The organism is Curtobacterium sp. MCPF17_002, assembly GCF_003234115.2.
Lineage (GTDB): Bacteria > Actinomycetota > Actinomycetes > Actinomycetales > Microbacteriaceae > Curtobacterium.
The window spans coordinates 2,219,469-2,277,139 of record NZ_CP126251.1 but is presented as its reverse complement, the minus strand read 5'-3'; the positions used below and the strand labels follow the sequence as shown (position 1 = coordinate 2,277,139).

General features: G+C 71.5%; 50 protein-coding genes and 1 tRNA gene (2 of these 51 cut by a window edge). 32 read left to right on the top strand and 19 right to left on the bottom strand.

Translation table 11 applies throughout. The features are described from left to right. The 7 genes from DEJ28_RS10635 to DEJ28_RS10605 form a co-directional block, all read right to left on the bottom strand. Positions 1 to 219, bottom strand: partial view of an aminotransferase class I/II-fold pyridoxal phosphate-dependent enzyme gene (locus DEJ28_RS10635; RefSeq protein ID WP_111114753.1) — the 5' portion only. The gene continues 1,257 nt to the left of window position 1, outside the view; the window shows 219 of its 1,476 coding nt (coding positions 1-219); its start codon is at positions 217 to 219; its stop codon lies beyond the left edge, outside the window. A 563-nt stretch (positions 220 to 782) separates the two neighbouring features. Next, entirely contained in the window at positions 783 to 1,595 is an 813-nt protein-coding gene (locus tag DEJ28_RS10630) for an ABC transporter ATP-binding protein (protein WP_502866926.1), read from the bottom strand. Beyond that, positions 1,592 to 2,410 (bottom strand): ABC transporter ATP-binding protein, encoded by an 819-nt coding sequence (locus DEJ28_RS10625; RefSeq protein WP_111114752.1) that lies wholly within the window; start codon positions 2,408 to 2,410, stop codon positions 1,592 to 1,594. The genes DEJ28_RS10630 and DEJ28_RS10625 overlap by 4 nt, the downstream gene beginning before the upstream one ends. Next, entirely contained in the window at positions 2,407 to 3,345 is a 939-nt protein-coding gene (locus tag DEJ28_RS10620) for an ABC transporter permease (protein WP_258367959.1), read from the bottom strand. Before DEJ28_RS10620 ends, DEJ28_RS10625 begins: the two co-directional genes overlap by 4 nt. Further along, positions 3,342 to 4,295: an ABC transporter permease gene (locus DEJ28_RS10615; protein WP_111114751.1), complete on the bottom strand. Its 954-nt coding sequence runs from the start codon at positions 4,293 to 4,295 to the stop codon at positions 3,342 to 3,344. Before DEJ28_RS10615 ends, DEJ28_RS10620 begins: the two co-directional genes overlap by 4 nt. A 28-nt stretch (positions 4,296 to 4,323) precedes the next feature. Then, positions 4,324 to 5,844, bottom strand: a complete 1,521-nt coding sequence (locus DEJ28_RS10610) for an ABC transporter substrate-binding protein (RefSeq protein ID WP_111114750.1) — start codon at positions 5,842 to 5,844, stop codon at positions 4,324 to 4,326. 56 nt (positions 5,845 to 5,900) lie between these two features. Beyond that, on the bottom strand, positions 5,901 to 6,845 hold the full coding sequence (locus DEJ28_RS10605) for an alpha/beta fold hydrolase (protein WP_181433635.1): 945 nt from the start codon (positions 6,843 to 6,845) through the stop codon (positions 5,901 to 5,903). A gap of 65 nt (positions 6,846 to 6,910) precedes the next feature. On the opposite strand from DEJ28_RS10605, the gene DEJ28_RS10600 reads away from it, so the two are divergent. Together DEJ28_RS10600 and DEJ28_RS10595 are read left to right on the top strand one after the other, a co-directional pair. Beyond that, the gene (locus tag DEJ28_RS10600) at positions 6,911 to 7,846 is read left to right on the top strand and encodes a siderophore-interacting protein (RefSeq protein WP_258367957.1); all 936 of its coding nucleotides are present in this window, start codon (positions 6,911 to 6,913) and stop codon (positions 7,844 to 7,846) included. After that, positions 7,846 to 8,640, top strand: a complete 795-nt coding sequence (locus tag DEJ28_RS10595; RefSeq protein WP_111114747.1) for an ABC transporter ATP-binding protein — start codon at positions 7,846 to 7,848, stop codon at positions 8,638 to 8,640. The genes DEJ28_RS10600 and DEJ28_RS10595 overlap by 1 nt, the downstream gene beginning before the upstream one ends. Positions 8,641 to 9,165: 525 nt before the next feature. On the opposite strand, the gene DEJ28_RS10590 is transcribed toward DEJ28_RS10595, so the two are convergent. The 5 genes from DEJ28_RS10590 to DEJ28_RS10570 all read right to left on the bottom strand — a co-directional run bounded on the left by DEJ28_RS10590 (position 9,166) and on the right by DEJ28_RS10570 (position 14,538). Beyond that, positions 9,166 to 9,522, bottom strand: coding sequence for a Fe-S oxidoreductase (locus DEJ28_RS10590; protein ID WP_111114746.1), 357 nt, complete (start codon positions 9,520 to 9,522; stop codon positions 9,166 to 9,168). Between the two features lie 2 nt (positions 9,523 to 9,524). Further along, positions 9,525 to 10,928, bottom strand: coding sequence for a dihydrolipoyl dehydrogenase family protein (locus DEJ28_RS10585; protein WP_111114745.1), 1,404 nt, complete (start codon positions 10,926 to 10,928; stop codon positions 9,525 to 9,527). An 84-nt stretch (positions 10,929 to 11,012) separates the two neighbouring features. Beyond that, positions 11,013 to 11,834, bottom strand: coding sequence for an arginase family protein (locus tag DEJ28_RS10580; RefSeq protein WP_111114744.1), 822 nt, complete (start codon positions 11,832 to 11,834; stop codon positions 11,013 to 11,015). A gap of 44 nt (positions 11,835 to 11,878) precedes the next feature. Further along, on the bottom strand, positions 11,879 to 12,604 hold the full coding sequence (locus DEJ28_RS10575; RefSeq protein ID WP_111114743.1) for a PspA/IM30 family protein: 726 nt from the start codon (positions 12,602 to 12,604) through the stop codon (positions 11,879 to 11,881). A 92-nt stretch (positions 12,605 to 12,696) separates the two neighbouring features. Beyond that, positions 12,697 to 14,538: a TPM domain-containing protein gene (locus DEJ28_RS10570; RefSeq protein WP_284180739.1), complete on the bottom strand. Its 1,842-nt coding sequence runs from the start codon at positions 14,536 to 14,538 to the stop codon at positions 12,697 to 12,699. 286 nt (positions 14,539 to 14,824) lie between these two features. Between DEJ28_RS10570 and DEJ28_RS10565 the strand changes: the two genes are divergently transcribed. Continuing rightward, a complete protein-coding gene (locus DEJ28_RS10565; protein WP_181433633.1) occupies positions 14,825 to 15,028 on the top strand; it encodes a hypothetical protein in 204 nt (67 codons plus the stop codon). A 73-nt stretch (positions 15,029 to 15,101) separates the two neighbouring features. Beyond that, positions 15,102 to 15,728, top strand: coding sequence for a 4'-phosphopantetheinyl transferase family protein (locus tag DEJ28_RS10560; RefSeq protein WP_111114741.1), 627 nt, complete (start codon positions 15,102 to 15,104; stop codon positions 15,726 to 15,728). Here the strand turns inward: DEJ28_RS10560 and map are convergent. Then, entirely contained in the window at positions 15,712 to 16,479 is a 768-nt protein-coding gene (gene map / locus DEJ28_RS10555) for a type I methionyl aminopeptidase (RefSeq protein ID WP_111114740.1), read from the bottom strand. The genes DEJ28_RS10560 and map overlap by 17 nt on opposite strands. Before the next feature lie 59 nt (positions 16,480 to 16,538). On the opposite strand from map, the gene DEJ28_RS10550 reads away from it, so the two are divergent. Then, positions 16,539 to 16,808, top strand: coding sequence for a helix-turn-helix domain-containing protein (locus DEJ28_RS10550; RefSeq protein WP_111114739.1), 270 nt, complete (start codon positions 16,539 to 16,541; stop codon positions 16,806 to 16,808). A 25-nt stretch (positions 16,809 to 16,833) separates the two neighbouring features. Here DEJ28_RS10550 and DEJ28_RS10545 read toward each other — a convergent pair whose 3' ends face one another. The 5 genes from DEJ28_RS10545 to DEJ28_RS10525 all read right to left on the bottom strand — a co-directional run bounded on the left by DEJ28_RS10545 (position 16,834) and on the right by DEJ28_RS10525 (position 24,332). Beyond that, positions 16,834 to 18,219: a M1 family metallopeptidase gene (locus tag DEJ28_RS10545; protein WP_258367955.1), complete on the bottom strand. Its 1,386-nt coding sequence runs from the start codon at positions 18,217 to 18,219 to the stop codon at positions 16,834 to 16,836. Between the two features lie 8 nt (positions 18,220 to 18,227). Next, complete coding sequence (locus DEJ28_RS10540) at positions 18,228 to 22,187, bottom strand: Pls/PosA family non-ribosomal peptide synthetase (RefSeq protein ID WP_111114738.1); 3,960 nt, start codon at positions 22,185 to 22,187, stop codon at positions 18,228 to 18,230. Between the two features lie 41 nt (positions 22,188 to 22,228). Beyond that, positions 22,229 to 23,344, bottom strand: a complete 1,116-nt coding sequence (locus DEJ28_RS10535; protein ID WP_258367954.1) for a Gfo/Idh/MocA family protein — start codon at positions 23,342 to 23,344, stop codon at positions 22,229 to 22,231. 216 nt (positions 23,345 to 23,560) lie between these two features. Beyond that, a tRNA-Arg gene (locus DEJ28_RS10530) sits at positions 23,561 to 23,632 on the bottom strand. Positions 23,633 to 23,756: 124 nt separating this feature from the next. Further along, entirely contained in the window at positions 23,757 to 24,332 is a 576-nt protein-coding gene (locus tag DEJ28_RS10525; RefSeq protein ID WP_111114737.1) for a hypothetical protein, read from the bottom strand. Between the two features lie 108 nt (positions 24,333 to 24,440). Between DEJ28_RS10525 and argS the strand changes: the two genes are divergently transcribed. The 9 genes from argS to prmC all read left to right on the top strand — a co-directional run bounded on the left by argS (position 24,441) and on the right by prmC (position 36,473). Continuing rightward, positions 24,441 to 26,063, top strand: coding sequence for an arginine--tRNA ligase (argS, locus tag DEJ28_RS10520; RefSeq protein WP_502866955.1), 1,623 nt, complete (start codon positions 24,441 to 24,443; stop codon positions 26,061 to 26,063). 209 nt (positions 26,064 to 26,272) lie between these two features. Then, positions 26,273 to 27,028 carry an LmeA family phospholipid-binding protein gene (locus DEJ28_RS10515; RefSeq protein WP_181433632.1) on the top strand — a complete coding sequence of 252 codons (756 nt, stop codon included), beginning with the start codon at positions 26,273 to 26,275 and terminating at the stop codon, positions 27,026 to 27,028. Positions 27,029 to 27,086: 58 nt separating this feature from the next. After that, positions 27,087 to 28,514 (top strand): diaminopimelate decarboxylase, encoded by a 1,428-nt coding sequence (gene lysA / locus DEJ28_RS10510; RefSeq protein WP_111114735.1) that lies wholly within the window; start codon positions 27,087 to 27,089, stop codon positions 28,512 to 28,514. Between the two features lie 47 nt (positions 28,515 to 28,561). Continuing rightward, entirely contained in the window at positions 28,562 to 29,869 is a 1,308-nt protein-coding gene (locus DEJ28_RS10505; protein ID WP_111114734.1) for a homoserine dehydrogenase, read from the top strand. Between the two features lie 55 nt (positions 29,870 to 29,924). Then, positions 29,925 to 31,004 carry a threonine synthase gene (thrC, locus tag DEJ28_RS10500; RefSeq protein WP_111114733.1) on the top strand — a complete coding sequence of 360 codons (1,080 nt, stop codon included), beginning with the start codon at positions 29,925 to 29,927 and terminating at the stop codon, positions 31,002 to 31,004. Further along, a complete protein-coding gene (gene thrB / locus DEJ28_RS10495; protein WP_111114732.1) occupies positions 31,001 to 31,993 on the top strand; it encodes a homoserine kinase in 993 nt (330 codons plus the stop codon). The genes thrC and thrB overlap by 4 nt, the downstream gene beginning before the upstream one ends. Before the next feature lie 161 nt (positions 31,994 to 32,154). Beyond that, positions 32,155 to 34,491, top strand: a complete 2,337-nt coding sequence (gene rho, locus DEJ28_RS10490; protein ID WP_111114731.1) for a transcription termination factor Rho — start codon at positions 32,155 to 32,157, stop codon at positions 34,489 to 34,491. 3 nt (positions 34,492 to 34,494) lie between these two features. Continuing rightward, positions 34,495 to 35,577, top strand: a complete 1,083-nt coding sequence (prfA, locus tag DEJ28_RS10485) for a peptide chain release factor 1 (protein ID WP_111114730.1) — start codon at positions 34,495 to 34,497, stop codon at positions 35,575 to 35,577. 20 nt (positions 35,578 to 35,597) lie between these two features. Continuing rightward, positions 35,598 to 36,473, top strand: coding sequence for a peptide chain release factor N(5)-glutamine methyltransferase (gene prmC / locus DEJ28_RS10480; protein WP_111114729.1), 876 nt, complete (start codon positions 35,598 to 35,600; stop codon positions 36,471 to 36,473). Between the two features lie 42 nt (positions 36,474 to 36,515). Here the strand turns inward: prmC and DEJ28_RS10475 are convergent, their stop codons facing one another. Continuing rightward, a complete protein-coding gene (locus DEJ28_RS10475) occupies positions 36,516 to 37,169 on the bottom strand; it encodes an HAD family hydrolase (RefSeq protein ID WP_181433631.1) in 654 nt (217 codons plus the stop codon). Between the two features lie 37 nt (positions 37,170 to 37,206). On the opposite strand from DEJ28_RS10475, the gene DEJ28_RS10470 reads away from it, so the two are divergent. The 18 genes from DEJ28_RS10470 to DEJ28_RS10385 form a co-directional block, all read left to right on the top strand. Then, positions 37,207 to 37,881 carry an L-threonylcarbamoyladenylate synthase gene (locus tag DEJ28_RS10470; protein ID WP_111114727.1) on the top strand — a complete coding sequence of 225 codons (675 nt, stop codon included), beginning with the start codon at positions 37,207 to 37,209 and terminating at the stop codon, positions 37,879 to 37,881. Continuing rightward, entirely contained in the window at positions 37,878 to 39,104 is a 1,227-nt protein-coding gene (locus DEJ28_RS10465) for an MraY family glycosyltransferase (RefSeq protein ID WP_111114726.1), read from the top strand. Before DEJ28_RS10470 ends, DEJ28_RS10465 begins: the two co-directional genes overlap by 4 nt. Then, complete coding sequence (locus DEJ28_RS10460; RefSeq protein WP_258367953.1) at positions 39,101 to 39,580, top strand: Cg1360 family ATP-synthase-associated protein; 480 nt, start codon at positions 39,101 to 39,103, stop codon at positions 39,578 to 39,580. Before DEJ28_RS10465 ends, DEJ28_RS10460 begins: the two co-directional genes overlap by 4 nt. Positions 39,581 to 39,760: 180 nt before the next feature. Further along, a complete protein-coding gene (gene atpB / locus DEJ28_RS10455; RefSeq protein WP_111114725.1) occupies positions 39,761 to 40,546 on the top strand; it encodes a F0F1 ATP synthase subunit A in 786 nt (261 codons plus the stop codon). A 61-nt stretch (positions 40,547 to 40,607) separates the two neighbouring features. After that, entirely contained in the window at positions 40,608 to 40,850 is a 243-nt protein-coding gene (atpE, locus tag DEJ28_RS10450; protein WP_017885749.1) for an ATP synthase F0 subunit C, read from the top strand. A 9-nt stretch (positions 40,851 to 40,859) separates the two neighbouring features. Further along, positions 40,860 to 41,435: a F0F1 ATP synthase subunit B gene (locus tag DEJ28_RS10445; RefSeq protein ID WP_111114724.1), complete on the top strand. Its 576-nt coding sequence runs from the start codon at positions 40,860 to 40,862 to the stop codon at positions 41,433 to 41,435. A gap of 2 nt (positions 41,436 to 41,437) precedes the next feature. Continuing rightward, positions 41,438 to 42,232: a F0F1 ATP synthase subunit delta gene (locus DEJ28_RS10440; protein ID WP_111114723.1), complete on the top strand. Its 795-nt coding sequence runs from the start codon at positions 41,438 to 41,440 to the stop codon at positions 42,230 to 42,232. Between the two features lie 107 nt (positions 42,233 to 42,339). Next, the gene (atpA, locus tag DEJ28_RS10435; protein WP_111114722.1) at positions 42,340 to 43,968 is read left to right on the top strand and encodes a F0F1 ATP synthase subunit alpha; all 1,629 of its coding nucleotides are present in this window, start codon (positions 42,340 to 42,342) and stop codon (positions 43,966 to 43,968) included. Beyond that, positions 43,969 to 44,871, top strand: coding sequence for a F0F1 ATP synthase subunit gamma (locus DEJ28_RS10430; RefSeq protein WP_111114721.1), 903 nt, complete (start codon positions 43,969 to 43,971; stop codon positions 44,869 to 44,871). A 47-nt stretch (positions 44,872 to 44,918) separates the two neighbouring features. Further along, positions 44,919 to 46,373: a F0F1 ATP synthase subunit beta gene (atpD, locus tag DEJ28_RS10425; protein WP_111073617.1), complete on the top strand. Its 1,455-nt coding sequence runs from the start codon at positions 44,919 to 44,921 to the stop codon at positions 46,371 to 46,373. A 1-nt stretch (position 46,374) separates the two neighbouring features. Beyond that, on the top strand, positions 46,375 to 46,638 hold the full coding sequence (locus DEJ28_RS10420) for a F0F1 ATP synthase subunit epsilon (protein ID WP_027465776.1): 264 nt from the start codon (positions 46,375 to 46,377) through the stop codon (positions 46,636 to 46,638). Then, complete coding sequence (locus tag DEJ28_RS10415; protein ID WP_349774951.1) at positions 46,635 to 47,411, top strand: YaaA family protein; 777 nt, start codon at positions 46,635 to 46,637, stop codon at positions 47,409 to 47,411. Before DEJ28_RS10420 ends, DEJ28_RS10415 begins: the two co-directional genes overlap by 4 nt. 112 nt (positions 47,412 to 47,523) lie before the next feature. Continuing rightward, on the top strand, positions 47,524 to 48,072 hold the full coding sequence (locus tag DEJ28_RS10410) for a hypothetical protein (protein WP_146248805.1): 549 nt from the start codon (positions 47,524 to 47,526) through the stop codon (positions 48,070 to 48,072). A gap of 54 nt (positions 48,073 to 48,126) precedes the next feature. Then, positions 48,127 to 48,819 (top strand): FHA domain-containing protein, encoded by a 693-nt coding sequence (locus DEJ28_RS10405; RefSeq protein ID WP_111114718.1) that lies wholly within the window; start codon positions 48,127 to 48,129, stop codon positions 48,817 to 48,819. Positions 48,820 to 48,822: 3 nt separating this feature from the next. Further along, entirely contained in the window at positions 48,823 to 49,644 is an 822-nt protein-coding gene (locus tag DEJ28_RS10400) for a PP2C family protein-serine/threonine phosphatase (RefSeq protein ID WP_111114717.1), read from the top strand. 130 nt (positions 49,645 to 49,774) lie between these two features. Next, complete coding sequence (locus DEJ28_RS10395; RefSeq protein WP_111114716.1) at positions 49,775 to 51,187, top strand: serine/threonine-protein kinase; 1,413 nt, start codon at positions 49,775 to 49,777, stop codon at positions 51,185 to 51,187. Next, positions 51,160 to 57,054: an Ig-like domain-containing protein gene (locus DEJ28_RS10390; protein ID WP_111114715.1), complete on the top strand. Its 5,895-nt coding sequence runs from the start codon at positions 51,160 to 51,162 to the stop codon at positions 57,052 to 57,054. The genes DEJ28_RS10395 and DEJ28_RS10390 overlap by 28 nt, the downstream gene beginning before the upstream one ends. Before the next feature lie 69 nt (positions 57,055 to 57,123). Then, positions 57,124 to 57,671 carry the 5' portion of an AAA family ATPase gene (locus tag DEJ28_RS10385; protein ID WP_111114714.1) on the top strand. It continues 424 nt past the right edge of the window, so the window shows 548 of its 972 coding nt (coding positions 1-548); it begins with the start codon at positions 57,124 to 57,126; the stop codon falls past the right edge of the window.

Sequence of the window (57,671 nt, the reverse complement as noted above, 5' to 3'; positions counted from 1 at the left end):
CGTGGCGAGGTACCCGTTCGAGGACTTCCGGTCGTCGAGCCCGCCGCTCGCCAGCACGTCGGCGCGGAACGGGTCCTTGCCGAGCACCGCGAGCGTGTCCGCGTCCAGTCCGCGGCCCTGGCGGTGCCCTGGAGGCGAGAACCCGTAGCGGTCACGGGCGTGGTAATCGCGGAGGGCGTCGAGGAAGGGTGCGTCGTTCTGGTCGAGGTCCGTACTCATCGTCCCCGTCTACCCGATCGGCGTTCACCGCCGGCCCAGGACCCGCCCCTCGCACCGTGCGAGGTCCGCCCGGCACGTCCGGTCCGCCGCGGGCACCGTGTCGCAACCTGCGCACGCATCGGGCGACGTTCCGCGCGTCGATCGACGGGTGCGGTGTCGCAACATGCACACGCACAAGTTGCGTGCGCATCGAGCGACGTTCCGCGCGTCGATCGACGGGTGCGGTGTCGCAACATGCACACGCATCCGGTGGCGCGCGTCCCAGCGTCCCCAGCTGACGGCCTGGAGGCGCGGTGCGGGGCCGCCACGCGCCTCCAGGCTGTCAGATGCTCACGTCACGGGCGTGGCAAGCGGTGCGCACATCACGGCACCCTCGCACCGTGCGAGGATGCCGCGGCACCGAGGATGTGGTGCGAGGTTCCGCACGCCGTGCGAGGCTGCAGGGCCCGCACCGAGTACGGAACCTCGCACCAGACGCGCACGGCGCGGCCCGTCGCGCGCACCCTCGCACCGTGCGACCCGCGACCCGCGACCCGCGACCTCGCACCGTGCGACCCGCGCCCTCACGGCAGCGTCGGCGCCGCCTCCACCAGGGCCCGCGTCACGGGGTGCACCGGCGCGTCGAGGATCGACACCGGCCCGTGCTCGACGATCCGACCGGCCGACATCACCGCCACGGTGTCGCACAGCCGTTGCACCACGCCGATGTCGTGCGACACCAGGACGAGCGTCAGCCCGAGGTCGTCGGCGAGCGAGCGGAACAGGTCGATCACGCGCGCACGGACCACCACGTCGAGGGCGCTCATCGGCTCGTCCCCGAACAGGATCCGCGGCGAGTGCACGACTGCCCGGGCGATCGCGATGCGCTGCCGCTGCCCGCCGGAGAACTCGTGCGGGTACCGGTCGACGACGTCGGCGGGCAGGTCGACCCTCGCGAGGACCTCGCGCACCAGGTCGGCGTGCGCCCCGGGCAGGCGCAGCGCGCGCAGGGGCTCCGCGACGATCGAGCCGACGCGCATCCGTGGGTCGAGCGACGCGTACGGGTCCTGGAACACCACCCCGGTCTCGCGACGGAACCAGCGCATCGCGGCCGCGGATCCGGACGCGACCACCGGACGACCGGAGGCGGTGACGGTGCCGGCGGAAGGTGCCTCCAGGCCGGCGAGCAGCCGTACCAGGGTGGACTTGCCGGATCCCGATTCACCGACGATCCCGAGCCGGGCACCGGCGGCGACCGTCAGGTCGACGCCGTCGACGGCGGTGCGGACGGGGCCGGGCTCGAAGGGCCCCCGGCGCGGCAGCCGGTACGTCCGGTGCAGGCCGTCGGCGTGCAGGACGTCCGCGTGCAGGCCATCGGCGTGCAGGGCGTCGGTCACGAGGTCCTCCTTGCCGTGGCGCGGGCGGCCTCGACGAGCGCGACCGTGGCGGGGTGCTGCGGCGCCGCGAGGAGCGACGCCACCGAGCCCTGCTCGACGACCCTCCCGGCGTCGAGCACCACCGCGGTGTCGGCGATCCGGGACAGCACCGCGAGGTCGTGCGTCACGAAGACCATCCCCGCCGTGAGCCCCTCGAACAGCTCGAGGATGCGCGCCTCGGTGGTCACGTCGAGCGCTGTCGTCGGTTCGTCGGCGACGAGGTACGAGGGCTCGCCGGCCATCGCCATCGCGATGCAGATCCGCTGCCGCTGCCCACCGGACAGCTGGTGCGGGTACTGCCGCAGGAGCGACTCCGGGTCGGGCAGGCCCACCGACGCCGCCAACGCGGTCGCGGCCGCGGTCGCCGCGCGCCGGTCCATCCCACGGTGCAGCCGGAGCGGCTCCGCGATCTGCGCGCCGACGCGGCGCAGCGGATCGAGGGCGGTGCCGGGCTCCTGGAACACCATCGCGATGCCCGACCCGCGGTGCCGCGCGCGCTCGCGGTCGGGCAGGCCGACGAGTTCGGTCCCGTCGAGACGGATGCTGCCGGTCACGTCGGCGCCGGTCGGCTCCAGCCCCATCAGGGCGAGGGAGGTCATCGACTTCCCGGATCCGGATGCGCCGATCACGCCCACGCGACTGCCTGGAGGCACGGTGAACGTCACGTCGTTGAGGATCGTCCGGCGGTCGATGCGGACCGTCAGACCCCGGACCTCGAGACCCCGGTCGTCGAGACCCCGGACCTCGAGTCCGGTGGCGGGCGTCGCGTCGGTCATGCGGTGACTCCCGGGCTGGTCGTGGCGGGGTCGTCGGGCCCGCGGCCCGCTGCGCGGTCGTCGGGCGCACGGCCCGCTGCGCGGTCGTCGGGCCCACGGCCCGCTGCGCGGTCGTTCGTCGTCAGCCGGGGATCGGTCGCGTCCCGGACGGCGTCGCCGAGCAGGGAGAGCGCCGCGACGACCAGGGCGATCGCGGCTCCCGGCCAGGTGGCGCTCCACGGGTGCACGCCGATGTACGTCTGCAGGTCGGACAGCATGCTGCCCCAGGACGCGGTGTTCGACCCGGCGCCGTACCCGAGGTACGACAACCCGGCCTCGGCGAGCACCGCGGTCGCCATCGCGAGCGACAGCTGCACGGTGAAGAGCGGCGCCGCGTTCGGCACCAGGTGCCGGAACAGCACGCCGGCACCGCCCACGCCGGACGCCCGCGCCGCGGTGACGTAGTCGCTCCGGGCGATGCGCCGGATCTCCCCGCGGGCGACCCGCGCGATGGTGACGCCGAACGACAGGCCGACGCTCACGATCACGACGCCGAGGGATCCGCCGGCGATCGCGGTGAGGAGCATCGCGGTGAGCAGCGTCGGGAACGCGACGAGGATGTCGAGGAGGACCGCCATGCCCTCGCGGACCCATCGCGCGGTGAGCGAGCCGATCGCGGTGAGCACGATGCCGACGACGCTCGCGATCACCCCGGACCCGACCGCGACGAGCACGGTCGTGCGGGTGCCGGCGAGCAGGTAGCTGGCGATGTCCCGGCCGGAGGCGTCGGTGCCGAACCAGTGCGCGGCGCTCGGTGCCTCCCACTGGTGGAAGGGGTCGGTGCGGAACGGGTCCTGCGGCGTCCAGACCAGCGACACCACGGCGAGGACGACGAGCAGGCCGAGCACGACGACGGCGAACACCCCGGTCGGCCGGGCGACGAGACGGCGGATCACTCGGACACCTCCCGCTGCCGGGGGTCGAGGGTGCGGTGCACGACGTCGACCGCGAAACCGACGAGCAGCACGAGGCCGGTGAGCACGAGGAGCTCGGACTGCACCTTGGTGATGTCACGGCGTCCGACGTCGGTGACGAGCATCCGGCCGACGCCGGGGAGCGAGAACAGCTGCTCGACGACGACGGCGCCGACGAGGAGCCCGGCGATCTGCACGCCGAGCACGGCCAGCACCGTCAGGGCCACCGACGGCAGCCCGTGGCGGAGGAGCGCCTGCGTCCGGGTGAGCCCGATCGCCGCCGCGGTCCGGACGTGGTCGGCGTCGAGCACGCCCAGCGTCGCGGACCGGGTGAAGCGGAGGATGACGGCTCCCTCGACGGCGCCGATGGTCAGTGCCGGCAGCACGAGCGACGCGAACGCCCGCCCGGGTTCGTCCCAGCCGTCGAGCGGGAAGCCCTGCGTCGGCAGCCAGTGCAGCGTCACGGCGAAGAGCGCGACGAGGAGCATGCCGGCCCAGACGATCGGGACGGCGGCGACGGCCTGTGCGACGAAACCGATCACCGCACCGCCCGGACGCCGTCGGAGCACGGCGGCGAGCACGCCGAGCGGCACCCCGATGACGAGCGCGGCGACGAGGGACATCCCCGCGAGCGGCAGCGTCACGGACAGCTTCTGCACGATCTCGGGCGCGACCCGGCCGTCGGTGACGAGCGACCGGCCGAGGTCACCGCGGAAGACGCCACCGATCCAGTCGAGGTACTGCACGACCACGGGGCGGTCGAGCCCGAGCTGCTGCCGGAGTTCGGCCACCTGCGCCGGGGACGCCTGCGTACCCGCGACGATCTGCGCCACGTCGCCGGGGAGCACCCGCAGGGTGGCGAAGATGATGATGCTCGCCACGAGCAGGCCGACGACGAGCAGCAGCAGCCGCCCGACCAGGAACCGGGTCACGACGGCGATGCTCCGGGAGCGGCCGGCGTCACTTGACGGCGAGCTTCGACAGGTCGAGGCGGGAGTTCGTGCCGTCGTACGGCACACCGGTGACGCCCTTCCGGACGGCCGTGATCGACGTCGCGGTGTAGAGCCACTCGCCGGCGGCATCCTCGCTGACGATCTTCGCCGCCTTCTCGAGCGCGGCGTCCTTCTCGGCATCGGTGGTCGCGGCGACCGAGTCGGCGTACAGCGACTGCACCTCGGCGTTGTCGTAGCCGAAGTAGTACTCCGGGTTCGCCCAGTTGCCGAAGTCGCGCGACTCGACGTGGTTCACCATGGACAGGTCGAAGTCCTTCTTCTCGAAGACCTGCGACAGCCAGGTGGCGAAGTCGACGCGCTTGACGGTCAGGGTGATGCCGACGTCGGCGAGCTGCGACTTGAGGACGTCGCCGATCGTCGCCGAGTAGATGTTCGCGTACGTCAGCGTGAGGTTCAGCTTCGGGTGCCCGGCCTCTGCCAGGAGCTTCTTCGCGTTGTCGGGGTCGTACGCGTCGATGTCGGTCAGGTCCTGGTAGCCGGGGTCGAGCTCCGGGATCGGGCCGCCCTGCTCGACGCCGGTGCCGCCGATCGCCTTGATGATCGCCTTCGCATCGATCGCCTGGCGGATCGCCCGCCGCACCTTCGCGTCGGTGAAGGGTGCCTTCGCGTCGTTGAACGCGAGCGTGTACTTGTCGGTCGTCTTGCCGGTGTGCAGGCTGATGTCCGAGTTGCCCTGGAGCTGGCTCTTGAGCGTGCCGTCGACCGAGGTCTGCACGTCGAGGTCGCCGTTCGCCATCGCGTTCACCGCGGTGGACGGCTGGGTGATGTACCGGAAGACGACCTCGGCGACCTTGGCCTTGGTGCCCCAGTAGTCGGCGTTCCGCTTGAAGGTGAGCGAGTCGCCCTGCTTCCAGCTGGCGACCTCGTACGGGCCGGTGCCGTTGGCGGTGTCGGACAGGTCGTTGTCCGCGGCCTTCTCGAGGACGAGCCCGGCGCGTCCGGTGAGGTTCCAGAGCAGGTCGGAGTCCGGCTTGGCGAGCTGCAGTTCCACCACGCCGGCGGACGGCGAGGTGATCGACGTCACGTTCGCGAGCTGCGCCGAGTCGACGTACGAGTCGTTCGACTTGACCTGCTGCAGGGACCACACGACGTCGGCCGCGGTGACGTCCTTGCCGTCCTGGAAGGTGGTGCCCTTCCGGAGCGTGAACGTGTAGGTCAGCCCGTCGGACGAGACCTGGTGCTCCGAGGCCAGCACGTCCTTGACGTCGCCGTCAGCCGTCCGACCGACGAGCCCCTGGTAGACGTTGTCGATGAGCACCTGGTCGAGCGCGGCCCCGGACTGCGTGCGGATGTCGAGGCTGGTCGGCTCGAGCACGAGCCCGACGCGCACGGTGGCGTCGGCGCCGCCGTTCTCGTTCGACGAACCGGAGCAGCCGGTCAGCGCGAGCGCCGAGACGACGGCGACCGCGGTGGCGGCCAGCACGGTGCGTCCGATGCGGGAGGTGCTGCGGGAGAGGAGCGGACTCATGGGGTGTGGGTTCCTTCCGGGCGCGGGCGGTGGTCGGTGCTCGCGCTCGCACGAGGTTACCGGCGGCTGGTGCCGTCCGGCGACGGTTCTTCGATCCGGTGCAACAAACCGTTACGTTCCCCCCATGCCCGGATCGCCGACGCCAGTTCGAGGGGTGCCTGGTTCTGCACCGCGTGCCGCGCCTCGACGGTGACGATCTCGGCATCCGGCAGCCGTTCGGCGAAACGGGCGTGCAGCTTCGGCGAGACGTAGCCGCGGTCGCCCCGGACGAGCAGGATCGGCACGTCGAGGGCCTCCAGGTCGGGCCACGCGTCCGCGAACCGCCCCACCGAGGCGGTCCGGCCGGCGGGCAGGTGCGGGAAGTGGTGGCGTCGGACGAGCGTCCCGTCGGCACCGAGCCGGGTGGTGTGCCGCGCCTCGCGGAGGAGCACGTCGCGGTCGTCGCCGACGCGGGCCTCGACGGCGCGGTCGACGACCTGCTCGAGGGACGCGAACGGCTCCTCGGCCTCGAGTGCCCGTGCGATCCGGTCGACGGCCCGCTGCGCGAAGTCCGGCGACATGTCGACGAGCACGAGTCCGGTGACCCGCTCCGGTGCGGTCGCCGCGAGCCGGGCCGCCAGGATCGCACCGAGCGAGTGACCGACGACGATGCCGGCCGGCACCGCCAGGGCGTCGAGCGCGTGGAGGACGCTCGGCGCCGTCGCGGCCGCCGCGTAGTCGGCGTCGTCGCGCCAGCCGGACCGGCCGTGGCCGGGCAGGTCGACGGCCACCGCCGGCTCGCCGACGGCGAGGGCCGTCTGGTCGAAACTGTGCGCGTCGATCCCGAGCCCGTGCAGGTAGGTGATCCGCGCCTCCCGGTCCGCCCCGCCCCACCGGATCGCGGCGATCTCCTGTCCGTCGGTGGTGCGGACCACCTGCCTGGAGGCGCGGAGCGGCTCCGTCACACCGCTCGCGCGGGCGAGGTCGGCCAGGTCTGCGAATTCGTCGTCGGCATCGGGCACGAGGACGATCCTCGCACCGTGCGGAGCCTTGGGAGTCTTAGGTAAGGCATGCCATACTTGCCGTCGTGGCAGCCCGGTACCGTGTCTTCTCCGTCCGCGTGGCAGCCGTCACGTCGCTCACCCCGTCGTTCGTGCGGGTGACCCTGACGGGCGACGCCCTCGCCGAGTTCTCCTCCGTGGGGCTCGACCAGCGGATCAAGGTCGTGCTGCCGATCCCCGGGCACGGGTTCACCGACCTGCCCGACGGCGAGGACTGGTACGGCGCGTGGCGTGCCCTGCCCGACGCCGTCCGGAACCCGCTCCGCACCTACACGGTGCGGTCCTTCCGACCCGGTGCCCGCGAGCTCGACATCGACTTCGTGGCCCACGGCGACACCGGGCCCGCGTCGCGGTGGGTCTCCTCGTGCCGTGTCGGCGAGGAGCTCCGCATCGTCGGACCGGCCGTCCCATCGTCGCCCGCCGAGCTGCCGACCGGCGCCGCCGAGTTCGACCCGGGTGCGGCGAACCGGATCCTGCTCGCCGGCGACGAGACCGCTGCGCCGGCCATCTGCGCCATCCTCGAGGCACTCGACGTCGCCACCGTCGGCCACGTCTTCATCGAGGTCCCGACCGACGCCGACCGACTGCCGGTGACGGCGCCCGCCGGGGTCGAGGTCCGCTGGATCGCCCGGAACGGTGCGTCGCACGGCGTCCGGATGACCGACCAGGTGCACGCGTGGGCGTCGTCCGTCGCTTCGTCGTCCGTTGCTGGCCCGTCTGCGGTCGCCGCGGGTGGGTCCTGCGGTGAGCCTGTCGAGCTGACCGACGTCGACGTCGACGTCGACGAGCAGGTGCTCTGGGACGTGCCGGAGTCCGCCGACGACCGCCCCGTCTACGCCTGGATCGCGGGCGAGGCCGGCTGCGTCAAGGAACTCCGTCGCCACCTCGTGCGCGGCGTCGGGCTCGACCGGGAGCAGGTCGCGTTCATGGGGTACTGGCGGCACGGCAAGGCCGAGAACTGATGGCGGTCCCGACGACGGCGCTCGGAGCGCGTGGCCTGACCCTCGCCTACGACGACCGCGTCGTGGTGTCCGCGCTCGACGTCGACGTGCCGGACGGTGAGCTCACCGTGATCGTGGGACCGAACGCCTGCGGCAAGTCGACGCTGCTGAAGGCCTTCGCGCGGACCCTCAAGCCGACCGCGGGCGCCGTGTACCTCGACGGGTCGCCGATCTCGTCCCTGCGCCCGAAAGCGGTGGCGCGGCGTATCGGCATGCTCCCGCAGACCCCGATCGCTCCGGACGGCATCACCGTCCGCGACCTCGTGTCCCGCGGGCGGTTCCCGCACCAGGACCTGCTGCACCCGTCCTCCGGGTCCGACCGGGTGGCCGTGCAGGCCGCGCTCGAGCAGACCGAGACCGTCGCCCTCGCCGACCGGAGCGTCGACGAGCTGTCCGGCGGGCAGCGCCAACGGGTGTGGATCGCGATGGTGCTCGCGCAGGAGACCGACATCGTCCTGCTCGACGAGCCCACGACGTTCCTCGACATCGCGCACCAGTACGACGTGCTCGAGCTCGCGTCGGCGTTGCACGCGGCCGGCCGGACCGTCGTGGCGGTGCTGCACGACCTCAACCAGGCCGCGCGGTACGCCACGCACGTGATCGCGATGCGGGACGGCTCGATCGTGGCGTCCGGGCCGCCGGCGTCGGTCGTCACCGCCGACCTCGTCGAGGACGTCTTCGGCCTGCCGTGCGTCGTCGTCCCCGACCCGGAGACGGGCACGCCCCTCGTGGTCCCGAGGCGCCGCGCCGCCTGACCCCGGGCCTGGCCGTGCTCGGTGGCCCCCGGTCTCCGTCTCCGGTCTCCGCCTCCGTCTCCGCCGAGATCGCACTTCCGCGGGCCCGCGCTCGCGCCGATCCGGCACGAAGTGCGATCTCAGCGTGCCCGCGGTCCGCGTGCCCGCGGTCAGCGGTCCGCGTTACGGCGGGTCGTGCGCCGATATGCCGAGATCGCACTTCCGCGCGCACAGGGCAGGCCGACGCGTCACGAAATGCGATCTCAGCGGTGGACGCACGCCGGGACGGACTGGAGGCGCGGTGCGGCCCGGCACTGTGCCTCCCGTCCGTCGTGGGGTCGCGTCTCGTTCCCGGCGCCCGCGAGATCGCACTTCCGCGGCCCGCGCTCGCGCCGATCCGGCACGAAGTGCGATCTCAGCGTGCCCGCGGTCGGCGTGCCCGCGGTTCGTGCGCCGGTCCGCGAGATCGCACTTCCGCGGCCCGCGCTCGCGGCGATCCGGCACGAAGTGCGATCTCGGCGCGGGGGCCGCGAAGCACGGCGAGGGTCAGCGGTAGTTGCCGTCCTCGAGGCCGGCCTCGATCTCGAACCGGTTGCGCAGCGGGTCTCGTCCGGCCAGGGCGTAGACGATCGGCATGAGCATGCCGTACCGCCGCCACTGGACGACGTGCACGCGCTCGTGGCGGAGCACCCGGTCGCCGTCGTTGTCACGCGTCAGGTACACCGAGCCGACGCAGGTGCCGCCGCGACGGAACACCCACCGCGGCAGCCCCGTGCAGACGATCAGCCCGTCGACGACCCGGACCGGCCCGGTCGACAGAGGCACGCCGACGGCGAGGCCGACCGCGGTCGCGAAGGCCCACCCGGCGCGGGACACCGGGGAGTCGAGCAGGACGTTCCGCACCGTTACTCCGGGCGGCCGTACGTCTCGAGCAGGCGCAGCCAGATCTCGTTCATCGTCGGGTAGGCGGGGACGGCGTGCCAGAGTCGGTCGATCGGCACCTCGCCGACGACGGCGATCGTGGCGGCATGGAGCATCTCGGCGACGTCCTGGCCGACGAAGGTGACCCCGACGACGACCTTCCGGTCCTCGTCGACGACCATCTTCGCGCGGCCGGAGTAGCCGTCGGCCTGCAGGGATGCGCCCGCGACGCTGCCGAGTTCGTACTCGACGGCGCGGACGGTGAGGCCCTGCTCCCGCGCCTTGGACTCGGTCAGGCCGATGCTCGCGACCTCGGGGTCGGTGAAGGTGACCTGCGGCGCCGCGGCGTGGTCGGCGGTCGCGACGTGGGCGCCCCACGGCTCGGTGTGCAGCGGCGTGCCCTGGTGGCGGGCGGCGATCGCCTCGCCGGCGGCACGTGCCTGGTACTTGCCCTGGTGAGTGAGGAGCACGCGGTGGTTCACGTCACCGACGGCGTACAGCCAGTCGGTGCCGTGCACGAGCATCGTGTCGTCGACCTGCAGCCAGTCACCCGGCGTGAGTCCGACGGACTCGAGACCGAGCTCGTTCGTGTGCGCGGAGCGACCGGTGGCGGCGAGGACCTCGCTCGTGATGACGGTCGTGCCGTCGTCGAGGGTCGTCGTGACGAGACCGTGCTCGTCGCGGTCGACACGGGTCGGGTTCACGCCGGTGCGGACGTCGATGCCGAGTTCCTGCATGGCGTCGGCGACGAGCTCGCCGGCGAAGGGCTCCATGCCGCCGAGGAGTCCGTGCCGTGCGACGAGGGTGACCTTCGCGCCGAGGGACGCCCACGCGGTGGCGAGCTCGGAACCGGAGACACCGCCGCCGATGACGAGGAGGCTCTCGGGGACCTGCTGGGCGCTCGTGGCCTCACGCGTGCCCCACGGCTTCGCCTCGGCGAGGCCGGGCACGTCGGGGAGGGAGTGCAGCGACCCGGTGACCACGGCGATCGCGGCCGCGGCGGTGTACGTGCGACCGTCGACCTCGATGGTCTTCTCGCCGGTGATCCGGGCGTGCCCGCGGATGAGGTCGATGCCGGCGGAGTCGAGCCAGGACACCTGGCTGTCGTCCTTCCAGTCCGAGGTGAAGGAGTTGCGGCGGGCGAGGACGCGGGCGGCGTCGAGCTCGCCGGTGACGGCCTGCTTCGCCCCGTCGAGCCGCTTCGCCGCGGCGAGTGCGTGTCCGCTGCGGAGGAGTGCCTTCGAGGGCATGCACGCCCAGTACGAGCACTCACCGCCGACGAGCTCGGCCTCCACGATCGCGACACTGATGCCGCGCTTCTTGGCGTAGTCCGCCACGTTCTCGCCGACTGCGCCGGCGCCGATCACGATGAGGTCGTAGTCCGTCATGCTGCTGAGCGTACGCGGAGCGGCACGGATCCCGCCGACCGCGACGGTTCGGACGACGCGGCGGTCCGGACGGGATGCGGTGGGTCACACGGCCCGGGCCGCGCTCGTCAGTGCTCCGACCGCCCGCAGGATGACGCCGAGGTCGTCGACGGCACGGTCCGGGTCGACGGGGGCGAACCCGGTCAGTGCCGCACCGGCGAGGCGACGGCCCCGGGTCGCCGCCTGGATGCGCTCGACGAGGCCGGCGCCGTCGAGACCGAACGGCACGGGTTCGAGCAGGCCGTCGACCTCGGACGGGTCGAGGACGTCGAGGTCGACGTGCACGAACACGGACGTCGCACCGGTGGCGTCCACCGCGGCGGCGATCGCCTCCGGTGTGGCCGCGTCGACGTCGAGGTGCACGATGCCCGCGCGGTCGAGGGCGTTCGACTCGGATTCCTCGATGCCGCGGACCCCGGCGACCACGATCGACGAGGCCGGCAGCGTGGGGATCCCCGGGAAGAGGTCGTCGGAGCGGTCGACGAGGATGCGCAGCACCGCGGTCTCGGCCGCGACCGGTTGCGCACGGTTGAGGGCGCGGAACCCGCTCGACCCGGCGATGCGCACGAACGCGGTGTCGGGGCCGAGCCCGGTCGTCGCGCCGAGGACGCTCGCGCCGTCCCCGCCGACGACCAGCACCGGTTCGCTGGCGACGCTGGTCTCCTCGGCGACGCGTTCGGTGACGGCGAGCACCGAGGTGTACCGGGCGACGGCCGTCTCGAGCCGGTCACCGGCGCCGGCGGGGACGTCGACGACGGTGGTCGACGCCCGGGGGAGGTCGGCCGCGATGGACGACGCTCCGTCCCCGAGGCGCATCGCGCGCGACGACGCCGAACCCTGCCACTGACCGACCACGAGGAACTGCATCGTGTCAGTCTGTCAGCTGGGGTCCGGCGCCGTCAGGGGGAGCGTCAGAGGCTCGACGAGCCGCCGGACTTCAGCGCTGCGAGACGTGCCTCGACCTCGGCGTCCTTGCCGACGTCGTCGAGGCTCTCGAACTGGGCGTCGAGGCTCGAGGACTGCAGCTCCTGCTGCCCGAGGACCTTCGCCTCCTCGCGACGGACCTTCTCCTCGAAGCGGCCGAGGTCGCTCGTCGGGTCGAGCACGTCGATGTTGCCGAGCGCGTCGTTGACCTTGGACTGGGCCTCCGCCGTCTTGGCGCGTGCGACGAGGTTGTTCCGCTTCGCGCGGAGCTCCTCGAGCTTCTGCTCCATGCCGGCGAGCCCGGTCTTGAGCTTCTCGACGGCCTCGTTCTGCGAGGCCAGGTTCGGCTCGGCGTCCTTGACCTCTTGCTCGGCGGCGATCTGCTTGCCGATGGCGATCTTGGCGAGGTTGTCGAACTTGTCGGCGTCGGCGCTCTTGCCCTCGGCGCGGTACTTGTCGGCGGCGGTGGAGGCGTTGGCGGCCTTCTGTCCCCACTCGACGGCGGCGCGCTTGTCCTCTTCGTGGTCCTGCTCGAGCAGCCGCACGTTGCCGATCGTCTGGGCGATGGCGGTCTTCGCGTCGGCGATGTTGTTCGTGTAGTCCCGCACGAGCTGGTCGAGCATCTTCTGCGGGTCTTCGGCGTCGTCGATGAGCTGGTTGATGTTCGCCCGGACGAGGGTCGAGATGCGACCGAAGATCGTCTGCTTTGCCATGGCTGTTCCCTTTCCTGGGGATCTGGTTCCTGGGGATGTGGTTGGTGCTGGTGTCGTCGTCGCTCGTGGAGCTGGTGGTGGTCGTCGTGGTGTCAGAACCGGCCGCCGCCGGAGAAGCCGCCGCCTCCGCCGCGACCGCCGAGCAGGCCGCCGAGGACGATGCCGGTGACGAGACCGCCGAGCTGCGCGCCGTTGCCGTTGCCGCCGCCGAAGCCGCCTCCGCCGCCCCACCCGCCGAGGTCGTCGTTCGCGGCGTCCATCGCGGCTGCGGCGTACTGCTCGGCAGCGCGTGCGGCCTGCAGCGCCTGGCCGGGGTCGGTCGTGGCGAGCTGGACGGCGTCGTCGAGCGCCCGTTCGGCCTCGGAGAGCCGGGTCCGAGCAGTGGGGCCGACCCCGCCGCGGTGCAGCGAGATGAAGTCGCGCGCCTGGCTGATCCGGTTCCGGGCGTCACGGAGGGCGTCGTCGAGGGCCCGTGCCGCGCGACGCTGCTGTTCCTCGGCACCCCGGGCAGCGGCGATCGCCTGGTCGATCTCGGTGTTGGCGCGGGTCAGCGCGTCGACGGCGGCGATCGGGTCCTTCGGGTCGAGTCCCTGGCGCAGGACGGTCTCGGCGCGGGTGACGGCCGCCGCGAGCTCGGGACCGCCGACGGTGAGGGTCCGGGCCGCCGCGACGTCGCCCTCGATGTCGATCCGCATGGCCTCGGCGCGTGCCGTTGCCTCGGCGAAGGTGCGCTCGGCGGCGCTGGCGCTCGACGTGAGCTGCTGCACCTGGGCGAGGGCGTGCTGGGCATCGCGCACGGCGACGACGGCCTCGCCCTTGTCGCCCGCGGCGATGGCGGCGGTGGCTGCCCGGGACCGCTCAGTGGCGTACGCGAGGACCTGCTGCGCCTGGTCGACGCTGTCGGCGACCGTGGCGAGGGTCCGGCCGGTGTACGCGCCACGGACCCGCTCGAGCGCGGCACCGGCTGCACTGAGGGACGCCGGTGCGGCGGCAACGGCCTGCGCGAGGGCGACGGCGGCTTCGTCGACGCCGTCCTCGAGCGACCGGAGCTGGTCGAACGACTCGGTCTGCTCCTCGATCGCGGCGTGCGCCTGTTCGCAGATCGCGATGATCTGGTTCGCCCAGTCGGCGCGCTGCTGCGGGGAATCGGGGATCTCGTCGTCGAGCTGCTGCTGGAACGTGAAGGCCTTGCGCACGGCCTTCTGGGCGGCGGCGACGGCGTCCGCGAAGGGCTGTGCCGCGTCGGCGCCGAACTGGGCCGTGGCGAAGCCGACCTCTTGTTCGGCGGTCCGGAGTTCGTCGTCGATCGTGACGAGGGCACCCCCGGCGGTGCGCTCGAGGTCCGCGAGGGACGCCTCCTGCGCCCGGGTGGCGGCCGCGGTCCGACGCTTGTTGCGCCCGCGGATCACCAGGATGACGACGATCCCCGCGACGACGATCACGAGCAGCAGGATCCAGAGCCAGGTGAGGTCCGGCGGTGCCTGGGTGTCCGCCAGTCCGTTCGCGAAGGCGAGGGCGGCGCCGGACCAGTCGCTCTGCTTGAGCGCGGGCAGCAGGTCGTCGTTCACCGCGCTCTGCACGTCGGACGCCGAGATGCTCGTCTCGTTCGTCTGCTGGACGTCGTAGTCGCGGTCGTCGACGGCGACCGACAGCAGGATGCCGTCGGTGTCGATCTGGTTCTGCTCCATCGTGGCGGCGCCCCACGCGGTGTGGTCCGACGGGTTCGAGAACGTGGGGACGAACACGACGAAGAGCTGGGTCTTCGTGTCGGAGTAGAGGTCCTGGACGGCGGACTCGATGCGGGACTGCTGCGCGGAGCTCAGCACGTTCGCCTCGTCGAGGACGTAGGCGCTGCCGAGGTCGACCGGCGCGGTCGCTCGGGCCGTCGCCGCGGGAGCGAGCACGATGAGCATCGCGAGGAGCGCCGCAGCCACGCGGCCGATCAGTCGCGGTGTCCCCCTGTTCGTGCTCGTCCTGCCCGTGTCCGATCCGCCTTGGACCGCTCGCATCCGTCCTCCGTCCGTCGCCGGTCCGCCGGTCCCGAGAAGCCTCGGAACCGCGCCCCGGAGCGCTGTTGCCCGGAGTCTATCCACGCCGCGCAGCGCGTCGGACAGACTGTGGGCGAACCCTCGTGGAACGCTGATCCTGTGCAGGCGTTGTCCCCCGTTCCGGGGTATGCTCAGGCACGCGTTCGACGACGAACGAGACAGGGGAACAGCAATGGAGCGAACAACCAGCACCGAGGTCGTCCCACTCGAGGACGGCTTCCACCGCGTGTCGACACCCGCGAGTGGCGTCATCGGGTTCGTGCGCGAGCACAACGGTCGGTACGAGGTGCTCCGCGGACGAGTCCGCCAGGCCACCCGGTCCGAAGGGCTCTACAGCACGATGAACGTCGCGCTCATCGCGCTCACGCACGCCTGAGCAGCATCCAGGCCTGAGCAGCATCCACGCCTGGGCAGCATCCACGCCTGACGGTCGACCGTAGGCTCACCCCGTGAGTCTCCCGCGCCTCCCGCACGTCGTCCTGACGCTCGCCCCGACGGGCCCGTCACGGGATGACGACCGGGAGGCGCTCCTCACGGCCGTCGCATCGGCCCACGCCGCCCCGCGATCGGCCGTACGCGCGGGGCGCGTCTGTGCGCACTGCGGCGGGACCGGTCACGGCCGTCCCTGGGCCGAGGTGGACGGCTCCGCCGTCGGCGTGGGCCTCGCCCGCACGCCCGGCGTCCTCGCCCTGGTGGTCGCGCCGGAGTCCGTCGGGGTCGACGTCGAACGGGTCTCCCGGGTCGCTGCGGCGCCGCTCGACGCGTTCACCGCGGCCGAACGGGAGCGTGCAGCCGGTGACGTCCGTTCCCTCGCCGCCTGCTGGGCCGCGAAGGAGGCCGTGCTCAAGCGCGACGGTCGTGGGCTCCGGGTCGATCCGTCGTCGGTCGACGTGGACGTGCACCGGAGCGTCGCCGTGTTCGAGGGCGTCGAGCACCCGCTGACACTGCTGTTCCCGGAGGCGCACCCGGACAGGCACCCGGTCGCGAACCCGGACGCAGCCCCGGACCTCGTCGTCGCCGTCGCTGCCGGTGGTCTCCCCGTCGTCGTGCAGAACCGGCTCAGCGCGGGAGCGTGAGCACCTCTGCACCGTCCTCGGTGATGGCGATGGTGTGCTCGGTGTGCGCCGTCCGGGCCCCGGTGGCGCTGCGGAGCGTCCACCCGTCGGGGTCGGTCACCAGCACGTCGGTGTCCGCCATCACCCACGGCTCGAGCGCGAGCAGGAGTCCGGGGCGGAGCGTGTAGCCGCGGCCGGGCCGTCCGGTGTTCGACACGTGCGGGTCCTGGTGCATCGTCGACCCGATCCCGTGGCCGCCGAACTCGGTGTTGACGGGGTAGCCAACGTCGCCGAGGACCGTGCCGATCGCGTGCGAGAGGTCCCCGATGCGTGCTCCGGGGCCGGCGGCCGCGATGCCCGCGGCGAGGGCGCGTTCGGTCGCGTCGATGAGCGCGGTGTCGGCGGGGTCCGGTGTGCCGACGACGAAGCTGATCGCCGCGTCCGCCGCGATGCCGTCGAGGGAGACGGCGAGGTCGAGGGTCAGGAGGTCACCGTCGGCCAGTACCCGGTCGTGGGGGAGTCCGTGCAGGACGGCGTCGTTCACGGCCGTGCAGATGTGGTGCCCGAACGGCCCGCGGCCGAAGGACGGCGCGTAGTCGACGTAGCAGGAGTCCGCCCCGGCGTCCTCGATCATGGCCTTCGCCCAGCGGTCGATGTCGAGCAGGTTCGAGCCGACGCGCGTGCGGTCCCGGAGGGTCTGCAGGATCGTGCCGACGAGGGCTCCGGTGGCGCGGGCACGGTCGACCTCGGCCGGGGTGAGGATCTCGATCATGGGATGACCATACCGGTATTTTCAGCCCGGTACTGTTCGACCGGTATTAGTATGGGGGCATGGTCCGACTCCCGCTCCGCCCCGACGAGGTCGCCCGTGGTCGTCGCCTCGGTGCCCTGCTCCGCCGTGCGCGCGGTACCCGGTCGATGCTCGACACGGCACTCGCGGCGGGGATCTCGCCCGAGACGCTGCGGAAGATCGAGACCGGCCGCATCGCGACCCCGGCCTTCTCGACGATCGCGTCCGTGGCCGGTGTCATCGGGTTGTCGCTCGACGCCGTGTGGGCCGAGGTCAGCTGCGAGCCGGACCTGGCCGAGACCGCCGTCTGACGACGACGCGAAGCCGCGACGACCCTCAGTCGCCATCGACGAGCGCGGGCACGCCCGTCTCGTCGATCCAGGGCCCCGTCAGCGCCCGGACGGCCTCGACGGACGTGCCGGCGGCGCCCGCGAACGCGTCGAGCACGTCCTCCGGCGCCACCGAGCCGTGCCGGTGCCGCTCCGTGATGGTCCGGAGCCCCCGGAAGAACGCGTCGTCGCCGATCGTCCGCCGCACCGCGTGCAGGGCGAGGGCACCGCGCTTGTAGACCCGGTCGTCGAACATGTCCGCCGCGCCGGGGTCGCCGACCACCAGGTCCTGCGGTTGCTCGAGCAGTCCCTCCCGGTACGCGGCGGCGAGTGCGTCCGCGGACTCGGCGCCGCGGTGCTCCGACCACAGCCACTCGGCGTAGCAGGCGAAGCCCTCGTGCAGCCAGATGTCCCGCCACCGTGCGAGGGTGACCGAGTTGCCGAACCACTGGTGGGCGAGTTCGTGCGCGATGAGCCGGTCGGTGCCGTGTTCGCCGTCGACGTGGTTCCGCCCGAACACCGCCAGACCGTGGGCCTCGAGCGGGATCTCCAGGTCGTCGTCGGTGACCACGACGCCGTACGTCGGGAACGGGTACGGGCCGAACCGGTCGGCGTAGAGCGCGAGCATGTCCGGCACCCGGCCGAAGTCCGTCTTCGCGGCGCCCGCGAGGTCGGCGGGGTGGTGCAGCGTGACGGGGACGTCCGAGCCGCGCAGCTGCACGGTCCGGTAGCGGCCGATCTGCACCGTCGCCAGGTAGGTCGCCATCGGGTCCGTCGTGGCGAAGGTCCACGTCGTCCCGCCGCGGGCACGCTCCGTGCCGAGCAGGTCACCGTTCGCCAGGACGTCGTACCCGGCCTCGGCGGTGATCTCGAACCGGTAGGTCGCCTTGTCGTCCGGCCGGTCGTTGCAGGGGAACCACGACGGCGCCCCGGTCGGCTGGGCGGCGACGATGACGCCGTCGGTCAGCTCCTCCCACCCGATCTGACCCCACGGGCTGCGGAGCGGGTGCGGCGTGCCGCGGTACTTCACGTGCACGCTGAACTCGGTGCCGGCGGTGATCGGCGCGGCCGGGGTCACGGTCAGCTTGTGCGTCGCGGTCGTGGTCTTCTTCGCGCGCTTCCCGTCGACGTCGACGCGGTCCACGGTGAGGCCGTGCAGGTCGAGCACGATGCGGTCGAGGTCCTCGCTCGCCCGGCCGGTGACGGTGGCGGTGCCGTCGAGGCGGTTCGTCGCCACGCGGTACTCGAGGCGGAGGTCGTAGTGCAGGGCGCTCCACCGCCGGTCGCCGCTGTGCGGGGTGTACGGGTCGGCGTCTGCGCCCGTCGGCGCGGGCTTCGTCGGCACGGGCTTGGTCGGCACGGGATTCGGCGGCACGGTCTTCGTCGGGGTCACGGTGCCGGTCAGTCTGCCACGGTGCCGCCGCCACCGGTCCAGGGAGCGATGGGGTTCCCGGCCCAACGGGTCCCGCCGGGCACCTGCTCGCCACGCATCACGAGCGAGGCCGGTCCGACGGTCGCCCCGGAGCCGATCCCGGCCGCGGGCAGCACCACGCTGTGCGGGCCGAGTGTCGCCCCGGCGTCCAGGGTGACGGTGTCGAGCTGCATCACCCGGTCGTGGAACAGGTGCGTCTGCACGACCGTCCCGCGGGCCACGGATGCTCCGGCGCCGATCGTCACGAGGTCGGCCTCGGGCAGCCAGTAGGTCTCGAGCCAGGTGCCGCGGCCGATCGTCGCCCCGAGGCTCCGCAGCCAGGCGGCGAGTGCCGGGGTGCCGGTGGCCTGCTCGGCGAACCACGGTCGTGCCACGGTCTCGACGAAGGTGTCCTGCACCTCGTTGCGCCACACGAACGACGACCAGAGCGGGTGCTCCCGTGCGGCGATGCGACCGACGAACACCCACTTCGCCAGCGTCGACACGAGGGCGGCCACGGCCCCGGCGACGATGAGCACCGGACCGGCGAGCAGGACGGTCCAGCCGATGCCGACGGCGGTCCACAGCGCGAGCAGCGTCCCGACGACCCCGAGCGCGATCGCGGCGGAGACCATCGGGGCGACGAGCCGGAGCAGCTCCCAGCAGCCCCGGGCCACCCGGAGACGCCGCGGCGGGCGGAAGGTGCGCTCCTCGTCGAACGCCGCGGTTGCGCGACGGAGGCGGACCGGGGGCGACCCGAGCCACGACGAGCCGCGCTTGGCCTTCTTCGGCACGGCGGACAGGACGGCGACCAGGGCCTCGCGCGGTACCGAGCGTCCGGCGCCCGTCATGCCGCTGTTGCCGAGGAACGCCCGCCGCCCGACCTTCGACCGGCCGATCCGCACCCGGCCACCGCCGAGCTCGTAGGTGGCGACCATGGTGTCGTCGGCGAGGAACGCCCCCGACGCGATCTGGGTCAGCGCCGGGATGAGCAGGACCGTCGAGATCTCGGTGTTGCGTCCCACCCGCGCACCGAGCAGGCGCAGCCACAGCGGCGTCACGAGCGAGGCGTACAGCGGGAACAGCAGCGTGCGTGCGGCGTCGAGCACCCGCTCGGTCGACCACACCTGCCAGCCGATCCGGGAGCGCACCGGGTGCCGGCCCTCGTGCAGGCCGAGTCCGAGCAACCGGACGGCCGCGACGACGAGACCGGCGTAGACGATCCCGGCCACCACCGTCCCGAGCGGCACCCACACGAGTGCGCCGAGGACCGCGGCCCCGAGCGACGGGGACGGACCGACCAACGCCCACACGAGCGCCACCCCGGCGGCGACACCGATCACCGGCAACCCGGCCACGGCCAGGGAGCCGGCCCCGTAGGCCAGCAGCCACCGACGTCGCGGGGTGGGGCGTGCCTCCCGGCCGTGTCTCGCCGACCCGACGCGTCCCGCAGGCGAGCCCGCCCAGCGCTCCCCGTCGGGGACCCGGCCGGTGACGGCCGAACCGGCCTCGACCTCGGCGCCCACGCCGACGTGCGCGCCGGGCAGCAGCGTCGTCCGGCTGTGCACCACGGCGTCCGCGTCCACCCGGACGTGCCCGAGCCGGAAGACGTCACCGTCCAGCCAGTGCCCGACCAGGTCCACCTCGGGCTCGATCGACGCACGCCCACCGATCGTCAGCATCCCGGTCACCGGCGGCAGCGTGTGCAGGTCGACGTCCGCGCCGATCCGCGCGCCGAGGGCCCGCGCGTAGTAGCTGATCCACGGGGCGCCCGCAGTCGAGGGGCCGTCGACCGCCTCGGCGATCCGCTCCGCGAGCCACACCCGCACGTGCACCGAACCACCACGGGGGTGGTCCCCGGGACGGACCCCGGCGAGCAGGAGCCGCGCGAGCACGACCGTCACCGCCATCTTCCCGACCGGCGTCACGAAGAGCAGCAGCGCGAGCACCAGCACCGGCCACGGCAGCACCGGCAGGAAGGGCAGGGTCGTCGCGTGCAGCACCGCCGCCACGAGCGCGGTCCAGCTGAGCACCCGCAGCCCCCGGAGGACCTGCACCGGCACCCCGAGGAGCGTCAGCACCAGCCCCGTCGCCGGCGGCACGGGACGCACGTCACGGGGGACCGAGACCACCGGCCCGGAGTCGTCGAGCGCATCGGCCAGCGCCCCGATCCGCGGGTGGTCGTAGACATCCGCGACCGTCGTGCGCGGGAACCGCTCCCGGATGGCCGACACCAGCTGCGCCGCCGTGAGCGACCCACCGCCGTGCGCGAAGAAGTCGTCGTCGACCCCCGTCACCGGCACCCCGAGGATCGCCGACCACCGCTCCGCGATCCACGCCACGGTGTCCGGCAGCAGGACCGTGTCCGGGGAACCCGACCCGGACCCGGACCCCGACCCGGATCCCGACCCCGACCCCGACCCGGGCAACGGCCACGGCAGCGCTGCGCGGTCCACCTTCCCCGACGTCCGGGTCGGCAGGGAGTCCACGACGGCGAGCAGCGGCACGAGCGCAGCCGGCAGCTCCGAACGCAGCCGGGCCCGCGCGGCGGACACGTCGACCGATCCACCCGCCACCGGGGCCACGTACCCGACGAGCACCTGGTTGCCCGCCGGCGTCCGCTGCACCACAGCGGCCCCACCCGCGACACCGTCGAGCGCCTGCAGGGCCGCGTCGATCTCCCCGAGCTCGATCCGCCGTCCCCCGAGCTTCACCTGGTCGTCCGCACGACCCTGGAACACCAGCCCCTCGGTGTCGTACCGCACCAGGTCGCCGCTCCGGTACGCCCGAGCCCACCCGAGCTCCGGGAACGGCGCGTACTTCTCGGCGTCCTTCGCCGGGTCCAGGTACCGACCGAGCCCCACCCCGCCGATCACCAACTCGCCGACGGCGCCCGGCTCCACCCGCTGACCCGCCGCGTCCACCACCGCCAGGTCCCAGCCGTCGAGCGGCAGACCGATCCGGATCGGCGTGCTCCCGTCGAGGAGCGCCCCGCACGCCACCACGGTCGCCTCGGTCGGCCCGTACGTGTTCCACACCTCCCGGTCACGCGACGCCATCCGCGCCGCCAACTCCGGCGGACACGCCTCGCCGCCGAAGATCACCAGTCGCACCTGCTCCAACGCGTCGTCCGGCCACAGCGCCGCGAGGGTCGGCACCGTCGACACCACCGTGATCCCGTGCGCGATGAGCCACGGCCCGAGGTCCACCCCCGTTCGCACCAACGACCGCGGCGCCGGCACGAGACACGCACCGTGCCCCCACGCCAGCCACATCTCCTCGCACGATGCGTCGAACGCCACGCTCAGCCCGGCCAACACCCGGTCGCCCGGGCCGATCGGCGCGCGCTGCAGGAACATCCGCGCCTCCGCGTCGACGAACGCCGCCGCGGAACGGTGCGTCACCGCCACGCCCTTCGGGACACCCGTCGACCCCGAGGTGAAGATGATCCACGCGTCGTCGTCCAGGGTCGGGGGAGCGGCGCTCGCCGCCGGGTCGACGACCGGCGACGGCTCGGCGTCCGGTGCACCCGATGTCCGGAGCACCCCGCCGGAACCGGGCGTGGTGCCGGGTCCGACCACGCCGACGACGGCGGCCTCGCCGAACACCAGCGTCGCGCGCTCCTCCGGGTCGTCCGCGTCCACCGGCACGTAGGCGGCCCCCGTGGCGAGCACCGCGAGGATCGCCACCGACAGGTCACGCCCGCCGGAGGGGATCCGCACGCCGACCCGGTCCCCGCGCCGGACGCCGCGACGCGCGAGGTCGTCGGCCTGCTCGTGCACCAGACGCAGCAGGGCCGCGTAGTCGAGGGCGCCGGCCGGGTCCTCGAGCGCGAGGGCGTCCGGGTGCGCGGCGGCGGTGGCGGTGAGGACGTCGAGCAGGGTGCGGGGCGAGGGTGCGCGCTCGCCGCGGGCGAGTTCCAGCTGGGGGTGCCCGGTGGCGGTGGTCATCGAGTCCTCTTCCCGGCCGGGTGGTCGACCGGCCCGTGATCCTAGGGGGTCGACGTGTCGCGTCCGGAAACGGGAAGTGACGGGCCGGCGGCACCGGCACCGGCGGCACCGCCACCGCCACCGGCGCCGGCGGTACCGCGGCCGGTCCCCAGCGCCGACCGCGCCGCGTCCAGTGCCGCCGCCACCCCGATCGAGTCGTCGAGCGAGTGCAGGGGCGACTCCGTCCGGCCGTCCGCCACGTACCGGGCGAGCGCGGCCGCCTGCCAGACCAGGCCCTCCCGCCCGTGCAGTCCGGTGGGTTCCGTCCAGGCGTCGACGTCCGACCCGTGGTGCACCGCGAACGACGCCGGGAACACGAAGTGGTCGGTGTACCGCACGGTGGCCCGGCTGCCCGCGATGACCGCCAGGCCCGGTGTCCACGCCGTCATCGACGTGGTCACCACGGACTGCGCGCCGCCCTCCGCCGTCGACACGGTGACGGACTGGAGGTCCACCCCACCGTCCGAGACCGCCCCCGTCGTGCTGCTGGTCACCGGGGCGCCGGTGGCGAACCGTGCGAACCAGTGCCCGTACACACCGGCGTCGAGGAGCGCACCGCCGCCGGCGGCGGCGTCGAACATCCGGTCGGCGGGGTCGGGGTCGTGCGGCCAGCCGACGTCGACGGTCGCGAGCCGGACGTCACCGAGCACGCCGTCGGCGAGCAGGCGGTGGACGACGGTGGTGCCGGGCAGGTAGCGGGTCCACATCGCCTCCATGGCGAGGACCCCGGCTTCCCGTGCGGCTTCCGCGAGGGTGCGGGTGTCGGCGGCCGAGGTCGTCATCGGCTTCTCGACGAGCACGTGCTTCCCGGCGGCGATCGCGAGCAGCGCGTGGCCGAGGTGCTGCGGGTGCGGGGAGGCGACGTAGACGACGTCGACGGCCGGGTCGGCGACGAGGGCCTCGTACGAGCCGTGCACGCCCGGGATGCCGTGGCGGGCGGCGAAGGCGGCGGCACGCTCAGGGGAGCGGGATCCGACGGCGACGACGCGCTGGTCGGAGTTCGCGTGGAGGGTCGTCGTGAAGTCGTTCGCGATCTCGCCCGGACCGATCACGCCCCACCCGAGCACGGGCCCGCCTCGCAGTGCTTCGACCTCAACCCGCGGAAACACCATCGTCATGCCCTGAACGTATCGGCACAGCGCGACCGCGGTTTCGACGGCTCACGGGAACCGGCCCCGGAGGGAAAGTCGGCGAAGCCGACATCAAGCGGCGCGTCCTGAGCGAAGCCGGCGAGGGCCGTTCCGGGCCGAACCACGGGGAACGGTCGGCGAAGCCGACATCGAGCGGCGCGTCCTGAGCGAAGCGAAGAACACGCCTTGCTCGGGTATTTCCTGTGCCCCCAGGAGGATTCGAACCTCCGCCCCTGCCTCCGGAGGGCAGTGCTCTATCCCCTGAGCTATGGGGGCCCTGGGTGCATCAACCGTAGCAGGTCCGTGACCCTCGCCAGGACACGCTGTGTGCCTCGCCGCGTGTCGGACGGGAGGCCCGTGGCGGCGCCGCCACGCGCCTCCAGTCAGGTGGTCGGTCGCGTCAGCCGGCCGGTGTCGCGGACGCGTTCGGCTGCACGACGCCCCGGACCGCGTCGATGACCGGCTGCGCTCCGCCGGGCTCGGAGAAGAGGGGTGAGGAGGCGGTGATCCAGTAGGGATCGGCGAACGCGTCGGCGCGGCCGACGCCGTCGGCGAGCGAGAAGTACCCCTCGACACGGTAGGTGGGGACGGATCCGCCCCGCTCGTAGAGGGCGTCCTTGAGGTTCGTGAGCGACTTCTCAGGCAGGTCCGCGACGGCCAGGGTGATGGTCGTCGCGGCGTCGTCGGTGGCCGCCCACCGGCAGACGCGGCCCCGCTGCTCGGCGATCCGGGCCGCCGGCGATCCCTTCTCGGGCGCGTAGTCGCGGTCGATCGCGAAGGTCTTGCCGTAGACGTCCAGCGACCCGGAGGGCAGGAGTTCCCCGCAGGTCTCGCTGACCTTCTTGCCGACCGGCGCCGCGGAGGCGCTGGGGCTCGCGCCGTCGCCGCCACCGCCGGTGCACGCCACGAGGGCGACGGACGCGGACACGGTGAGCAGGGCGGCGCCGATCGTCCGGACGCGGCTGCGGGTGGTCATCCCGACATGATGGTGCACGGGCCGGGGAGGACCGTGGGCGTCCCGGTAGACTCGACCCTCGTGACTCCTGCCGAACTCTCCGCCGCGTACCTGTCGATCCTGACCGGCATCGTCGAGCGACGAGGTGCCTCCGACACCGTGACGATCGACGAGTCCCACGTGGTCCTCGAGCGTCCGAAGAACCGGGCGCACGGCGACTGGGCGTCGAACGCGGCCATGCAGCTCGCGAAGCGCCTCGGCACGAACCCGCGCGAGCTCGCGACCGAGATCGCCGGCGAGCTGACCGAGCTCGACGGCGTGGACACGGTCGACGTCGCCGGTCCCGGCTTCATCAACATCACACTCGAGGCGGCCGCCGCCGGCGAGATCGCCCGCACGATCGTCGAGTCGGGCTCGGCCTTCGGCGACGGCGACCTGTACGACGGCGTCCGGATCAACCTCGAGTTCGTGTCCGCGAACCCGACCGGTCCGATCCACATGGGCGGCGTGCGCTGGGCCGCGGTGGGCGACAGCCTCGCCCGGGTGTTCCAGGCGCAGGGCGCGATGGTCACCCGCGAGTACTACTTCAACGACCACGGCGCGCAGATCGACCGGTTCGCCCGCTCGCTCGTCGCGAGCGCCCTCGGCGAGCCCACGCCAGAGGACGGCTACGGCGGCGCGTACATCGCGGAGATCGCGGCGCGGGTCATCGCCACGCTCGAGCCCGGCACCGACGTCCGCGACCTGCCGCGCGACGAGGCGCAGGAGGTCTTCCGTCGCGAGGGCGTCGACTTCATGTTCGCCGACATCAAGTCGTCGCTGCACGACTTCGGCGTCGACTTCGACGTGTACTTCCACGAGAACGCCCTGCACGAGTCGAAGGCCGTCGAGCGCGCCATCGGCCGGCTGCGCGAGAACGGCCACATGTTCGAGGCCGAGGGCGCCCAGTGGCTCCGCACCACCGACTTCGGCGACGACCGCGACCGCGTCGTGATCAAGTCCGACGGTGAGCCGGCCTACATCGCCGGCGACCTGGCGTACTACCTCGACAAGCGCGAGCGCGGGTTCGACCGGAACCTCATCATGCTCGGCGCCGACCACCACGGCTACGTCGGCCGGATGATGGCGATGTGCGCGGCGTTCGGCGACGAGCCCGGCAAGAACCTCGAGATCCTCATCGGGCAGATGGTCAACCTGCTCAAGGACGGCGAGCCGATGCGCATGTCGAAGCGCGCGGGCACGATCGTCACGATGGAGGACCTCGTCGACGCGGTGGGCGTGGACGCGGGCCGGTACTCCCTCGTCCGGTTCGCGAGCGACACCGCGATCGACATCGACCTCGACCTGCTCGTGAAGCGCACGAACGACAACCCCGTCTTCTACGTGCAGTACGCCCACGCCCGCACGCAGTCCGTTGCCCGGAATGCCGCGACCGCCGGTGTCGACCGGTCGGTCTTCGACGCCTCGCTCCTGACGCACGACACCGAGGGCGCGCTGCTCGGTGCCCTGGCCGAGTACCCGCGCGTGGTGCGCCACGCGGCGGAGCTCCGCGAGCCGCACCGCATCGCGCGCTACATCGAGCAGCTGGCCGGGCTCTACCACCGCTGGTACGACTCCTGCCGCGTGACGCCCCTCGGCGACGAGGCCGTGACGGACCTGCACCGCACGCGTCTCTGGCTGAACGACGCCACCGGCCAGGTCGTCCGCAACGGGCTGGGGCTGCTCGGCGTCACCGCGCCGGAGCGCATGTAGCCGGTCGGGTCCTTCGAGTCCTCAGTCCCCGTCGTGGCGGGGACATCGCACCCCCGCACGAACATCGCGCCCCGTCACACCGGGGCGCGATGTTCGTACGGGGGTGCAACCCGACAGCAGGGCAGGCCCCGCACCCCCCGCAGCGCACCCGCCGGGCGCACCCCGCGCCTCCAGGCTCGCTGCCGGGAGACCCTGGCAAGGTGGGACGCATGTCCGTCGCCACCGAGACCCCCCGGAAGCGCCGCCGCTGGCCCGTCGTCCTCATCGTCGTCGTGGTCCTGCTGGCCGCGATCGCGGTCATCGCCGAGTTCGTCCTGCGTGGCGTCGTCGACCGCATGATCGCCCAGCAGGTGGAGCAGTCGCTGCCGGACGGGGCGACGGGGAAGGTCGACGCGCACGCGAAGGGGATCGTCATCCCGCAGCTCATCGGCGGGAAGCTCGACGACGTCGAGATCTCGTCGGCGAAGCTCACGATCGACGGGGTCCCGCTCGCCGCCGACGTCACGGCCCACGACGTCCCGATCGACGGCAAGGGCGACGTCCGCGACGTCGACGGCAACGTCACGCTGGCGTCGTCGAGCGTCAAGGACCTGGCGAAGTACAGCCCGCTGTTCGACCGGCTCAGCCTGGCCGACGGCGGCGTCGAGCTGTCCGGCAAGACCGCGGTGCTCGGCTACGACATCACCTACGCGGCCAAGGGCGCGGTCGTCGCGCAGGACGACGGCAAGGGCATCACGATCACCCCGAAGACGGTGCGGATCACGAACTCGGCCCTCGGCCTCAAGGTGGACTCCATCCCGGGCGTCACGAACGTGCCGGTCCAGGTCTGCACCGCGCAGTTCCTGCCGTCGCAGCTCCGGGTGCGCTCCCTCGACATCACCTCGTCCGAGGCGTCGGTGCGGGTCACGGCCGACTCGCTGCCGCTCAACGAGCAGGGACTCCAGACGGTGGGCAAGTGCGGTTGACGTCCGGGTCGCGTAACGCGGCCTGGAGGCGCGGCTCGGCTCGGTAGGATCGGGTCCCGTGAGCGAGAACCCCCTTGCCCCGCAGCGCCTGCGGTTCCCGACGGACCCGTCCGCGCTCGAGGCGCGCATCTGGCCCGCGTCCGCGACGCGCACCGACGACGGCGAACTCGCCGTCGGCGGGCTGACCGCCTCCGACCTGGTGGCGCGGTTCGGCTCCCCGCTGTACGTGGTGGACGAGCGCGACGTGCAGTCGCGTGCGGTCCGCGTGCGGAACGCCTTCTCCGAGGCCTTCGAGCGCATCGGCACCCGGGCGCACGTCTACTACGCGGCCAAGGCCTTCCTGACGACGCACGTCGCCGGCTGGATGACCGACGCCGACCTGCGTCTCGACGTGTGCACCGCCGGCGAGCTCGCGGTGTCGCTGGCCGGGGGAGCGGACCCGGCGATGCTCGGGTTCCACGGCAACGACAAGTCCGACGCCGAGATCGCCCGTGCGGTCGAGGTGGGCGTGGGCACGATCGTCCTCGACAGCCACGAAGAGGTCCAGCGCGTCGCACGCGCCGCGGCCGACGCCGGTGTCGTGCAGCGGGTGCGGATCCGGATCAACACCGGGGTGCACGCGTCGACGCACGAGTACCTCGCCACCGCTCGTGAGGACCAGAAGTTCGGCATCCCCCTGTCCGAGGCGGTCGACGCCGCCGAGGCCGTGCGCGCGCAGCCGTCCCTGGCGTTCGTCGGGCTGCACTCGCACATCGGCTCGCAGATCTTCGACGAGTCCGGCTTCCGCGAAGCGGCCCGTCGGCTGATGGACGTGCACGCCACGCTCGTGGCGTCCGGGCCGGTGCCGGAGCTCAACCTCGGCGGCGGCTGGGGCATCGACTACACCGAGGCGGACTCCGCCTTCGCGCCGGAGGACGTCGCCGACGCGCTCGCCACGATCGTGGCCGAGGCCTGCGCCGAACGGGGCATCCCGGTGCCGGAGATCGCGGTGGAGCCGGGGCGGTACATCGTCGGTCCGCCCGGGATCACGCTCTACCGGGTCGGCACGATCAAGCCCGTGACGCTGTCCGACGACGTGTCGGGCATCCCCGGCGTGTCCGCCACCCGCACCTACGTCTCCGTCGACGGCGGGATGAGCGACAACATCCGTCCGGCGCTGTACGGCGCCGACTACACGGCCCGGCTCGCCCGCACGTCGGACGCCCCGGCCGTGCTCACCCGGGTCGTCGGGAAGCACTGCGAGAGCGGGGACGTCGTGGTCAACGACGAGTACCTGCCCGGCGACGTGCACCGCGGTGACCTGCTCGCCGTCGCCGCCACGGGTGCGTACTGCTGGAGCCTCGCGAGCAACTACAACCACATGGGCCGCCCGCCCGTCGTCGCGGTCGCCGACGGCGCAGCCCGTATCCTCGTGCGGGGCGAGTCGATCGACGACCTCCTCGCCCGCGACACCGGGGTCGCGCCCGCGCCCAGCGCCGGCCGGTGACCCCCGACCCGACAGGGCCGACCCCTACCGACAGGAACCCCTCCCAGATGATCGAATACCGCAACGTCCGCGTCGCGTTGCTCGGAGCCGGCTCGGTCGGTTCCCAGGTCGCGCGGCTGCTCCTCGAACACGGTGACGAGCTGGCCTCACGCGCCGGTGCGGGCCTCGAGCTCGTCGGGATCGCCGTCCGCGACGTCGATGCCCCGCGTGACGTGGACCTGCCGAAGGAACTCTTCACGACGGACGCGGAATCCCTCATCCTCGGCGCGGACATCGTCGTCGAGCTGATCGGCGGCATCGAGCCCGCGCGCACCCTGGTGCTGCAGGCCGTGCAGTCCGGTGCCGACGTCGTGACCGGCAACAAGGCGCTCCTGGCGACGCACGGCCCGGAGCTCTTCGCCGCGGCGGAGCAGGTCGGCGCGCAGCTCTACTACGAGGCCGCCGTCGCCGGTGCGATCCCGATCATCCGCCCGCTGCACGACTCCCTCGCCGGCGACCGGATCATGCGCATCATGGGCATCGTCAACGGCACCACGAACTTCATCCTCGACCTCATGGACAGGGAGAACGCGACCTTCGAGGACGCCCTCGCCACCGCGACGGAGCTCGGGTACGCCGAGGCCGACCCGACCGCCGACATCGAGGGCTACGACGCCGCGCAGAAGGCCGCGATCCTGGCCTCGCTCGCGTTCCACACCTCGGTCCCGCTCGCCGCCGTCCACCGCGAGGGCATCACCTCCGTGACGATCGAGCAGGTCCGGGCCGCGCGGAAGGCCGGGTACGTCGTGAAGATCCTCGCGACCGCCGAGCGCCTGACCGACGAGCACGGCACCGAGGGCGTCAGCGCCCGCGTGTACCCGGCCCTCGTGCCCGAGTCGCACCCCCTCGCCAGCGTGCACGGTGCGAAGAACGCCGTGTTCGTCGAGGCCGAGGCCGCCGGCGACCTGATGTTCTACGGCGCCGGCGCCGGTGGCGTCGAGACCGCTTCGGCCGTCCTCGGCGACCTCGTCTCCGCCGCCCGCCGCCACGTCATCGGCGGCCCCGGCGTCGCCGAGTCGACGCAGGGCGCCCTGCCGGTCTTCCCGATCGGCACGGTCCGCACCCGCTACCAGATCACCCTCCACGTCGCGGACGCCCCCGGCGTGCTGTCGACCGTCGCGGGCGTCCTGGCCAAGCACGGGGTCAGCGTCGAGACCGTCGAGCAGACCGTCGCCACCGGTGCCGACGCCACGGCGACCCTGGTGATCGGCACGCACCTGGCGCGCGAGTCCGACCTCGCGAACACCGTGGTGGCGCTCCGCAACGAGGACGTCGTCGTCGAGATCACCAGCGTCCTGCGCGTCGTCGGCGCCTGAGCCGTCCGTCGCCAGCACACACACGAACTTCCGACCGAAGAAGAAGGGGAGCCTGATGGCCCACCAGTGGCAGGGAGTCCTGCGCGAGTACGCCGACCGACTCGACGTGACCGAAGCGACGCCCGTCGTCACGCTCGGTGAGGGCGGGACCCCGCTCATCCCGGCGCGACGCCTGTCCGAGCGGACCGGCGCCGAGGTCTACGTCAAGTTCGAGGGCATGAACCCGACCGGTTCGTTCAAGGACCGCGGCATGACGATGGCGATCTCGAAGGCCGTCGAGCACGGCGCGAAGGCCGTCATCTGCGCCTCGACCGGCAACACCAGTGCGTCCGCCGCCGCCTACGCCACCCACGCCGGCATCACCGCCGCGGTGCTCGTGCCCGAGGGCAAGATCGCCATGGGCAAGCTCAGCCAGGCCGTCGCCCACGACGCCCAGCTGCTGCAGGTGCAGGGCAACTTCGACGACTGCCTCGACATCGCGCGCGACCTCGCCGCGAACTACCCGGTGCACCTCGTGAACTCCGTCAACAACGACCGCATCGAGGGGCAGAAGACCGCCGCGTTCGAGGTCGTCGACGTGCTCGGCGACGCGCCGGACTTCCACTTCCTGCCGGTCGGCAACGCCGGCAACTACACGGCGTACTCCCGCGGCTACCGCGAGGACGTCGCCGCCGGCCGTTCGACGAAGCTCCCGCGCATGTTCGGCTTCCAGGCCGCGGGCTCGGCGCCGATCGTCCGTGGCGAGGTCGTGAAGAACCCGGACACGATCGCCTCGGCGATCCGCATCGGCAACCCGGCCTCGTGGCAGTTCGCCCTCGAGGCACGCGACGAGACCGACGGCTACTTCGGCGCGATCACCGACGAGGCGATCCTCGCCGCCCACCGCATCCTGTCGGCCGAGGTCGGCGTCTTCGTCGAGCCCGCGTCCGCGATCGGTGTCGCCGGGCTCCTCGAGCGTGCCGACGCCGGGATCGTACCGAAGGGCGCACGGGTCGTCATCACGGTGACGGGTCACGGCCTCAAGGACCCGCAGTGGGCCCTCCGCACGCAGGACGGCGGCGAGGTCGCCCCGACGCTCGTCCCCGTCGACACCAAGGCGGTCGCCGACGTGCTCGGACTGGTCGGCACCGCGTGAGCCAGGACCGCTCGTCCGGACCGGGGGAGGGCACGACCGCCCGCAACGCTGTACCGGCCGGACGGGCGGTCCGCGTTCGGGTACCGGCGACCTCGGCGAACCTCGGACCCGGTTTCGACTCGCTCGGTCTCGCCCTCTCGCTCTACGACGAGGTCGTGGTGCGGGTCCGTCCCGAGCCGGGTGCCACCGTCACGGTCGACGGTGTCGGCGCCGGTGAGGTCGCGACCGACGACTCGAACCTGGTCGTGCGCGCGGTCCGCCGTGGTCTCGAGCACGCCGGGGTCACGCAGCCCGGGCTCGACCTGCACGCCCGCAACGCCATCCCGCACGGCCGCGGGCTGGGGTCGTCGGCCGCGGCGATCGTCGCCGGCCTGATGGCGGCACGCGGTCTCCTCGAGGGCATCGTGGACCTCGAAGCCTCGACCCTCCTGACGCTCGCGACCGAGATGGAGGGACACCCCGACAACGTCGCACCCGCCCTCTTCGGTGGCCTGACCATCGCGTGGATGACCGCCGAGGGGCCCGCGTACAAGCGGCTCCTGGTGCACCGCGGTGTGTCGCCGGTGGTGTTCGTGCCGACGTCGACCCTCTCCACGAAGCTCGCGCGCTCCCTGCAGCCGGCGAGCGTCCCGCACGAGGACGCCGCCTTCAACGTCTCCCGCTCCGCGCTCCTCGTCGCCGCGCTCATCCAGAGTCCTGAGCTGCTCCTCGCCGCGACCGAGGACCGGCTCCACCAGGCGTACCGTGCGAGCGCGATGCCGGAGACGGACGCCCTCATCCGGCTGCTGCGGCAGCACGGTCTCGCGGCCGTCGTCTCCGGCGCGGGCCCGAGCCTGCTCGTCCTCGGCAGCGACCCCGCGCAGCGCCTCACCGCGGCCGACCTCGTCAGACGACACGGGGAATCCGACTGGCGGGCGCTCATGCTGGCCGTCGATCTCGGTGGTGCTACAGTGAACCCGCACTCGGCGCTCGAAGCCGAACCCGCGTAGGCACCAGGATCTTCCTCGCCACGCAGGGTCCGGTGCGCGGGGGCAATCTCTTTCTGATCACCGAATCCCGGTCCGTCGTCTGAACGACGGTCGATGCATACCCGTGCATCCGGGACGGTGGAAACTCTCCGCGTTCTGCGGTTCGAAAGGAAACACCCATCTTGACCAACAACGACTCCACCCAGGTGGAGATCCCCAGCGATCTGCGCGCCCTCCGTCTCCCGGAACTCCAGCGCATCGCCTCCTCCCTCGGCATCACCGGGCTCTCGAAGCTCCGCAAGGGTGACCTCATCGCCTCGATCGAGGACAAGCGCCCCGTGACGGACACCGCGCCCGCCGCCGAGGCCCAGGCCGCTGCAGTGCCCGCCGCTGCAGCACCCGCCGAGCAGCCGACCCTGCCGGAGCCCACCGAGGCGCCGGCCGCCGCCGCAGCACCCGCTGCCGCAGCACCCGTCACCGCAGCACCCACCGCCGAGGCTCCCGTCGCCGCAGCGGCCGAGACCGAGCAGGCCGCGCCGTCGCGTGCCCGTCGGTCCCGCCGTGCCTCGTCCGGCGGCACTGTGAACGCGGCGCCGACCTCGGCCGCCGAGCACACCAACCACGCCCAGACCGGCACCGAGGACCTCCTCGCCGGTCTCGACCAGGTCCGTGCCGAGAAGGACGCGCAGGAAGCCGCCCAGACCGGTGGCCAGCGTCGCGGGCGCGGCCAGCGCGGCTCCCAGGGTGCGAAGCAGGCCGACCAGCAGGCACAGCCCGACTCGCAGACCCAGCAGGCCCAGCAGGACCAGCAGGACCAGACCGCGCAGCAGGACGAGGCCGCGCAGCAGGACCGGGCGCCGCAGCAGGAGCGCCGTGGCCGCCGTGCCCAGCAGGCGCAGGGCGAGCCCTCCGTCGAGAGCGCAGCCGCCGGCGACGACGACGACCAGAACGACGAGAACGACCAGAACGGCGACAACGACCAGAACGGCGAGAACGGGTCGCGTCGCGGCCGTCGCAGCCGCGGTCGTGGCCGTGGGCGTGGCCAGAACGCCGAGAACGGCGAGCAGGGCGGCGACCAGAACGGTCAGCAGCAGAACGGCGGCCAGCAGAACGGCCAGCAGAACGCCGGCCAGCAGAACGCCAAGAACCAGGGCGAGCAGAAGCAGGCCCAGCAGCAGGACGACAAGTCCGAGCAGAAGCAGGGCCAGCAGAAGCAGCAGAACGGCCAGCAGAAGCAGGCCCAGCAGCAGCAGAACGCCGTCGACGAGACCGAGGGCGGCCGCAGCCGTCGTCAGCGTGACCGCAAGCGCGGCCGCGGCGGCCAGAACGACGAGTTCGAGCCCGAGGTCTACGAGGACGACGTCCTCATCCCGATCGCGGGCATCCTCGACGTCCTCGACAACTACGCCTTCGTCCGGACCACCGGCTACCTGCCGGGCCCGAACGACGTCTACGTCTCCCTCGGCCAGGTGAAGAAGTACCACCTCCGGAAGGGTGACGCCGTCGTCGGCGCGATCAAGCAGCCGCAGGACAACGAGCACCAGAGCCGTCAGAAGTACAACGCGCTCGTCAAGGTCGACTCGGTGAACGGGCAGACCGCCGACGAAGCCGCCGCACGCGTCGACTTCCAGGACCTCACGCCGCTGTACCCGAACGAGCGCCTCCGTCTCGAGACCGAGCCGGGCAAGCTCAGCACGCGGATCATCGACCTCGTGTCGCCGATCGGCAAGGGTCAGCGCGGGCTCATCGTGTCGCCGCCGAAGGCCGGCAAGACGGTCGTGCTCCAGGCCATCGCGAACGCGATCGCCAAGAACAACCCCGAGGCGCACCTCATGGTCGTCCTCGTCGACGAGCGGCCCGAAGAGGTCACCGACATGCAGCGCACGGTGAAGGGCGAGGTCATCGCCTCGACCTTCGACCGTCCCGCCGAGGACCACACCACGGTCGCCGAGCTCGCCATCGAGCGTGCGAAGCGCCTCGTCGAGCTGGGCCACGACGTGGTCCTGCTCCTCGACTCGATCACCCGTCTGGGCCGTGCGTACAACCTGGCGACGCCCCCTTCGGGTCGCGTGCTCTCCGGTGGCGTGGACTCCGCGGCGCTGTACCCGGCGAAGCGCTTCTTCGGCGCCGCGCGCAACATCGAGGACGGCGGTTCGCTGACCATCCTCGCGACGGCGCTCGTCGAGACCGGTTCGAAGATGGACGAGGTGATCTTCGAGGAGTTCAAGGGCACCGGCAACATGGAGCTCCGCCTCAACCGTCACCTGGCGGACAAGCGGATCTTCCCGGCCGTCGACGTCAACGCCTCCGGGACCCGTCGCGAGGAGCAGCTGCTCTCCGCCGACGAGGTCAAGATCACGTGGCGCCTGCGCCGTGCCCTCGCCGGGCTCGACCCGCAGCAGGCACTCGAGATCGTGCTGCGGAACCTCAAGGAGACGCAGTCGAACGTCGAGTTCCTGGTGCAGGTGCAGAAGTCGGTCCCGACGACCGGTGGCCACCACAACGGTCACCAGGAGTAACGCGTGTTCGAGTCGGTGGCAGGGCTGCTGGCGGAACACGAGGACCTGACGCAGCAGCTGTCGGACCCCGCGCTCCACGCCGATGCGGCCCGGGCGAAGAAGGTGAACCGGCGGTACGCCGAGCTCAACCAGATCAAGTCCGCGTACGAGTCCTGGAAGGCGGCGGGGGACGACCTCGCCGCCGCCCAGGAGCTCGCGCGTGAGGACGAGGCGTTCGCGGACGAGGTCCCGGCGCTCGAGGAGCAGTTGGCGGAGCGCCAGGAGCGTCTCCGCCGGCTGCTCATCCCGCGCGACCCCGACGACGGGCGTGACGTGATCATGGAGATCAAGGGTGGTGAAGGCGGCGAGGAATCGGCGCTCTTCGCGGCCGACCTCCTGCGCATGTACTCGCACTACGCCGAGTCCAAGGGCTGGAAGATCGAGATGCTCGAGCGGACCGAGTCCGACCTCGGCGGCTACAAGGACGTCCAGGTCGCGATCAAGTCGAACGCGACGGACCCCTCCCAGGGCGTCTGGGCGCACCTCAAGTACGAGGGCGGCGTGCACCGTGTGCAGCGCGTGCCGCAGACCGAGTCGCAGGGGCGCATCCACACGTCCACGACGGGCGTGCTCGTGTTCCCCGAGGTCGACGAGCCCGAAGAGGTCGCGATCAACCAGAACGACCTGAAGATCGACGTGTACCGGTCCTCCGGCCCCGGCGGGCAGTCGGTCAACACGACCGACTCCGCGGTCCGCATCACGCACCTGCCCACGGGCATCACGGTCGCGATGCAGAACGAGAAGTCGCAGCTGCAGAACCGTGAGGCCGGCATGCGCGTGCTCCGCGCACGCATCCTCGCGAAGCAGCAGGAAGAGCTCGACGCCATCGCCTCGGACGCGCGCAAGTCGCAGATCCGTGGCATGGACCGTTCCGAGCGCATCCGCACGTACAACTTCCCGGAGAACCGCATCGCGGACCACCGCACCGGGTACAAGGCGTACGACCTCGACCGCGTCATGAACGGTGCGCTCGAGCCCGTCATCCAGTCCGCGATCACCGCGGACGAAGAGGCACGTCTGGCCGCCATCGGCGACCAGGACGCCTAGACACGGCCCTGGAGGAACGGATCACGTCCGACACGCCCGTCACGTTCGCCGCGGATCGTCTCCTGCAGGAGGCGACCGCGGCGCTCGGCGCATCCGGCGTCCCGACCCCGCAGGTCGACGCCGAGCTGCTGCTCGCGTGGGCGACCGACACCTCGCGCGGCGCCGTGCAGGCCCGTGCGCTCACCGGCGGCGCGATCGCGGGTCCGCACGTCGACCGCTTCCGGCAGGCCGTCGCCCGGCGTGCCACCCGGGAGCCGCTCCAGCACATCACCGGCGAGGCGCACTTCCGGATGCTGACCCTCGCGGTCGGACCCGGCGTGTTCGTCCCGCGGCCCGAGACCGAGGGCGTCGTGCAGTTCGGCATCGACGCGCTCCGGGCGGTCGCCGTGCCCGAGCCGATCGCCGTCGACCTGGGGTCCGGCAGCGGCGCGATCGCGATCGCGATGGACACCGAGGTGTCGAACGCCGTCGTGTACGCGGTCGAGCGGTCACCAGAGGCGCTGCCCTGGACCCGGCGCAACGTCGATGCCCACGGTGGGACCGTGCGGCTCGTCGAGGGTGACCTCGGCGACGCGCTGCCCGAACTCGACGGCACCGTGTCCGTCGTCGTGTCGAACCCGCCGTACGTGCCGGACGACGCCGTCCCGATCGACCCCGAGGTCCGCGACCACGACCCGGCGATGGCGCTCTACGGCGGACCGGACGGTCTCGACGCCGTGCGTGCCCTGGCCGAGACGGCGTGGCGGCTGCTCGTGCCCGGGGGAGTCCTCGTCGTCGAGCACGCCGAGCAGCAGGGGGCCGGGGTCCGCGAGGTCCTGGCGCGCCGGGGGTTCCGTTCCCCGGAGACGCACGTCGACCTCACCGGGCGCGACCGCACGACCACCGCGACCCGCTAGTCGGAGGCGACCCGCGCCTCCAGGCCGTGACGCGGTCCCCGTCTACCGGACGAGCGCGGACAGGCGTTCCTGCGCCGCGACGAACGCGCGCACCTCGTCACGGAGGTCGGTGTCGTGCTCGACGAGCACCGCGTGGATGCCGACGCCCCGCGCACCCGCGATGTTCTCCGGCATGTCGTCGGCGAAGAAGGTGCGCTCGGCGGGGACGCCGTGGTGCGCGAGCGCCCGCCGGAACACCTCGGGCTCGGGCTTCCGCGCGCCGAAGTTGCTCGAGGTGTCGAGGTGCTCGCCGAACAGCGGCGGCAGCGACGGCGCCCACCGGTGGATCCAGCGACCGGCGAGCGGACCGTTGTTCGTGAGCAGGCCGACGCGGCCGTGCTCGCTCGCGATCCGGACCGCTTCGATCCGCTCGGGCAGCTCGGTCATGGCGGAACCGCGGATCCGCGCCCACTCGGCCTCGGGGACGTCGCAGCCCATCGCCCGCTCGAACGCGGCGAGGTACTCGTCACCGTCGGCGAACCCGCCGGCCTCGGCACGCTGCTCGTTGCCGCAGTCCCACCAGCGCCGGCGGAGCTCCTGGAACTCGTGTCCGGTGAACTCGGAGAGGGCGGCCATCCGCACCTTCCAGTCGTACCGGACCAGGACGTCGTCCATGTCGAAGAGGAACAGGAGCGGGGGCGCGGAGGTCTCGTTCACGATGTCCTCCATTGTGTCGCACTATCATCGTCGAGTCATGGCATCCCGATACGACTGCACCGACTCCGACGGGCTCCTGACCGGGATGCGGCTCGCACGTGCCGCCCTCGGGCGCGGAGAACTCGTCGTCGTCCCCACCGACACCGTCTACGGCGTGGCCGCGGACGCCTTCAGCCAGGCCGCCGTCCAGCGCCTCCTCGATGCGAAGGGCCGCACGCGCCAGTCGCCGCCGCCCGTCCTGATCCCCGGTCCGCCGACGCTCGAGGCGCTCGCGAGCGACATCCCGCAGGAGGTGCGGGACCTCGTCGACGAGTTCTGGCCCGGCGGCCTCACCGTGATCCTCCGCGCGCAGCCGTCGCTCGACTGGGACCTCGGCGAGACGCGGGGCACGGTCGCCCTCCGGATGCCGGACTCGCGCATCGCGCTCGAGCTCCTGCAGGAGGTGGGCCCGCTCGCGGTGTCCTCGGCGAACTCGACCGGCGACCCCGCCGCGATGGACGTCGACCAGGCCGAGGCCATGCTCGGCGACAGCGTCGCGGTCTACCTCGACGGTGGCCCGCTCGACGCGCACGAGGGCTTCGCGTCCTCGACCGGGTCGACGATCGTCGACGCCACCGGGCTGTCGGACGGCGGGACGCTCCGCATCGTCCGGCACGGGGTGATCTCCGACGACGAGATCATCCGGGTCGTCGGAGCCGACCTCGTCGGATGAAGTACTACCTGCTCGCGGGGGCCATCTCGGCGGTCGTGAGCTTCTGCGTCAGCTGGATCGTCTGGAAGCTCGGGCTGAAGTACAAGTGGTACCCGAAGGTCCGTGAGCGCGACGTGCACCGCACGCCGACGCCCCGGCTCGGCGGCATCGCGATGTACCTCGGGGTCATCGTGTCGCTCCTGGCGGCGTGGTTCCTGTTCCCGTCGATCGCCGGGACCGACTACTTCCGGTTGGTGTTCTCCGAGCCGAACCGCGTCCTCGCCGTGCTCGGCGGGGCGACCATCATCGTGGTGCTCGGCGTCGCCGACGACATCTGGGACCTCGACTGGATGACGAAGCTCGCGGGCCAGATCATCGCCGCGGGCATCCTCGCGTGGCAGGGCGTGGCCATCGTGTCGCTGCCGATCGGCAACACGCTCGGCGTCGGCTCGTCCTACATGAGCCTCATCTTCACCGTGCTGGCGGTGGTGCTCGTGATGAACGCGGTGAACTTCATCGACGGCCTGGACGGCCTGGTGGCGGGCGTCGCGATCATCGCCGGCGGCGTGTTCTTCCTCTACACGTTCTTCATCAACCGCGTGGTCGTGCAGACGGAGTTCTTCTTCAACCTGCCGTCGCTGCTCACCGCGGTGCTCGTCGGCGCCTGCTTCGGCTTCCTCATCCTCAACTGGCACCCGGCAAAGCTCTTCATGGGCGATGCCGGCGCGCTGCTGGTGGGCTTCCTGATGGCCACCAGCGCGGTGTCCGTGACGGGCAACATCGACCCCGCCGCGGTGCAGACACGCCAGGCGCTGCTGCCGGCCTTCATCCCGATCCTGCTCCCGTTCGCGATCCTCATCGTGCCGATCCTCGACTTCGGCCTCGCGGTGACCCGACGGCTCAGCGCGGGGAAGTCGCCCTTCTCGGCCGACCGGAAGCACCTGCACCACCGCCTGCTCGACATGGGCCACTCGCACTTCCACGCGGTGCTCATCTTCTACGCGTGGACGGCCACCGTCGCCGTCGGCTGCCTGCTGTTCCTCTTCGTGGACTGGTACTGGGTCGTCGTCTTCGTCGCCGTCGGGTTCACGGTGTGCGCCGTGGCCACCTTCGCCCCGCTCGGCCGCAAACGGGCCGAGTTCGCCGCACAGGCCGCCACCCGCTCCACCACCGTGGTGGACGCCAGCCTCGACCCGCTCGACCGGGCCGCCAACGACCGCACGATCCCAGGAGACATCACGTGACCGCACCGAACGCGCTCGACCACGTCCGGCCGGTGTTCCGCCGCATCATCACCTGGGGCGCGGTCCTGGCCGTCGGGCTCGCCGTCGTCGGGGGAGTCGTCGGCCTGCTCGTCGCCGGCGGCCCGGGCCTCGTCGGCGGACTCCTCGGGGCCGTCCTCAGCGTGGTCTTCCTCGGCCTGACGGCGGTGAGTGTCCTCGTCGCGCTGCGGGTGTCCGGCGGCCAGATGATCTCCGGTGCGTTCTTCGGCATCGTGATGGGCACCTGGCTCCTGAAGTTCATCGTCTTCATCGTCGTGCTCGTCCTGCTCCGGGACCGCGACTGGGTGGACTTCCCGGTGCTCGCGATCGTGATCATCGCCGGGGTCGTCGGTTCGCTCGTGATCGACGTCGTCGCCGTCGCGAAGGCCCGGATCCCGATCGGGGTCGAGCTGCCGGGAGACTCCGCTTCTCCTGAGAAGGACGCGCCCCGCAACTGAGAGACCGGGAAGCCTCCCGCACCTGATAGGCTTCTCGGAGTCCGCGGCCGGAGCTTTGCTCGGAGCGGACGAGCCTCCACAACGTCCACCATCGCGTGCCATGATGTGCGCGCGCCGACACAGGAGACAGCGCTGCTATCCCACGCTCTTCCCCTGTCCCTCACCGCCGCGGCCAACACCGTGGCGGCGGGGAGCAGCAAGGCCGCCGAGTTCCATGGTCCGTCGATCAACGAGTTCTTCCCGGATGCGATCTTCTTCGCAGGGACGCCCTTCGAGATCGATCGTGTCGTCATCATCCGCTTCATCGCGGTCGCAGTGCTCCTGGTGTTCGCGTTCGCGGGAACCCGTGCGCTGAAGCTGGTCCCGAACCGCGGGCAGGCGTTCATCGAGTACGGCTTCGACGTCGTCCGCCGGAACACCTTCGACAACCTCGGTGAGAAGGACGGCAAGCGGTTCCTGCCGCTCCTCGCGTCGATCTTCTTCGGCGTGCTGTTCATGAACCTCACGGGTCTGATCCCGGGGTTGAACCTCGCCGGCACCAGCCGCATCGCGATGCCGATGGTCCTCGCGATCATCGCCTACGTCGCCTTCATCTACGCGGGCCTCCGCAAGCACCCGGGCACGTTCCTCCGGAACTCGCTCTTCCCGCCCGGGGTGCCGTGGTACCTGTACATCATCGTGACGCCGATCGAGCTCGTCTCGACCTTCGTCCTCCGCCCGGTGACGCTGACACTGCGACTCCTGATGAACATGGTCGTCGGGCACCTGCTGCTCGTCCTGTTCTTCTCGGCCACGCAGTTCTTCTTCTTCGACGCCTCGCTCGGCTTCAAGGCCTTCGGCATCGGGACGATCGCGTTCGGCATCGCGTTCAGCTTCTTCGAGATCCTCGTCGCGCTGCTGCAGGCCTACGTCTTCATGCTCCTCACCGCCGTCTACATCCAGCTGGCGCTGGCCGACGAGCACTGATTCCTCACTGACCCCCTACGGGACCGGCAACCGTCGGACCCGCACCTCGAAAGGAAAACACGTGGACGCAACGACCGTTCTCGCGGAGATCAACGGCAACATCGCGACGGTTGGCTACGGCCTCGCTGCGATCGGCCCGGCCATCGGCGTCGGCATCGTCGTCGGCAAGACGATCGAGTCCGTCGCTCGCCAGCCTGAGCTCCAGGGCCGCCTGACGACCCTCATGTACATCGGTATCGCCTTCACCGAGGCCCTGGCCTTCATCGGCATCGCCACGTACTTCATCTTCACCGGCACCAACTAAGGTTCCTCGATGCACAATGCACTCATCATCGCGGCGGAGGAAACGCACAATCCGCTGATCCCGCCGGTGTACGACATCGTGTGGTCGCTGGTTGCCTTCGTCATCATCTTCCTGGTGTTCTGGCGTGTCGTCACGCCGCGCATCACGAAGATGCTCGATGAGCGCACCGAGGCCATCGAAGGCGGCATCAAGAAGGCCGAGGCCGCTCAGGAGCAGGCCGCTGCCGCACTCGACGAGTACAACAAGCAGCTCGCCGAGGCACGGACCGAGGCATCCCGCATCCGTGAGCAGGCCCGTTCCGACGCGAACGCGATCGGCAACGAGCTCCGCGAGCAGGCGCAGGCCGATGCAGCACGCATCACCGCCAACGCGCAGGCGCAGATCGAAGCCGAGCGTCAGAGCGCTGTCCAGTCGCTGCGGAGCGAGGTGGGCACGCTTGCCCTCGACCTCGCCTCCGGTGTGATCGGGGAGTCCCTCAAGGACGACGCGAAGTCGACCGCCGTCGTGGACCGGTTCCTCGCCGACCTCGAGGCATCGCAGGGTTCGTCGGCTCAGGGTTCGTCTTCGCAGGCCGGGGAGCACTGAGCATGCGCAGCGCCACCAGAGAAGCACTGGCGTCCACGAGGGCGGTGCTCGCCGACCTCGGCGGTGCGGCCGACCTCGCCGTCGGTGCCGAGATCCTCGCCGCAGGGCGCGCGATCGCCGGTGCGCCGCAGCTGCTCGGTCTGCTGTCCGACCCGACGGCTGACCCGGCCGGCAAGAAGGTCGTCATCGACCGCGTCTTCGCCGGCCAGTCGGTCGCGACGCGTGCGGTCCTGACCGCGGTGGCCGGCTCGCGCTGGTCCTCGCACCAGGACCTCCTCGTCGGCATCGAGGACGCGGGCATCCGCGCCGTCGCCGCCACCGCACCGTCGGACGTCCCGCTCGAGTCCGAGCTGTTCTCGTTCGAGTCCGCCGTCCGCTCGGACGCCGACCTCGAACTGGCACTCGGCACGAAGCTCGGCAGCCCGTCGCAGAAGAGCGCGCTCGTCGAGCGGCTGCTCGGCGGCAAGGTCTCGGCGCAGACGATCACGATCCTGTCGCACCTCGTGCAGCAGCCCCGCGGTCGCCGCATCGGCGAACTCGTCCGTGATGCCTCGCGCATCGTGGCCGAGCAGGCGGACAAGCTCGTCGCGACGGTCATCACCGCGACACCGCTCTCGGTCGGCCAGGCGGCTCGTGTCGCCCGCGGCATCGGCGAGAAGTACGGCAAGGACATCAGCATCAACCACGTGGTCGACCCCTCGGTCGTCGGCGGGGTCCGGGTGCAGATCGGCGGCGACGTCATCGACGGCACCGTCTCCACGCGTCTCTCGGAGCTCCGGCTCCAGCTCGCCGGCTGAGCGTACGGTCGAAGACGCCCCTCCCAAGTCCACAACGGGAACTGCCGAGTCAGGCAGCATCACCCTCTCGGAGCCGACAGGCCCCGGAAACCAACAAGGAAAATCCCATGGCAGACATCACCATCAGCCCCGATGAGATCCGTGATGCCCTGAAGGACTTCGTCTCGAACTACGAGCCGACGAAGGCCTCCACGGCCGAGGTCGGGCACGTCATCGACGCCGGCGACGGCATCGCGCACGTCGAGGGCCTCCCCGGCGTCATGGCCAACGAGCTCATCCGCTTCGCGGACGGCACGCTCGGCCTCGCGCAGAACCTCGACGAGGACTCGATCGGCGCGATCGTGCTCGGCGAGTTCGCCGGAGTCGAAGAGGGCCAGGAAGTCACCCGTACCGGCGAGGTCCTCTCGGCCCCCGTCGGCGACGGCTTCCTCGGTCGCGTCGTCGACCCGCTCGGCGCCCCGATCGACGGTCTCGGCGAGATCGCAGCCGAGGGCCGTCGTGCCCTCGAGCTCCAGGCTCCGGGCGTCATGTCCCGCAAGTCGGTCCACGAGCCGCTCCAGACCGGCATCAAGGCCATCGACGCCATGATCCCCGTCGGCCGTGGTCAGCGTCAGCTGATCATCGGTGACCGCCAGACCGGCAAGACGGCGATCGCGATCGACACGATCATCAACCAGAAGGCCAACTGGGAGTCGGGCGACGAGGACAAGCAGGTCCGCTGCATCTACGTCGCGATCGGTCAGAAGGGCTCCACGATCGCCTCCGTCAAGGGTGCGCTCGAGGACGCCGGTGCGATGGAGTACACCACCATCGTCGCCGCGCCCGCCTCCGACCCGGCCGGCTTCAAGTACCTCGCTCCGTACACCGGCTCGGCCATCGGCCAGCACTGGATGTACCAGGGCAAGCACGTCCTGATCATCTTCGATGACCTCTCGAAGCAGGCCGAGGCCTACCGTGCGGTGTCGCTCCTCCTGCGTCGTCCGCCGGGACGCGAGGCCTACCCGGGTGACGTCTTCTACCTGCACTCCCGTCTGCTGGAGCGTTGCGCGAAGCTGTCCGACGAGCTCGGCGCCGGCTCGATGACGGGTCTCCCGATCATCGAGACCAAGGCGAACGACGTCTCGGCGTACATCCCGACCAACGTCATCTCCATCACCGACGGCCAGATCTTCCTGCAGTCGGACCTCTTCAACGCGAACCAGCGTCCGGCCGTCGACGTGGGCATCTCGGTGTCCCGCGTCGGTGGTGACGCCCAGGTGAAGTCGATCAAGAAGGTCTCCGGCACGCTGAAGCTCGAGCTGGCGCAGTACCGCTCGCTCGAGGCGTTCGCGATGTTCGCGTCCGACCTCGACCAGGCGTCGCGTCGTCAGCTGGACCGGGGCGCTCGTCTGACCGAGCTCCTCAAGCAGCCGCAGTACTCGCCGTACCCCGTCGAGGAGCAGGTCGTCTCGATCTGGGCCGGCACGAACGGCAAGCTCGACACGGTGCCCGTCCCCGACGTGCTCCGCTTCGAGTCCGAGCTGCTCGACCACCTGCGTCGCAACTCCGACGTCCTCACGACCCTGCGCGAGACGAACCAGCTCAGCGACGACACCGTCGCCGAGATGTCGAAGCAGATCGACGAGTTCACGAAGAGCTTCCAGACGAGCGACGGCAAGACGCTCGGGTCCGATCAGGTCCAGGCGGCTGACGCCGAGGACGTCGACCAGGAGCAGATCGTCAAGGGTCGTCGCTAGATGGCAGCGCAGGTCCGGGTCTACCGACAGCGAATCAAGTCCGCGAAGACCACGAAGAAGGTCACTCGCGCGATGGAGTTGATCTCGGCGTCGCGGATCCAGAAGGCGCAGGCCCGCATGGCTGCGTCCGGCCCGTACTCGCGAGCCGTGACGCGCGCGGTGTCGGCCGTGGCGACGTTCTCGAACGTCGACCACGTGCTGACCACCGAGCCGGAGTCGTCGACGCGTGCAGCCGTCGTGCTGTTCACGTCGGACCGGGGCCTGAACGGCGCGTTCAGCACGAACGTCCTCAAGCAGGGCGAGGAGCTCGCCTCCCTGCTCCGCAGCGAGGGCAAGGACGTCGTCTACTACCTGGTCGGGCGCAAGTCCGTCGGGTACTTCGCGTTCCGTGAGCGTTCGTCCGAGCAGCAGTGGGTCGGCAACACCGACCAGCCCGAGTTCTCGACGGCCAAGGAGATCGGCGACGCCGTCGTGGCGAAGTTCCTCCAGGACACGGCGGACGGCGGCGTGGACGAGATCCACATCGTCTTCAACCGCTTCCTCAGCCTGGCGACCCAGGAGCCGCAGGTCGTTCGCCTGCTCCCGCTCGAGGTCGTCGAGGGTGTCGAAGAGCCCTCGGACGACGGGCCCCTGCCGCTGTACGAGTTCGAGCCGGACGCCGATGCGGTGCTCGACTCGCTGCTCCCGGTCTACATCGAGAGCCGCATCTTCAACGCCATGCTCCAGTCGGCTGCTTCCGAGCACGCCGCCCGGCAGAAGGCGATGAAGGCGGCCAGCGACAACGCCGACTCCCTGATCCGTGACTTCACCCGCCTCGCGAACAACGCGCGTCAGGCGGAGATCACGCAGCAGATCTCCGAGATCGTCGGCGGCGCCGACGCCCTCTCGACGAAGAAGAAGTAGTCCGCGTCGTTCGCGGACAGATACCCACCCTCAGGAAGGCACCAGCCATGACCGACACCGCAACCACCGCGGTCGAGACGTCGTCGGCGCCCGGTGTCGGCCGGATCGCCCGTGTCACGGGTCCCGTCGTCGACATCGAGTTCCCGCACGACGCAATCCCGGAGATGTACAACCTCCTGTTCACGACCATCACCATCGGTGACTCGTCGCAGGAGATCGGCCTCGAGGTCGCGCAGCACCTCGGCGACGACCTCGTCCGTGCCATCTCCCTGAAGCCGACCGACGGTCTCGTCCGTGGTCAGGAAGTCCGTGACTCGGGCGCCCCGATCTCGGTCCCCGTCGGCGACGTCACCAAGGGCAAGGTCTTCGACGTCCTCGGCAACGTGCTCAACAGCGACGAGAAGATCGAGATCACCGAGCGCTGGCCGATCCACCGCAAGGCCCCGGCCTTTGACCAGCTCGAGTCCAAGACCTCGATGTTCGAGACCGGCATCAAGTCGATCGACCTCCTCACCCCGTACGTGCAGGGTGGCAAGATCGGCCTCTTCGGTGGTGCGGGCGTCGGCAAGACCGTCCTCATCCAGGAGATGATCCAGCGCGTCGCGCAGGATCACGGTGGTGTCTCGGTGTTCGCCGGTGTCGGTGAGCGCACCCGTGAGGGCAACGACCTCATCGGTGAAATGGAAGAGGCCGGTGTCTTCGACAAGACGGCCCTCGTGTTCGGCCAGATGGACGAGCCGCCGGGAACGCGTCTCCGCGTGGCCCTGTCGGCGCTGACGATGGCGGAGTACTTCCGCGATGTCCAGAAGCAGGACGTGCTCCTCTTCATCGACAACATCTTCCGCTTCACGCAGGCCGGCTCCGAGGTCTCCACGCTGCTCGGTCGCATGCCGTCCGCGGTGGGCTACCAGCCGAACCTCGCCGACGAGATGGGTGTGCTCCAGGAGCGCATCACCTCGACGCGTGGTCACTCGATCACCTCGCTGCAGGCGATCTACGTGCCGGCTGACGACTACACCGACCCGGCGCCGGCGACCACGTTCGCGCACCTCGACGCCACCACCGAGCTCTCTCGCGAGATCGCGTCGCAGGGTCTCTACCCGGCGATCGACCCGCTGACCTCGACGTCGCGGATCATGGACCCCCGTTACCTGGGTGCCGACCACTACGAGACGGCCACGCGCGTCAAGCAGATCCTCCAGAAGAACAAGGAACTGCAGGAGATCATCGCCATCCTCGGTGTCGACGAGCTCTCCGAAGAGGACAAGATCACGGTCGAGCGCGCTCGTCGGATCCAGCAGTTCCTCTCGCAGAACACGTACATGGCGAAGAAGTTCACGGGTGTCGAGGGCTCCACGGTACCGCTCAAGGACACCATCGAGTCCTTCCGCGCCATCGCCGACGGCGAGTTCGACCACGTTGCGACGCAGGCGTTCTTCAACGTCGGTGGCATCAACGACGTGGAAGAGAAGTGGGCTCAGATCCAGAAGGAGAACCGCTGACATGGCGGGTCTCAGCGTGAGCGTCGTCTCGGCCGACCGTGAGGTCTGGTCGGGCGACACCACCATGGTCGTGGCACGCACGACCGAGGGCCAGATCGGCATCCTCGCCGGACACGAGCCGATGCTCGCGATCCTGGCGCAGGGTCAGGTCCGCATCACGCGGGCCGACGGGTCGACCGTCGCGGTCGACGCCGAGGACGGCTTCCTCTCGGTCGAGCACGACACGGTCACGATCGTCGCGCGGCAGGCCGCGCTGGCGTCCTGACCGGACTGACCGTCCTCCTCCCGCCTTCGGAGACGAAGCGGGAGGGCGGGGACACGGAGCGCACGCTCGACCTGCGTGCGCTGTCGTTCCCGGAACTGGCTGCAGAGCGGGCCGCGGTGATCACCGCGGCCCGCTCCGTCAGTTCCGAGGAGTCCTCGGCCAGGACGGCGTTGAAACTCGGACCGAAGTCGATCGAGGAGCGGTTCCGCAACCTCGTCCTCGACACGTCGGGCACGATGCCGGCGATCGACCGCTACACCGGCGTGCTCTACGACCCGCTCGGTGCGCGCGAGGCCGACCCGGCGACCCGCGCGTGGTGGTTCGGACACGTCGTGGTGCAGTCCGCGATGTTCGGCCCGATCGGTGGCGGCGATCCCGTCCCCGCGTACCGGCTGTCGCACGACTCCCGGCTCGGTGCGATCCGGCTCGCCGCGCACTGGCCCGAGCCGTCGTCGCGTGTCCTCGCGGGGCGGACCGCTGGCCGTCTCGTGCTCGACCTCCGCTCAGAGGGCTACCGACAGCTGGGCCCGGTGCCCGCGGCGATCGTCCCTCGGGTCGTGAGCGTCGACGGTTCCGGCCGTCGGAAGGCGCTCAACCACTGGAACAAGACCGCGAAGGGGCGCCTGGTCGCGCTGCTCGCGCGCACCGGGGCACAGGTGTCGACCATGGCGGGGCTCCTCGAGTGGGCGTCGTCGCACGGCGTCGTGTTCGAGGAGCACGGCGGCGGTTGGGACCTCGTCGCGGAGAGTCTCGAACCGGTCGCCGTCCGGTAGCACCGCCCCACTCGTCCTCCACAGGGGCGGGTGGGGTTCGTACGTTCCACAGATGGCCGGTGGGTGCGGGCCTGGAGGCGCGTGGTGCGTTTCGATGGCGTGCATGATCCCCGTGACGACACGAGTCCACCCCGAAGCCGCAGTCCGGTACCCGCGCGAGATCGCGGCTGCCGTCACCCTCCCCGCGGCGTGCGCCGCACTCGTCGCGGACGGAACGGGTCCGCTGCCGCGGACCGCCGGGATCGCCGTGCTCACCGCCTGTGGTGCGCTCGCGCCGCGGTTCGCGCTGCTCGCGTTCGTCGCCGCCCGTGACGAACCCGACGCCCGGACCGTCGCGGCCTTCGACCCGTTCCACGACCCGACGCCGCCGGCGTTGCGCGGCTTCGGGCCGGAGCCCGACCGGGACCGCGTGCGGGTCGCGGGAGACCGGTGCGCCGAGGCCTGGCAGTGGTGGCGTGCCGAGGACCTGCCCGCCGACACCGCCACCGGGGCGGCCGGGGCGCTGGCGATGGCGTCGTGGTGCTCGTGGGCGCTCGGGTCGGTGGCGCGCGCGCAGACCCGGGCGCAGTACGCGCTCGAGACCCGGGGGGACGATCCGCTCGCCGGCCTCGTGCTGCGGTCGGTGCGGGCCGGCAGTGCACCCTCGTGGGAGCGTCGATGACGAGCGGCGGACAGGATCGTCTACGGTGGTGTGGACCACGCTTGGAGGGCTCGAGTGCGCGACGACGACATCGACGACACCGTCGTCCGTCGACCGCGCGCGCCGCTCTCGGGCGATCGCATGGACGATGCGCTCGGTGACACAGTGATCCGTCCACAGGCCCGGCCCGACACGTCCGCGACCGAGGACACCGTCGTGCGGGTGCCCAGGCCGCCCCGTGCCGAGGGTGCGGGTCCTGACGGAGCCGCACCGCGCCTCCAGTCCGACCCGACCGACCCGACCGACCCGACCGCGCCGATCGGGGTGACGACCAGGGTGCCGTCCATCCGCATCGGTGACCGGGTGCTCCGACTCGACCACCCCGTCATCATCGGGCGGCGGCCGGCGCTGCCACGGATGGTGCGGGGGCCGGTTCCCGAACTCGTGACCGTGCCGTCGGCGAGTGGCCAGGTGTCCTCATCGCACGTGCTGGTGCACGCCGAGGGCGAAGCCGCCGTCGTCGACGACCTCCGATCGACCAACGGCACCGTGGTGCGTCCGGCGGGCGCGGCACCGTTCCGGATGCCCGCAGGTGCGTCGAACGTCGTGCTGACGGGTACGGTTGTCGAGATCGGTGACGGCAACGTGATCGAGGTCCTCTCGCCGCACCTGCGGGTCGCACCGTCGGCGGACGACCTCCCTCCGCTTCCCGCGTGGCCCTCCGATCCACCAGCTGGTCCGCCCCGAACCCCCAGAGAGCGATCCTGAAACGTGACCGAACTCGGCCGAGCAGCGACTGCGCACGCCATCGACGTCCCCGGTGCCGACGGCGCCACCCTGACGCTCACCTGGGGGGCGGCGACCGACATCGGTCGTCGGCGTGACCACAACGAGGACAGCTACATCATCGGTGCGCCGTTCTTCGTCGTCGCCGACGGCATGGGCGGGCACCTCGCGGGTGACCGCGCGAGCGACGCAGTCGTCCGCCGGCTCGAGCAGGCCACCGAGAGCGCCTTCACGACGCGGCAGTCGATCCAGCGTGCGCTCCTGCTGGCCACCGCGGACATCGAGCGGGCCGCCGGGGGCAACGCGATCGGCGCGGGCACGACGGTGACCGGGATCGCCCTCGTCGCGGCGCACGGCCAGCCGGCGGCGCTCGTCTTCAACGTCGGGGACTCGCGCACCTACCGCATCGAGGGCGGCGTGCTGCGTCGCGTCACGGTGGACCACTCGGTCGTCCAGGAGATGGTCGACGCCGGGCTCCTCCGTGCAGAGGACGCCGAGCGCCACCCGGACAGCAACGTGATCACCCGCGCCGTCGGGTTCGGCGAACCGCCGGAGCCCGACTGGTGGACCCTCCCGCTCCGGGCGGGGGACCGCTACATCGTCTGCTCCGACGGTCTCACGAAGGAACTCGGCGACGTCGGCATCGGTCGGATCGCCGCGCGGGTGCCGGGCGCGCAGGAGCTCGCCGAGCGACTCGTCGGCGACGCGGTCGTCGCGGGCGGACGCGACAACGTGACGGTGGTCGTGCTGCAGGTCGACGCCGCACCCGTCGACGGCGACGTCGAGGACACGCTCCCGCGCCACTGAGTGACCCCCCGAACTGGGGGAGCGATGGGCATCCGTGCGCATCGGTGTGCGGAACGTCGGTCACCCACGGTTCGTACAATGGCATGGCCGTGACGAGAGAGCTGGCCGCTCGGCCGGGGAGGAGGGCACGATGGCGCGACGCCTGCCGTCCAGCCCGCCCGTGATCGGCGGGTTCAGCCCCGTGCACGTCCTCGGTTCTGGTGGCTTCGCCGACGTCTTCCTCTACGAGCAGGACATGCCGCGCCGCCAGGTCGCCGTGAAGGTCCTGCTCGACGAGGTCGTCGACGACCGCGTCCGGCAGATGTTCCAGGCCGAGGCCAACCTCATGGCGCGCCTCAGCACGCACCCGTCCATCCTCACCGTCTTCCAGGCGAGCGTGGCCTCCGACGGGCGCCCCTACCTCGTGATGGAGCTCTGCTCCTCGTCGCTCAGCGAGCGGTACCGGCGCGAACCGATCCCGGTGTCGGAAGTCCTCTCGATCGGCATCCGCATCGGGTCCGCGCTCGAGACGGCACACCGCGAAGGCGTCCTCCACCGCGACATCAAGCCGTCCAACATCCTGCTGACGGCGTACGGCAACCCGGTGCTCTCCGACTTCGGCATCGCGGCCACGATCGGCGAGGCCGACCCGGACGAACCCATCGGCATGTCGATCCCGTGGTCGGCACCCGAGGTCCTCATCGACGAGTCCCGCGGCACCATCCAGTCCGAGGTCTACTCGCTCGCAGCGACCGTCTACTCCCTGCTCGCCGGACGGAGCCCGTTCGAGGTCCGCGGCGGCAAGAACGGCGCGGCCGACCTGATGGGGCGCATCGACAAGGGCGGCGTGAAGCCGACCGGCCGGACCGACGTGCCGCCGTCCCTCGAACGCCTGCTCGCCGCGGCCATGTCCCGCAAGGTCGCCGGACGCCCGTCGACCGTGATGGGGCTCGTGCGCGGGTTGCAGCAGGTCGAGGCCGAGCTCGGCATCCCGCAGACCGCTGCGGACGTCGCCGTCGAGGCCTGGGCGGTGGCCACACCGACCCCGGACGGCGACCGCACCATGATCCGCGAGCTCCAGCCGCCGTCCCGGGTCGGCGCACGCCGTCGCACCCGGAAGGCCGTGGTGGGCGGTTCGTCCGCTGCGGCCTCGCAGAGCGTCGGGACCGTCCACCGCACGGGCTCGGTCACACGCGCTCGTCGTCGGTCGCGATCGACGCTCGTCTGGGCGACCTCGCTGACGGTCGTCGTCGTCGCGGCCCTCGCCATCGCCACGGTGGTGGTCGTCGGGCGTCTCGGCGCGGGGGCGATCCCCGTGGTGTCAGACGTCCGCGCGGAGACCACCCCGGCCTCGGTGACCTTCACCTGGGCCGACCCGGGCCTCGGGAACGGCGACACCTACGTGATCTCGTCCAACGGCGCCGCGAGCCAGCAGACGGGAACGAGCTTCGTCGTCTCCGGCAAGAAGGGCGACGAGGAGTGCATCGCCGTCGCCGTGAACCGTGACGGCAAGACCGGGGTCGCCAGCGCCCAGAAGTGCGCGACGATCGGGAGCACCGGGTGATCCGGGCGTTCCTGGCGAAGCACCGGTCCGCAGCGGTCACGGTGGGGGCCTCGGTCCTCGTCGGTGCGGTCGTCGCCACCGCGGCGGTCGCCTCCACCGGCTACCACACGCAGCGCGTCGACCTCGGCGACGGCACGGTGTGGGTGCCGTCGGCCGAGTACGGTGCCGTCGGCCGCGCGAACACCGGCGTCCTCCAGCTCAACACGGCGGTCGAGACCGCGAGCGACAGCTTGTCCGTGCTGCAGCGCGGATCGATGGTCTACAGCGTCGACGAGACCAAGGGGACCGTGGCGAAGGTCGACGTCGCCGACGCCACCGTCGCCGACCCGGTGACCCTGCCGGCGGGTTCGCCCCAGGTCTTCTTCGCCGGTTCGACCGCGATCATCGGCAACGCCGACACGGGCGAGCTGTGGGCGACCCCGGCGAAGGACCTCGGCGAGTTCGACGCCTCGACGAAGGCGGACCTGACGCTCGGCGCCGACGCGGTCTTCGACGCCTCGGACGACCACGTCGCCGTGTACTCGCCGAAGACCGGCACCGCGTCGCTCGTCGACGTCGGCACCACCCTGACGGTCGACGCGCGGTGGACCGTGAAGATGGACCGGGCGGACGACTTCCAGGTGGCGTCGTTCGGCGACCACGTCGCCGTGCTCGACCGGAGCTCGGGGGAGATCTCGGTCGACGGCGACACCGTCGACCTCGGCGACCGCGTCGGGACCTCGCCGTCCCTCCAGCGATCGGCGGACGACGCGTCCGACGTGACCGTCGCCGGCACGGCCGGACTCGTCCGCGTCTCGGCGTCCGGCGCAGTCGACACCACCGCGCTCCAGGTCTCCGGTCGCGCTGCACGGCCGGCCGTCGTCGGATCGTGCACGTACGCGGCCTGGGCCGGCGGCCAGGCCGTGGACACCTGCAAGGGCAACGGACTGCAGCGGCTCGCGGACACCGCCGGTACGGGCGAGCTGCAGATCCTGCACAACGGGGAGACCGTCGTCGCGAACGACCCGCAGAGCGGGCGCTCCTGGGCGATCGACCGCAGCGGCCAGGTCATCGACAACTGGGCCGACCTCATCAAGAAGGACGACGACCAGCAGCAGGAGCAGGTGTCCGACGACGACCCGGAGGTCGACAAGGACCAGAAGCCGCCGGTCGCGGTCGACGACGACCTGGGCGCTCGTCCGGGACGCACCACGAGCCTCCCGGTCCTGCTCAACGACTACGACCCCAACGGGGACCCGATCGTCATCAGCGAGGTCGGGAAGGTCGACGACGCCGTCGGCGACGTCGCGATCGTCGGCGACGGCCAGCGCCTGCAGATCACGTTGTCGGGCGGCGCGACGGGCACGGTCTCGTTCCCGTACACGATCACCGACGGCAACGGGGGATCCGACACCGCGACGGTCCGGGTGACCGTCCGGCCAGACTCGGCGAACGACCCACCACGGCAGGTGCGCGACACCTCCGCCGACGTGGTGCAGAACGGCCACGTGGTGGCGAACGTGCTCGGCGACTGGGTCGACCCCGACGGGGACCCGGTCTACCTGAAGTCGGCGAGCGGAGCGGACGGCGACCGCGTGTCGACGACGCCGGACGGGCTGCTCGACTTCCGGAACGCGAGCGGGAAGACCGGCGACCGCGCGGTGCAGCTCGTCGTCAGCGACGGCCGTGCCGACGGGCGTGGCTCGGTCACGGTGCACGTCGCGAAGCAGGGCAGCGTCCCGCTCTACGCCGACCCGTTCCCCGTGCAGGGCTACGCGGGGAAGGCCTTCACGGTCGACCCGCTCGACCACGTCCGTGGCGGCAACGGCACCGTCACGCTCACCAGCGTCTCGTCGGCGGCGGGACTGACCGTGACCCCGAGCTACGACGCCGGCACCTTCCGCGTGCAGGGGGCGAGCGCGGGCGACCACCAGCTCGAGTACACCGTCACCGACGGCACCAAGACCTCGAGCGGCATCGTCCGCATCACGATCCTCGCTCCGCCGGACGCCTCCAGTGCGCCGATCACCACGCCGAAGACCGTCTTCGTCAACACCCTGTCCACCAAGGACACCGACGTCACGGCGACCGACATCGACCCGGCTGGCGGCGTCCTCCTCGTGACGGCGCTCGACGGACCCGACCGCGGCTCCGGCGTGCAGGCGAGCATCCTCGACCAGCACACCGTCCGGGTGACGCTCACCGCGCCGCTCGACGGGCCCGTCTCGTTCGGGTACACCGAGACGAACGGCCTCGCGTCCGCCACCGGAACGGTCACGGTCGTCGAGATCCCGAAGCCCGACCGGATCCAGCCGCCCGTCGCGCAGCCGGACACGGCCACCGTCCGCGTCGGCGACGTCGCGAACATCGACGTGCTCGACAACGACACGCAGCCCGAGGGCGAACCGCTCACCCTGCAGCCGGACCTCGTCCAGAACGTCCCCGGCGACGGCGGCCTGCTCTTCGCCTCGGGTGACCACCTCCGGTACCTCGCGCCGACCACCCCGGGCAACTACACCGCCGTCTACCGCGTCGCCGGGCCGGACGGGCAGTACGCCGACGCCACCGTGTCGATCTCCGTCCGCGAGCAGGACGCCGCCACGAACAACCCGCCCGTCCCGCAGACCGTCACGGCGCGGGTCGTCGCGGGGCAGTCCGTCCGGGTGTCGATCCCGCTGAACGGCATCGACCCCGACGGTGACTCCGTGCAGCTGGTCGGCGTCGCCTCGAACCCCGACAAGGGTTCGGTGAGCGACGTCGCCTCCGACTCGCTGACGTACGAGGCCGGCGACTACTCGGCCGGCACCGACGAGTTCACGTACACCGTCGTCGACGCACTGGGCGCCCGCGCGACCGGCACCGTCCGCGTCGGGATCGCGCCGCGCGCCGAGCAGGCGTCGAACCCGGTGGCCGAAGCCGACCACGTCACGATCCGGCCCGGTGGCTCCGTGACCGTCCGCGTCCTGCAGAACGACTCCGACCCCGAGGGCGGCCAGCTCACCGTCACGAAGGCGGAGCCCACCGCGCAGGACGTCACCGCGAAGGTCCTGCAGAAGCAGCAGATCCGGGTCACGCCGCCGAAGTCCGCGAAGTCCGGCGACTACGCCGTGCTGTACACCGTGGCGAACGAGAACGGTGGTGCGAGCACCGCGTTCCTCACCGTCACCGTCGACGAGGACGCACAGCCGCTCCGCCCCGAGGTCGACGACACGACGCTCGACCTGCAGGACATCATGCACCGGCAGAGCGTCACGGTGGACGTGCTCGACAACGTCTTCTTCGCCGAGGGCACCGCCGCCGACCTGCGCGTCGGCGTCGTCGACGGCTACGGCGACACCGCCCGCGCCACCGACGACCAGCGCATCGCCGTCCGGCTGACCGACGAGTCGCAGGTGATCCCGTTCTCGGTCGCCCGCGCCGACCACCCGGACATCGTGTCCTACGGCTTCATCCACGTCCCCGGGTTCGACGACGCCCTGCCGCAGGTCAACCGGACCGCCGGTGCGATCAGCGTGAAGAGCGAGGCGACGGTCCACATCCCGCTGTCGAAGTACGTCGTCACGGCGAACGGGCAGACCGCGAAGGTCACCGACGACGGCACCGTGAAGGCGACCCACGCGAACGGGCAGGACCTGGTCGTCGACGCCTCGACGCTGCAGTTCACGTCGTCGAAGCTCTACTACGGCAACGCGTCGATCTCGTTCGAGGTCACCGACGGCTCGAACGCGAACGGCGGCAAGGGACGCGTCGCGACGCTCGTGCTGCCGATCAAGGTCACCCCGCGCTCGAACCAGCCGCCCGCGTTCACCGGGTCGGCGGTCGACATGCAGCCGGGGGAGTCGCGCACCATCGACCTCACGAAGCTGACCGACTACCCGTACCCGAAGGACCTGCCCGAGCTCCGGTACTCCGTGGTCAGCCGCCCGAGCGACGGCACCACCGCGACGATCTCCGGCCAGGAGCTGACGGTCAAGGTCTCCGACACGGCGAAGAAGAACACCACCGCCACCATCGGCATCGGGGTCGCCGACGACGCGAACGCCGGCCGCTCGGGCTCGATCGCGGTGGACGTGGTCGCGTCCACCCGGCCGCTCGTGCAGCCCGGGGCCGACAAGTCGGTGACGAAGCGTGGCGCGACCACCACCATCGACGTCCTCCAGAACGACCAGCCGACGAACCCGTTCCCCGAGCAGCGGCTCCGGGTCGTGAACATCCGCGGGCTCTCCGGCGGCCTGCCCGGTGGCGTCACCGTCACGCCCAGCGCCGACCGGTCCCGCCTGCAGGTGAGCGTCTCTGACAACGCGAAGCCCGTCGACACCCACCTGCAGTACCAGGTCGCCGACGCCACCGACGACCCCGACCGGTACGTGTGGGGCGACGTGACGATCTCGGTGCAGGACGTCCCCGACGCCCCGGGCGCCCCGAGCCGGACCGGGTCCTACGAAGGCGGTCAGGCGACCCTGACGTGGGCGACCCCGCAGGCGAACAACTCGCCGATCACGGGCTACCGCATCGAGGGCACGAACGGTGTCTCGAAGGACTGCGGGACCGCGACCGTGTGCACGATCACGGGCCTCGACCCGAAGGCGTCGTACCGGTTCAGCGTCGTCGCGACGAACGCCGTCGGCGACTCGAAGGCGTCGGCCGAGTCCTCGCCCGTGAGCGCCGACTTCGTGCCGGCGCCGCCGAAGGGCATCACCGTCAGCCCGAGCACGAGCACGCCGAACCAGCTCGACGTCGACTGGGACAAGGTCGACGCCCCGAACAACGGCACCGCGGTGAACAACTACGTCGTGACGATCGAGGGCCCCGGCCTGTCCGCGACGCGGAGCACGGGCACCGCGACGAGCGCCTCGTTCACCGGCGCCCAGAGCGCGGCGCAGTACAAGGTCACCATCTCGCCGAGGAACGCCGCCGACCGCAACGGTACCGTCGTGCAGTGGAACACCGCGTCCGCGACGGGGAGCGCCGTCGGCGTGCCCAGCAAGCCGGCCAACGTCTCGGCGAACGTGGGGAACAACGACGACGGAACCGGCAGGTCCGTCGTGACCGTCACCTGGGGTGCTGCTGACGCCGCTGGCGGCCCGTCCACCAGCTACGGCGTGTTCCAGTCCGGCAGCGTCGACTGCAACAACCCGTCGGGCGGCTCGCTCGGTTCGTCGAGCCCGACCACCGTGACCGGCGTGGGTGGCGGGAAGCGGACGTTCGCGGTCACCGTGTCGAACGGGTACTTCTGCAACGTCCAGTACGCCGAGACGACCGCGTACCAGCGTCCTGACGGCACGGATGACCCGTCGGTGTCGCTGACCTCGAACAGCACGAGCCGCCCCAACGCCGTCGTCACCGCGCCGCGGACGCAGGTCGACCACTACCAGCTCGAGACCGGCGGCTCCACCGTGACGCTGCAGCCGGGCCAGTCGTGGAGCGGCGTGCCCGGAGACGGCGCCCGGAACGTACCGGTGACCGTGACGCTCCGTGCCTGCGGTGGACCGGGGTCATCGTTCTGCACCCAGGACGGCCAGTCGAAACTGGTGCGTGCAGCAGCGCTCGACGCAACTGCTTCGGTCGTCGCGGCCAAACAAGGTTCCGCGATCTCGGTCAGCGGCCCGTCCGGTGCTGGTGTCTCGGTGCAGTACACGGCGCGGTGGTACGGGTCGGACGACGGTTCCGGCATTTCTGTGCCTCAGACGTGGGATTCGTCCGAGGACCCGCCGAATCCGCCTCTGCTGTCGGGCTCTGTCCGGGTTCAGGCAACCGTGACCCTCTCGTTGGGCAATGGTGCAACCCTCACCACGACGGGTGATCTCTCGGACGCCGTCGCGGTGACCCCGGCACCGGAGCCGGACCCCGAGCCGTCCCAGCCGTCCGACCCCTCGCCGAGCGAGTAGCGCCGCTCCGTCGCCCGCTGACCGTACGCTGCCCCCAACGCCATCCCCGAGAACGAGGAACGACACCGCATGAGCATGACCCCGGAGCAGGCCACCTGGTTCGCCGACGTCGCAGGCCGCATCGTGACCAACGTCGAGCAGGTGCTCCTCGGGAAGACGTTCGTGATCCGCCTGGCGGTCACGGCGATGCTCAGCGAGGGACACCTCCTGCTCGAGGACGTCCCCGGCACCGGCAAGACGAGCCTCGCGCGGGCGATGGCCCAGAGCGTGCAGGGCTCGACGAACCGCATCCAGTTCACGCCCGACCTGCTGCCGGGCGACATCACCGGCATCAGCGTGTACGACCAGAAGACCCAGGAGTTCGACTTCCACCGCGGCCCGGTGTTCTCGAACATCGTCCTCGCCGACGAGATCAACCGTGCGAGCCCGAAGACGCAGTCGGCACTCCTCGAGGCGATGGAGGAGTCCGCCGTCACGGTCGACGGCGTGAACCACAAGCTGGCCGCGCCGTTCATGGTCATCGCGACGCAGAACCCGATCGAGCAGGCCGGCACGTACCGTCTGCCCGAGGCGCAGCTCGACCGCTTCCTCATGAAGGCCTCGATCGGCTACCCGGA

Excerpts from the sequence above, each read along its gene's own strand:
- DEJ28_RS10540 (WP_111114738.1), bottom strand. The coding sequence starts at position 22,187 with ATGACCACCGCCACCGGGCACCCCCAGCTGGAACTCGCCCGCGGCGAG.
- DEJ28_RS10625 (WP_111114752.1), bottom strand. The coding sequence starts at position 2,410 with ATGACCGACGCGACGCCCGCCACCGGACTCGAGGTCCGGGGTCTCGAC.
- DEJ28_RS10525 (WP_111114737.1), bottom strand. The coding sequence starts at position 24,332 with ATGACCACCCGCAGCCGCGTCCGGACGATCGGCGCCGCCCTGCTCACC.
- atpA (WP_111114722.1), top strand. The coding sequence starts at position 42,340 with ATGGCAGACATCACCATCAGCCCCGATGAGATCCGTGATGCCCTGAAG.
- DEJ28_RS10395 (WP_111114716.1), top strand. The coding sequence starts at position 49,775 with ATGGCGCGACGCCTGCCGTCCAGCCCGCCCGTGATCGGCGGGTTCAGC.
- DEJ28_RS10585 (WP_111114745.1), bottom strand. The coding sequence starts at position 10,928 with ATGACGGACTACGACCTCATCGTGATCGGCGCCGGCGCAGTCGGCGAG.
- DEJ28_RS10465 (WP_111114726.1), top strand. The coding sequence starts at position 37,878 with ATGAAGTACTACCTGCTCGCGGGGGCCATCTCGGCGGTCGTGAGCTTC.
- DEJ28_RS10565 (WP_181433633.1), top strand. The coding sequence starts at position 14,825 with ATGGAGCGAACAACCAGCACCGAGGTCGTCCCACTCGAGGACGGCTTC.
- DEJ28_RS10575 (WP_111114743.1), bottom strand. The coding sequence starts at position 12,604 with ATGGCAAAGCAGACGATCTTCGGTCGCATCTCGACCCTCGTCCGGGCG.
- DEJ28_RS10515 (WP_181433632.1), top strand. The coding sequence starts at position 26,273 with ATGTCCGTCGCCACCGAGACCCCCCGGAAGCGCCGCCGCTGGCCCGTC.
- DEJ28_RS10470 (WP_111114727.1), top strand. The coding sequence starts at position 37,207 with ATGGCATCCCGATACGACTGCACCGACTCCGACGGGCTCCTGACCGGG.
- DEJ28_RS10610 (WP_111114750.1), bottom strand. The coding sequence starts at position 5,844 with ATGAGTCCGCTCCTCTCCCGCAGCACCTCCCGCATCGGACGCACCGTG.
- DEJ28_RS10550 (WP_111114739.1), top strand. The coding sequence starts at position 16,539 with ATGGTCCGACTCCCGCTCCGCCCCGACGAGGTCGCCCGTGGTCGTCGC.
- atpD (WP_111073617.1), top strand. The coding sequence starts at position 44,919 with ATGACCGACACCGCAACCACCGCGGTCGAGACGTCGTCGGCGCCCGGT.
- map (WP_111114740.1), bottom strand. The coding sequence starts at position 16,479 with ATGATCGAGATCCTCACCCCGGCCGAGGTCGACCGTGCCCGCGCCACC.
- DEJ28_RS10595 (WP_111114747.1), top strand. The coding sequence starts at position 7,846 with ATGGCGGTCCCGACGACGGCGCTCGGAGCGCGTGGCCTGACCCTCGCC.
- DEJ28_RS10445 (WP_111114724.1), top strand. The coding sequence starts at position 40,860 with ATGCACAATGCACTCATCATCGCGGCGGAGGAAACGCACAATCCGCTG.
- thrC (WP_111114733.1), top strand. The coding sequence starts at position 29,925 with ATGGCCCACCAGTGGCAGGGAGTCCTGCGCGAGTACGCCGACCGACTC.
- DEJ28_RS10505 (WP_111114734.1), top strand. The coding sequence starts at position 28,562 with ATGATCGAATACCGCAACGTCCGCGTCGCGTTGCTCGGAGCCGGCTCG.
- DEJ28_RS10420 (WP_027465776.1), top strand. The coding sequence starts at position 46,375 with ATGGCGGGTCTCAGCGTGAGCGTCGTCTCGGCCGACCGTGAGGTCTGG.
- DEJ28_RS10535 (WP_258367954.1), bottom strand. The coding sequence starts at position 23,344 with ATGACGATGGTGTTTCCGCGGGTTGAGGTCGAAGCACTGCGAGGCGGG.
- DEJ28_RS10580 (WP_111114744.1), bottom strand. The coding sequence starts at position 11,834 with ATGCAGTTCCTCGTGGTCGGTCAGTGGCAGGGTTCGGCGTCGTCGCGC.
- DEJ28_RS10430 (WP_111114721.1), top strand. The coding sequence starts at position 43,969 with ATGGCAGCGCAGGTCCGGGTCTACCGACAGCGAATCAAGTCCGCGAAG.
- DEJ28_RS10440 (WP_111114723.1), top strand. The coding sequence starts at position 41,438 with ATGCGCAGCGCCACCAGAGAAGCACTGGCGTCCACGAGGGCGGTGCTC.